This window comes from Micromonospora sp. NPDC005206, assembly GCF_040608175.1.
Taxonomy (GTDB): Bacteria; Actinomycetota; Actinomycetes; order Mycobacteriales; family Micromonosporaceae; genus Micromonospora.
In genome coordinates this window covers 112,894-169,376 of record NZ_JBEXHU010000018.1, presented here as the reverse complement: position 1 = coordinate 169,376, position 56,483 = coordinate 112,894, and the positions used below count along the sequence as shown (strand labels likewise).

At 73.1% G+C, this 56,483-nt stretch carries 52 protein-coding genes (2 of these 52 only partly in view); 33 read left to right on the top strand and 19 right to left on the bottom strand.

The features are described from left to right. Positions 1–1,107, top strand: the 3' portion of a protein-coding gene (locus ABZU69_RS26580) for an ROK family transcriptional regulator (RefSeq protein ID WP_354967042.1). Its footprint begins 69 nt before the window's first position; only the last 1,107 of its 1,176 coding nucleotides appear in the window; the start codon falls outside the window, past its left edge; it ends in the stop codon at positions 1,105–1,107. 121 nt (positions 1,108–1,228) lie between these two features. Here the strand turns inward: ABZU69_RS26580 and ABZU69_RS26575 are convergent, their stop codons facing one another. Both ABZU69_RS26575 and ABZU69_RS26570 read right to left on the bottom strand, forming a co-directional pair. Beyond that, positions 1,229–2,242 (bottom strand): ABC transporter permease subunit, encoded by a 1,014-nt coding sequence (locus tag ABZU69_RS26575; RefSeq protein ID WP_354967041.1) that lies wholly within the window; start codon positions 2,240–2,242, stop codon positions 1,229–1,231. Further along, complete coding sequence (locus ABZU69_RS26570) at positions 2,239–3,246, bottom strand: ATP-binding cassette domain-containing protein (protein WP_354967040.1); 1,008 nt, start codon at positions 3,244–3,246, stop codon at positions 2,239–2,241. Before ABZU69_RS26570 ends, ABZU69_RS26575 begins: the two co-directional genes overlap by 4 nt. A 131-nt stretch (positions 3,247–3,377) precedes the next feature. Between ABZU69_RS26570 and ABZU69_RS26565 the strand changes: the two genes are divergently transcribed. Further along, positions 3,378–4,220: an ABC transporter ATP-binding protein gene (locus ABZU69_RS26565; RefSeq protein WP_354967039.1), complete on the top strand. Its 843-nt coding sequence runs from the start codon at positions 3,378–3,380 to the stop codon at positions 4,218–4,220. 23 nt (positions 4,221–4,243) lie between these two features. Beyond that, a complete protein-coding gene (locus ABZU69_RS26560) occupies positions 4,244–5,140 on the top strand; it encodes a ribokinase (protein ID WP_354967038.1) in 897 nt (298 codons plus the stop codon). Between the two features lie 128 nt (positions 5,141–5,268). On the opposite strand, the gene ABZU69_RS26555 is transcribed toward ABZU69_RS26560, so the two are convergent. The 4 genes from ABZU69_RS26555 to ABZU69_RS26540 form a co-directional block, all read right to left on the bottom strand. Next, positions 5,269–5,997: a hypothetical protein gene (locus ABZU69_RS26555; protein WP_354967037.1), complete on the bottom strand. Its 729-nt coding sequence runs from the start codon at positions 5,995–5,997 to the stop codon at positions 5,269–5,271. Positions 5,998–6,063: 66 nt separating this feature from the next. Continuing rightward, positions 6,064–6,435, bottom strand: a complete 372-nt coding sequence (locus tag ABZU69_RS26550; RefSeq protein ID WP_354967036.1) for a hypothetical protein — start codon at positions 6,433–6,435, stop codon at positions 6,064–6,066. 14 nt (positions 6,436–6,449) lie between these two features. Continuing rightward, positions 6,450–6,914 carry a DUF6232 family protein gene (locus tag ABZU69_RS26545; protein ID WP_354967035.1) on the bottom strand — a complete coding sequence of 155 codons (465 nt, stop codon included), beginning with the start codon at positions 6,912–6,914 and terminating at the stop codon, positions 6,450–6,452. 143 nt (positions 6,915–7,057) lie between these two features. Beyond that, positions 7,058–7,537: a DUF6232 family protein gene (locus tag ABZU69_RS26540; RefSeq protein ID WP_354967034.1), complete on the bottom strand. Its 480-nt coding sequence runs from the start codon at positions 7,535–7,537 to the stop codon at positions 7,058–7,060. Positions 7,538–7,635: 98 nt separating this feature from the next. Here ABZU69_RS26540 and ABZU69_RS26535 point away from each other — a divergent pair, with 98 nt between their 5' ends. From ABZU69_RS26535 to ABZU69_RS26520, 4 genes are all read left to right on the top strand, one after another. Then, complete coding sequence (locus ABZU69_RS26535) at positions 7,636–8,409, top strand: enoyl-CoA hydratase-related protein (protein WP_354967033.1); 774 nt, start codon at positions 7,636–7,638, stop codon at positions 8,407–8,409. Positions 8,410–8,524: 115 nt separating this feature from the next. Further along, positions 8,525–10,147 carry an acetolactate synthase gene (locus ABZU69_RS26530; protein WP_354967032.1) on the top strand — a complete coding sequence of 541 codons (1,623 nt, stop codon included), beginning with the start codon at positions 8,525–8,527 and terminating at the stop codon, positions 10,145–10,147. Positions 10,148–10,319: 172 nt separating this feature from the next. Further along, the gene (locus ABZU69_RS26525) at positions 10,320–11,291 is read left to right on the top strand and encodes an ATP-binding cassette domain-containing protein (RefSeq protein ID WP_354967031.1); all 972 of its coding nucleotides are present in this window, start codon (positions 10,320–10,322) and stop codon (positions 11,289–11,291) included. Further along, positions 11,288–12,097, top strand: coding sequence for an ABC transporter permease (locus ABZU69_RS26520; RefSeq protein WP_354967030.1), 810 nt, complete (start codon positions 11,288–11,290; stop codon positions 12,095–12,097). The genes ABZU69_RS26525 and ABZU69_RS26520 overlap by 4 nt, the downstream gene beginning before the upstream one ends. Positions 12,098–12,175: 78 nt before the next feature. Here the strand turns inward: ABZU69_RS26520 and ABZU69_RS26515 are convergent, their stop codons facing one another. From ABZU69_RS26515 to ABZU69_RS26505, 3 genes are read right to left on the bottom strand one after another with little or no spacing between them, the layout of a single operon-like run. After that, a complete protein-coding gene (locus tag ABZU69_RS26515) occupies positions 12,176–12,586 on the bottom strand; it encodes a PLD nuclease N-terminal domain-containing protein (RefSeq protein WP_121675266.1) in 411 nt (136 codons plus the stop codon). Positions 12,587–12,613: 27 nt separating this feature from the next. After that, on the bottom strand, positions 12,614–12,943 hold the full coding sequence (locus ABZU69_RS26510; RefSeq protein WP_354967029.1) for a DUF202 domain-containing protein: 330 nt from the start codon (positions 12,941–12,943) through the stop codon (positions 12,614–12,616). Beyond that, positions 12,940–13,332 carry a DUF202 domain-containing protein gene (locus ABZU69_RS26505; protein ID WP_354967028.1) on the bottom strand — a complete coding sequence of 131 codons (393 nt, stop codon included), beginning with the start codon at positions 13,330–13,332 and terminating at the stop codon, positions 12,940–12,942. The genes ABZU69_RS26510 and ABZU69_RS26505 overlap by 4 nt, the downstream gene beginning before the upstream one ends. 41 nt (positions 13,333–13,373) lie before the next feature. Here ABZU69_RS26505 and ABZU69_RS26500 point away from each other — a divergent pair, with 41 nt between their 5' ends. The 4 genes from ABZU69_RS26500 to ABZU69_RS26485 all read left to right on the top strand — a co-directional run bounded on the left by ABZU69_RS26500 (position 13,374) and on the right by ABZU69_RS26485 (position 16,527). Beyond that, positions 13,374–14,171, top strand: coding sequence for a GNAT family N-acetyltransferase (locus ABZU69_RS26500; protein ID WP_354967027.1), 798 nt, complete (start codon positions 13,374–13,376; stop codon positions 14,169–14,171). 2 nt (positions 14,172–14,173) lie between these two features. After that, the gene (locus ABZU69_RS26495) at positions 14,174–14,572 is read left to right on the top strand and encodes a hypothetical protein (RefSeq protein WP_354967026.1); all 399 of its coding nucleotides are present in this window, start codon (positions 14,174–14,176) and stop codon (positions 14,570–14,572) included. A gap of 200 nt (positions 14,573–14,772) precedes the next feature. Beyond that, on the top strand, positions 14,773–15,552 hold the full coding sequence (locus ABZU69_RS26490; protein ID WP_354967025.1) for an electron transfer flavoprotein subunit beta/FixA family protein: 780 nt from the start codon (positions 14,773–14,775) through the stop codon (positions 15,550–15,552). A gap of 15 nt (positions 15,553–15,567) precedes the next feature. Beyond that, on the top strand, positions 15,568–16,527 hold the full coding sequence (locus tag ABZU69_RS26485; protein ID WP_121652417.1) for an electron transfer flavoprotein subunit alpha/FixB family protein: 960 nt from the start codon (positions 15,568–15,570) through the stop codon (positions 16,525–16,527). A gap of 162 nt (positions 16,528–16,689) precedes the next feature. Here the strand turns inward: ABZU69_RS26485 and ABZU69_RS26480 are convergent, their stop codons facing one another. Both ABZU69_RS26480 and ABZU69_RS26475 read right to left on the bottom strand, forming a co-directional pair. Then, on the bottom strand, positions 16,690–17,484 hold the full coding sequence (locus ABZU69_RS26480) for an anti-sigma factor (protein ID WP_354967024.1): 795 nt from the start codon (positions 17,482–17,484) through the stop codon (positions 16,690–16,692). Then, the gene (locus ABZU69_RS26475; protein ID WP_354967023.1) at positions 17,438–18,040 is read right to left on the bottom strand and encodes a sigma-70 family RNA polymerase sigma factor; all 603 of its coding nucleotides are present in this window, start codon (positions 18,038–18,040) and stop codon (positions 17,438–17,440) included. Before ABZU69_RS26475 ends, ABZU69_RS26480 begins: the two co-directional genes overlap by 47 nt. Positions 18,041–18,254: 214 nt before the next feature. On the opposite strand from ABZU69_RS26475, the gene ABZU69_RS26470 reads away from it, so the two are divergent. From ABZU69_RS26470 to ABZU69_RS26440, 7 genes are all read left to right on the top strand, one after another. Continuing rightward, positions 18,255–19,103 (top strand): DUF4397 domain-containing protein, encoded by an 849-nt coding sequence (locus ABZU69_RS26470; protein WP_354967065.1) that lies wholly within the window; start codon positions 18,255–18,257, stop codon positions 19,101–19,103. Beyond that, positions 19,100–19,756, top strand: a complete 657-nt coding sequence (locus tag ABZU69_RS26465; protein ID WP_354967022.1) for a class F sortase — start codon at positions 19,100–19,102, stop codon at positions 19,754–19,756. The genes ABZU69_RS26470 and ABZU69_RS26465 overlap by 4 nt, the downstream gene beginning before the upstream one ends. 173 nt (positions 19,757–19,929) lie before the next feature. Beyond that, positions 19,930–21,105, top strand: coding sequence for a cysteine desulfurase family protein (locus ABZU69_RS26460; protein WP_354967021.1), 1,176 nt, complete (start codon positions 19,930–19,932; stop codon positions 21,103–21,105). 98 nt (positions 21,106–21,203) lie between these two features. Then, the gene (gene mnmA / locus ABZU69_RS26455) at positions 21,204–22,277 is read left to right on the top strand and encodes a tRNA 2-thiouridine(34) synthase MnmA (RefSeq protein WP_354967020.1); all 1,074 of its coding nucleotides are present in this window, start codon (positions 21,204–21,206) and stop codon (positions 22,275–22,277) included. 64 nt (positions 22,278–22,341) lie between these two features. Next, positions 22,342–23,346: a methionine synthase gene (locus ABZU69_RS26450; RefSeq protein ID WP_354967019.1), complete on the top strand. Its 1,005-nt coding sequence runs from the start codon at positions 22,342–22,344 to the stop codon at positions 23,344–23,346. Between the two features lie 36 nt (positions 23,347–23,382). Then, the gene (locus tag ABZU69_RS26445; RefSeq protein ID WP_354967018.1) at positions 23,383–23,751 is read left to right on the top strand and encodes a VOC family protein; all 369 of its coding nucleotides are present in this window, start codon (positions 23,383–23,385) and stop codon (positions 23,749–23,751) included. A 30-nt stretch (positions 23,752–23,781) separates the two neighbouring features. Further along, a complete protein-coding gene (locus ABZU69_RS26440) occupies positions 23,782–24,789 on the top strand; it encodes an ADP-ribosylglycohydrolase family protein (RefSeq protein ID WP_354967017.1) in 1,008 nt (335 codons plus the stop codon). Positions 24,790–24,861: 72 nt separating this feature from the next. On the opposite strand, the gene ABZU69_RS26435 is transcribed toward ABZU69_RS26440, so the two are convergent. Continuing rightward, positions 24,862–25,401: a type II toxin-antitoxin system PemK/MazF family toxin gene (locus tag ABZU69_RS26435; protein WP_354967016.1), complete on the bottom strand. Its 540-nt coding sequence runs from the start codon at positions 25,399–25,401 to the stop codon at positions 24,862–24,864. Positions 25,402–25,599: 198 nt separating this feature from the next. Here ABZU69_RS26435 and ligA point away from each other — a divergent pair, with 198 nt between their 5' ends. The 6 genes from ligA to ABZU69_RS26405 all read left to right on the top strand — a co-directional run bounded on the left by ligA (position 25,600) and on the right by ABZU69_RS26405 (position 36,567). After that, positions 25,600–27,735, top strand: a complete 2,136-nt coding sequence (gene ligA, locus ABZU69_RS26430; RefSeq protein WP_354967015.1) for an NAD-dependent DNA ligase LigA — start codon at positions 25,600–25,602, stop codon at positions 27,733–27,735. A gap of 148 nt (positions 27,736–27,883) precedes the next feature. Next, a complete protein-coding gene (locus ABZU69_RS26425) occupies positions 27,884–30,523 on the top strand; it encodes an EAL domain-containing protein (protein ID WP_354967014.1) in 2,640 nt (879 codons plus the stop codon). Positions 30,524–30,693: 170 nt separating this feature from the next. Then, positions 30,694–30,999 carry an Asp-tRNA(Asn)/Glu-tRNA(Gln) amidotransferase subunit GatC gene (gene gatC, locus ABZU69_RS26420; RefSeq protein WP_354967013.1) on the top strand — a complete coding sequence of 102 codons (306 nt, stop codon included), beginning with the start codon at positions 30,694–30,696 and terminating at the stop codon, positions 30,997–30,999. A gap of 76 nt (positions 31,000–31,075) precedes the next feature. Next, a complete protein-coding gene (gene gatA / locus ABZU69_RS26415; RefSeq protein WP_354967012.1) occupies positions 31,076–32,551 on the top strand; it encodes an Asp-tRNA(Asn)/Glu-tRNA(Gln) amidotransferase subunit GatA in 1,476 nt (491 codons plus the stop codon). A 13-nt stretch (positions 32,552–32,564) separates the two neighbouring features. Continuing rightward, complete coding sequence (gene gatB, locus ABZU69_RS26410) at positions 32,565–34,064, top strand: Asp-tRNA(Asn)/Glu-tRNA(Gln) amidotransferase subunit GatB (RefSeq protein WP_354967011.1); 1,500 nt, start codon at positions 32,565–32,567, stop codon at positions 34,062–34,064. Positions 34,065–34,209: 145 nt separating this feature from the next. After that, the gene (locus tag ABZU69_RS26405) at positions 34,210–36,567 is read left to right on the top strand and encodes a pyruvate dehydrogenase (RefSeq protein WP_354967010.1); all 2,358 of its coding nucleotides are present in this window, start codon (positions 34,210–34,212) and stop codon (positions 36,565–36,567) included. 27 nt (positions 36,568–36,594) lie between these two features. On the opposite strand, the gene ABZU69_RS26400 is transcribed toward ABZU69_RS26405, so the two are convergent. The 3 genes from ABZU69_RS26400 to ABZU69_RS26390 form a co-directional block, all read right to left on the bottom strand. Further along, positions 36,595–38,163: a metallophosphoesterase gene (locus tag ABZU69_RS26400; protein ID WP_354967009.1), complete on the bottom strand. Its 1,569-nt coding sequence runs from the start codon at positions 38,161–38,163 to the stop codon at positions 36,595–36,597. Between the two features lie 61 nt (positions 38,164–38,224). Continuing rightward, positions 38,225–39,397, bottom strand: a complete 1,173-nt coding sequence (locus ABZU69_RS26395; protein WP_354967008.1) for a PQQ-dependent sugar dehydrogenase — start codon at positions 39,395–39,397, stop codon at positions 38,225–38,227. Between the two features lie 63 nt (positions 39,398–39,460). Beyond that, entirely contained in the window at positions 39,461–41,296 is a 1,836-nt protein-coding gene (locus tag ABZU69_RS26390) for a SpoIIE family protein phosphatase (RefSeq protein ID WP_354967007.1), read from the bottom strand. Between the two features lie 173 nt (positions 41,297–41,469). Here ABZU69_RS26390 and ABZU69_RS26385 point away from each other — a divergent pair, with 173 nt between their 5' ends. Beyond that, positions 41,470–42,399, top strand: a complete 930-nt coding sequence (locus ABZU69_RS26385) for a 2-hydroxyacid dehydrogenase (RefSeq protein WP_354967006.1) — start codon at positions 41,470–41,472, stop codon at positions 42,397–42,399. A gap of 9 nt (positions 42,400–42,408) precedes the next feature. On the opposite strand, the gene ABZU69_RS26380 is transcribed toward ABZU69_RS26385, so the two are convergent. Then, positions 42,409–42,786, bottom strand: a complete 378-nt coding sequence (locus tag ABZU69_RS26380; protein WP_354967005.1) for a PH domain-containing protein — start codon at positions 42,784–42,786, stop codon at positions 42,409–42,411. Positions 42,787–43,004: 218 nt separating this feature from the next. On the opposite strand from ABZU69_RS26380, the gene ABZU69_RS26375 reads away from it, so the two are divergent. Next, the gene (locus tag ABZU69_RS26375; protein ID WP_354967004.1) at positions 43,005–45,572 is read left to right on the top strand and encodes an EAL domain-containing protein; all 2,568 of its coding nucleotides are present in this window, start codon (positions 43,005–43,007) and stop codon (positions 45,570–45,572) included. 22 nt (positions 45,573–45,594) lie between these two features. On the opposite strand, the gene ABZU69_RS26370 is transcribed toward ABZU69_RS26375, so the two are convergent. Further along, the gene (locus ABZU69_RS26370; protein WP_354967003.1) at positions 45,595–46,614 is read right to left on the bottom strand and encodes a LacI family DNA-binding transcriptional regulator; all 1,020 of its coding nucleotides are present in this window, start codon (positions 46,612–46,614) and stop codon (positions 45,595–45,597) included. Between the two features lie 412 nt (positions 46,615–47,026). On the opposite strand from ABZU69_RS26370, the gene ABZU69_RS26365 reads away from it, so the two are divergent. The 7 genes from ABZU69_RS26365 (at position 47,027) to ABZU69_RS26335 (ending at position 55,608) form a co-directional block, all read left to right on the top strand. Next, the gene (locus ABZU69_RS26365) at positions 47,027–48,307 is read left to right on the top strand and encodes an extracellular solute-binding protein (protein ID WP_354967002.1); all 1,281 of its coding nucleotides are present in this window, start codon (positions 47,027–47,029) and stop codon (positions 48,305–48,307) included. Positions 48,308–48,394: 87 nt separating this feature from the next. Next, complete coding sequence (locus tag ABZU69_RS26360; RefSeq protein WP_354967001.1) at positions 48,395–49,414, top strand: sugar ABC transporter permease; 1,020 nt, start codon at positions 48,395–48,397, stop codon at positions 49,412–49,414. A gap of 65 nt (positions 49,415–49,479) precedes the next feature. Then, positions 49,480–50,322: a carbohydrate ABC transporter permease gene (locus tag ABZU69_RS26355; RefSeq protein ID WP_089021695.1), complete on the top strand. Its 843-nt coding sequence runs from the start codon at positions 49,480–49,482 to the stop codon at positions 50,320–50,322. Then, a complete protein-coding gene (locus ABZU69_RS26350; RefSeq protein WP_354967000.1) occupies positions 50,319–52,760 on the top strand; it encodes a glycoside hydrolase family 2 protein in 2,442 nt (813 codons plus the stop codon). Before ABZU69_RS26355 ends, ABZU69_RS26350 begins: the two co-directional genes overlap by 4 nt. A 142-nt stretch (positions 52,761–52,902) precedes the next feature. Further along, positions 52,903–53,241, top strand: coding sequence for a metalloregulator ArsR/SmtB family transcription factor (locus ABZU69_RS26345; protein WP_074317640.1), 339 nt, complete (start codon positions 52,903–52,905; stop codon positions 53,239–53,241). Beyond that, positions 53,238–54,923 (top strand): SulP family inorganic anion transporter, encoded by a 1,686-nt coding sequence (locus tag ABZU69_RS26340; protein ID WP_354966999.1) that lies wholly within the window; start codon positions 53,238–53,240, stop codon positions 54,921–54,923. The genes ABZU69_RS26345 and ABZU69_RS26340 overlap by 4 nt, the downstream gene beginning before the upstream one ends. 148 nt (positions 54,924–55,071) lie before the next feature. Beyond that, complete coding sequence (locus tag ABZU69_RS26335) at positions 55,072–55,608, top strand: hypothetical protein (protein ID WP_354966998.1); 537 nt, start codon at positions 55,072–55,074, stop codon at positions 55,606–55,608. Between the two features lie 86 nt (positions 55,609–55,694). On the opposite strand, the gene ABZU69_RS26330 is transcribed toward ABZU69_RS26335, so the two are convergent. Continuing rightward, positions 55,695–56,438, bottom strand: coding sequence for a copper homeostasis protein CutC (locus ABZU69_RS26330; RefSeq protein WP_354966997.1), 744 nt, complete (start codon positions 56,436–56,438; stop codon positions 55,695–55,697). Further along, positions 56,435–56,483: the 3' portion of an asparaginase gene (locus ABZU69_RS26325; protein WP_354966996.1), read on the bottom strand. 989 nt of this gene lie beyond the right edge of the window; only the last 49 of its 1,038 coding nucleotides appear in the window; its start codon lies beyond the right edge, outside the window; it ends in the stop codon at positions 56,435–56,437. Before ABZU69_RS26325 ends, ABZU69_RS26330 begins: the two co-directional genes overlap by 4 nt.

Here is a 56,483-nt window from a genome sequence, read left to right as displayed (position 1 = left end):
CTGCTCCTCGAGCGGGGGCCTCTCACCCGGGCCAGGCTCGGTGAGCTGACCGGGCTGTCCAAGGTCACCGCCTCCCAGTTGGTCGAGCGACTGGAGGAGCGTGGCCTGGTCACCCGGGTCGGTGAGCAGGCCGGCGGGCGCGGCCCGAACGCGCAGCTCTACGCGGTACGCCCGGGCAGCGCACACGTGGTCGGTGTCGACGTCGGGCCGGACCGGGTGGTGGCCGCCTGCGCCGACATCACCGGTGCCGTGATCGGCCGGGTGGAACAGTCCACCCGGGACACCGACGACCCGGTGGGCGTGGTGCACAACGCCGTGGTGCAGGCCGCGAGCAGCGCCCAGGCGCAGCTGAGCAGCGTACGGCGGATCGTGCTCGGCACGCCCGGTCTGGTCGACCCGCACACCGGCGACATCACCTTCGCCTTCAACCTGCCGCGCTGGCACAGCGGCCTGCTCGCCGCCCTGCGCGACGACCTGCACACTCCGGTGGTCTTCGAGAACGACGTCAACCTGGCCGCGGTGGCCGAGGCGCAGTCCGGCGCCGCGCAGGGGCTGGCCGATTTCGTGCTGGTCTGGGTGGGCGCCGGCGTCGGTTTGGCGATCATGCTGGGTGGGCGGCTGCACCACGGCAGCAGCGGCGCGGCCGGTGAGATCGGCTACCTGCCGGTGCCCGGGGCGCCCATCCCGCGTGACGTCTCCCGTCGCGCCAAGCCGGCCTTCCAGCAGTTGATCGGCGGGGACTCGGTGCGCGCGGTGGCACGCGAGCACGGCTACCCGGACACCGACGCCGCCGACGCGGTCCGCGCGGCCGTCGCGGCCGGCGACGCCGGCGCCCCGATGCTCGACGAACTCGCCCGCCGGCTCGCGCTCGGTGTGGCCAGCACCTGCGTGGTGCTCGACCCGCCGCTGGTCGTGCTCGCCGGGGAGGTCGGCCAGGCCGGCTGCGCCGCGCTCGCCGACCGGGTGCAGCACGAGGTCGCAGCGATCACCCTGGTGCGGCCCCGGGTGGTGCCCACGGGGCTGACCGAGGAGCCGATCCTGCGCGGTGCGCTGCGCACCGCACTGGACGCCGTCCGCGACGAGGTGTTCGGCTCCACCGTCGGCTGAGCCCGCTGGAGCGGTCATGTGAAGAAATATTTCACCGCTGGCAGGCATGCTGCAAGCTCTTGCCGTGACCACCCCCGGCCTGCCGGGCCGCCCGACCAGCGCGGACGGCCCGGGCCGCGACTCAGATCAGGTCGCGGCGACGGAACACGGCGAACGCCGCCGCGGTCAGCCCGCCGGTGAGCACGAGCAGCACCACCAGCGACGGCGCCCAGGTCAGCGAGTAGAAACCCTCGCAGTACATGCCCATTCTTGTGCCGGAGCAGAGCTGACTGTCGTAGAACCGCGCCTCACCGCTGAGCCACGCCCCGATGTAGCTGGAGAGCATCAGCTGGTCCGGGCGGCGGGCGTCGACGATCTCCAGCACCAGCCGGGCGCCCAGCTCCCAGACCACCGCGTACGCGGCGACCGCGCCGAGCGCCGCCGAGGTGTGCCGCCCCAGCGTGGCGATGGCGAAGCCCAGCGCGCTGGCCAGCAACACCAGCACCAGGCCGCGGCCGTGCACCGCCCCGAGGGAGCGCCAGAAGTCACCGCCCAGCGGGCCGCCCAGCCCGGCGGTCTGCCCGATGACCCAGAACGTGGCCAGATAGACCACCGAGGCCACCAGGGCCAGCGCCAGCACCGCGCCGAGCAGGGTGCCCAGCTTCGCGCCGAGCACCGTCATCCGGCGCGGCCGCCAGAGCAGCAGGTTCACCACGCCGCCGGAATTCAGGTCCGCGCCGATGTAGGAGGCCCCGACCAGGAACCCGAACAGCACCAGGAACGCGATGAGGAAGTAGAGCAGCGGGCGGGCCTGCTGGGCGAAGCTGAACACTCCGGGGAGGAAGTCGGCGGCGATCGGCAGCCGGTCCCGCAGCGTCGGGTCGATCTCCGAGCAGTCGGAGGGGTAGTACCGCTCGCTGTCACTCGACGGGAGCCCGTTCTGTCGGGCCAGGCACTGCTGGTACTCGTTCTCCATGCTCTGCCGCGCCTCGGCGGCCTGGTTCCGCGCAGAGCTGAGCTCCAACGCGCTCGGCTTGTGCGAGCCGGCCAGGGTGGTCGCCGCGGTGACGCCGAACGCCAGCACCAGCAGGACGACCATGAGCTGCACGAAGCGACGCGCGGACAGCCGCTCCACCTCGGCACGGACCAGGTTCACGCGTCCACTCCCCGTACGTCGAGATCGATCACAGCATCGCCCGCACCGGGCGGCAGCCCCGAGTCGTCCACCTGCCGGGGCACCGACGGATGGCCGCCGGCGCCGGTCAGCTCCAGGAAGACGCTCTCCAGATCCGGCCGCAGCGGGGTCAGCTCGCCCACCCACAGCCCCTGTTCACCGAGCACCCGGCTGATCACCGTCGGGTCGGTCACGCTGCCCACCACCAGCGCCGCGCCATCCACGCTCGCCGTCAGCTCGGCCTCGTGCAGCAGCTCCACGGCGCGCTCCGGCTCGGCCACCCGGACCAGGAACTCGTGCCGGTCGTGGCCGGCCAGCACCTCGTCCACCCGGCCGGTCGCCACCCGCCGGCCCCGGGAAATGATCGTGACGTGGTCGCAGATCAGCTGGATCTCGCCCAGGATGTGACTGGACACCAGCACCGTCACCCCGGCCGCCGCCAGCGCCCGCATCAGGTCCCGCATCTCCCGGATGCCGGCCGGGTCCAGCCCGTTCGCCGGCTCGTCCAGGATGAGCAACTGCGGGTCCTTCAACAGTGCGGACGCCACCGCGAGTCGCTGCTTCATGCCCAGCGAGTAGCCCTTCACCCGCTCGTCGCCCCGGTCGCGCAGGCCCACCGTCTCCAGTACCTCGTCCACCCGCGCGATCGGCACCCCGCCGGCCCTGGCCAGCAGCCGCAGCGTGCGGTACCCGGTGAAGTTGCCGAAGAACTGCGGGCTCTCCACGATGGCGCCGACCCGACCGGCCACCCGCGGCAGCAGCTGTGGTGACGGCTCACCGAGCACACTCATCCGCCCACCGTCGGCCCGGACCAGGCCGAGCAGGGCACGCAGGGTGGTGGTCTTGCCGGAACCGTTCGGACCCAGGAACCCGTGGATCTGACCCGCCTCGACCAGCAGGTCGAACCCGTCAACCGCGACCCTCCGGCCGTTCCGCAGGCTGCGGAAGGTCTTGCGCAGACCCTCGATCTCGATGACCGCGCTCATCCGCGCGGCTCCGTACCTCGACGGGGCATGGGCCGTCCTCCGGGTGTGGTGATCAACGACACGGCGCCTCACCCTATGACCGGGGCGCCGCCCATGGGGGGCACCACGGCGGTGCGTGGTTGGATGGTCCGGTGACTGGTGACCTGATCCCCGGCGCTGCCAACGCCGCGCCTGCCGCCGCACCCGTGGACCCGGATCTGGTGGTCAGCCTCGACGGCGTCGGCGTACGCCGGTCCGGCACCGCCCTGCTGCAGGATCTGACCTGGCGGGTCGAGTTGGACGAGCGCTGGGTGGTGCTCGGTCCCAACGGGGCCGGCAAGACCACCCTGCTCAACCTCGCCGCCGGCCGGCTGCACCCCACCACCGGTGTCGCCCACGTGCTCGGCGAGCGGATCGGCCGCACCGACGTCAACGAGCTGCGTACCCGGATCGGGCTCTCCACCGCCGCGCTCGCCGAGCGCCTGCCCGCCGACGAGCGGGTCAGCGACGTGGTGGTGACCGCCGCCTGGTCGGTGGTCGGCCGCTGGCGGGAGAGCTACGACCGCGGCGACGAGGCGCGGGCGCGGGCGCTGCTGAGCCAGCTCGGCATCGGCGGTCTCGCCGAGCGCCGCTACGGCACCCTCTCCGAGGGTGAGCGCAAGCGGGTGCAGATCGCCCGCGCGCTGATGACCGACCCGGAGCTGCTGCTGCTCGACGAGCCCGCCGCCGGGCTCGACCTCGGCGGGCGGGAGGACCTCGTAGCCCGGCTGGCCGAGCTGGCGTACGACCCGGACGCCCCGGCCCTGGTGCTGGTCACCCACCATGTGGAGGAGATCCCACCGGGGTTCACCCACGCGCTGCTGCTGCGGGAGGGCGGGGTGGTCGCGCAGGGCCTGCTCGCCGAGACGCTGACCGGCGACAACCTCTCCAAGACCTTCGGCCTGCCGCTGGTGGTCGAGCGGTCCGGCGACCGCTACACCGCTCGCGCCGCCTGAGCGCCGGCAGGGCGGAGGTGACCGTGCCGCAGACCCGGGTGGTCGTGGTGGGCAGCGCCAACATGGACCTGGTCGCGATGGCGCCCGCGCTGCCCCGGCCGGGCGAGACGATGCTCGGCACCGACTTCGTGATGGTGCCCGGCGGCAAGGGCGCCAACCAGGCCGTCGCCGCGGCCAGGGCCGGCGCCTCCAGCGCCTTCCTCGGCGCGATCGGCTCCGACGCGTTCGGCGTCACCCTCAAGGCCCGCATTACCGCCGCCGGCGTGGACACCGGCCAACTGCGGGTGGTCTACGGCGCGTCCGGGGTGGCGCTGGTGATGGTCAACGCGCAGGGGGAGAACGCCATCGTGGTGACCCCCGGCGCGAACGACGCGTTGACCGGCCTGACCGAGGACGAACTGGCCACGGTACGCGGGGCCGATGTCCTGATCGCCCAGCTGGAGATCCCGGTGCAGACCGTGGCCTCCGCCGCGGTGGCCGCCCGCGCCGCCGGCACCCGGGTCATCCTGAACGCCGCCCCGGCCCGGGACCTCCCACCGGAGCTGCTCGCCGCGGTGGACGTGCTCGTCGTCAACGAGGGCGAGGCGCAGACGTTCACCGGCCGGGGTCGGGACGAGCCACGGGCGCTGCTCGACCTGGTGCCCCGGGCCGTGCTCACCCTCGGTGGTGAGGGCGCCTGGTACGTCGACCGCGAGGGCACCGAGGTGCACGTGCCCGCCGTCCGGGTCGACGTGGTCGACTCCACCGCGGCCGGCGACGCGTTCACCGCCGCGCTGGCCGTCGGCTGGGGCGAGGGACGCGACCTGGTCGACGCGGTGCGCTGGGCGTCGGCGGCCGGCGCGGCCTGCGTCCGCCGGCTCGGCGCCTCGGTGGCGCTGCCCCGCCGCGCCGAGATCGACGAGCTGTACGCCCCGGGCTGAGCCCACCCGCGCTACGCTGGCCGGTCGGCCGCCGCCCCGGTGCGAAAGGTTCGGCGCCCAGTTCGACGACCTGACCGCGCCACGCGCGTCGATCACCTGCGACTGCTGACCGGGCGGGCCGGCGAGGCTCAGCCGACCAGATCGTCGCTGAGCTTCTCGCCCCGCCGGCGCAGCATGCCCAGGCCCGGGATACCGGCAACGGCGAGCTTGAGGTCGCGGGTGACGTCGAGCAGATCGTGCAGGTCCGGTCCAACCCGGTCCAGGGTGGCCAGGATCGGCAGAATGTCCGCCGTCAGGTGCTGCTTGAGCTTGGGCAGCTCGTCGATCAGGCGGATCGCCGCGGTGACCTCCTCGTGGCTCAGCTCCCCGACGAACCGCCCCGCCATCGGCGCGGCCCGCCGCAGTGCCGGCTCGTACGCCGCCAGCAACTCGGCCGCCGTGGCCGCCGCCTCGGAAGCGGTGCCCACGGTGGCCGCGGCCCGGCCGGCGACCGTCTCGGCCTCGGCGACCACCGTCCCGGCCCGGCGGGCGACCTGATCGGCCTCCCGGACCACCACGGCCGCGGCCGTCGCCACCTCGGTGGCGGTGTCGATGGCGGTGGTCGCGGCGGCGCTGATCACGGCCACCTCACGGACCGCCGTCTCGGCGTCGGTGAGCACCTGGTCGGTCCGGTCCAACGTCGTCTCGATCCGATCGACGACGCCGTTGATCCGGGCCAGCAGCGCCTCCACCCCGTCCAGCACCGCGAACGCGCGGGCGGGCACGGCGGCGAGCGAGGCGGCCGAGCCGAGCGTCTGGTCGAGGGCGGAGCGGGTCAGGCCGACCACCGCGGCGGATGTGGGGAGGGGAATCGCCATGGGATCAAGTGTGCGCCGCCCGCACCACAACCGCCCGACGGCGCTCGACGGCGGCCGGTTCCGGCGTCAGCGGTCGGTGCGGGCGACGCGCAGCGCCCACCAGATCAGGGGCGCCTGCATCGGTACCCGGCCGTAGGCGATGGCCCGCTTCGTCGGACGCCGGTGCCGCCAGCCCACCGCCATCTTCACGTTCGCCGGCAGCACGGCGATGAAGAGCGCGACGGCGGCCCGACCACCGGAGCGCCGGGTGGCCGGGTGCGCCACGGCCGCCGCCACCGCCAGCTCGGCGACACCGCTGGCGTACGTCCAGAAGCGGGCTGGGCCGGGCAGCGCGCGCGGCACGATCGGGTCGTAGACGCCGGGGCGAAGCAGGTGGGTGACGCCGGCCGCGGCGAGCAGCCCGGCCAGGGCGGCGGCCTCGCCACGGCGACTGGTCATCGATGCTCCCCCTGCTACTCGACGGCGCGCTGCACGGCCCGGTAGATCTGCCCGAACCGTAACGCGTCGGGGGTGCGCAGCATCAACTGCTCCCGCCCGTGGTGCTGTATCCACAGCTCGTGCACGTGGCTGCCGCGCTCGTACGAGCGGTCCAGCCAGCCGAGCGGAATTTCCAGAAACGGGGTCAACGCCAGCGCCCCCACCGCACAGGCGGCGAGGATGATCAGCGCCATCTTCCAGTTGCCCCGGTCCTGCGCCGTGTAGGCGAGCGAGAGCACGCAGACCAGCGCGACCAGCGGGGGCAGGGAGAGCAGCAGGACCAGGACTCCGCGACCGAGCACCCGGCCGCGTACCGCGAGCGTCTTCGGGCCGCGTGCGTGCCAGACGAAAGTCACGTCGGGAAGTGCGACGACCTGACCACCCACCCGGATCGACTCCGAGGTCACCTGCACCGCGTCGTCCCGGTAATAGAGGGTCATCACCAAGCCTAACCACCCGCCGGCAACCCGGCAGCGCGTCGACGGCGGCCAGCGACAGCGCCGACGGTCGATCGGCTGAGATCTTGGACAGTTACCGTCCACGCCGAACGGTAACTGTCCAAGATCTCGTTCTAGGTTGGCCGTTATCGGCGGGTGGCCGGGCGGGCGGGGTGGTTGCGTTCGACCGCGCGCTGCACCGCCCGGTAGATCTGACCGAAGCGCAGTGCGTCGCCGGTGCGCAGCAGTCGTACCGGCTGGCCGCGCCAGCGCGCCCAGATTTCCAGTTGCCGGCTGCCCCGGGCGTACGAGCGGTCCAGGTGTTCGAAGAGGAAGTCGGCGATCGGGCCGACGGCCAGCCCCACCAGCACGGACGCGCCGACGATCGCGATCGTCACGGTGGGCGAGCGGTGCAGCCAGACGGCCACGGCGATGCCGAGCACGGCCGCGACCAGCGGACCGGCCAGCGCGGCGCCGATCGCACCCCGCCCGACGAGCACCCGCCAGGAGCGGCTGCCCCGGCGGTGCCAGATCATGGTGATGTCGGCCAGCGCGTAGCTGCGGCCGTCCACTCGGACGGCGGTGGAGGTGACCTGCACCGACCTGTCGTCGTAATAGGTGATCATGGCTGGACTCCCGCCCGCGGGGCTGACACCAGACTACTTACCCCAACGAGCCGGGTCGTAAGGTTGGCACGCGACTTCGACGAGGAAGTGAGGGCAGCGTGAGCGAGTTCGTTCGGCTGGAGACCAAGGACGGCATCCGCACCATCCGGCTGGAGCGGCCGCCGATGAACGCGCTCAACACCCAGGTGCAGGAGGAGTTGCGCGCCGCCGCGACGGCGGCGACCGCCGATCCGGAGGTCCGCGCCGTCATCGTGTACGGCGGGGAGAAGGTCTTCGCCGCGGGCGCGGACATCAAGCAGATGGCCGAGATGTCCTACGTGGACATGGCTGACCGGGCCGCGGACCTGTCCAGCGCGCTCGGCGCGATCGCCCGGATCCCCAAGCCGGTGGTCGCCGCGATCACCGGTTACGCCCTCGGCGGTGGCTGTGAGCTGGCCCTGGCCTGCGACTGGAGGGTGGTGGCCGAGGATGCCAAGCTCGGCCAGCCGGAGATCAAGCTGGGCATCATCCCCGGCGCCGGCGGCACCCAGCGGCTGGCCCGGCTGGTCGGCCCGGCCCGCGCCAAGGATCTGATCATGTCCGGGCGAATGGTGGACGCGCAGGAGGCGTTGCGCATCGGCCTGGCCGACCGGGTTGTCCCGGCAGCCGAGGTGTACGAGGCGGCGGTCGCGCTGGTGAAGCCGTACCTGACCGGGCCGGTGCAGGCGCTGCGCGCGGCGAAGCTGGCGGTCGACGGTGGCCTGGACATGGACCTGAACTCGGGCCTGGCCTGGGAGAGTCAGCTCTTCGCGGCGTTGTTCGCCACCGACGACCGGCGCGAGGGCATGGCGGCGTTCGTCGAGAAGCGCAAGCCGGGCTTCACGGGCCGCTGACCGGCCGGGGCCGCGGTCCGTGCCGCCGCCCCGACGGTGAGCCGAGAACGGTTCACATTCTGCCTACCGGCCAGTAGCGTGGGCCTCCGGTCTGAAGCGACGAAGGGGAGCGGCGATGACGGAGCGGGTCGAAGGTCACGGCGGGGAGTTGGCGCTCGCGGCGCTGCGGGCGCACGGGGTGCGCGAAATGTTCACCCTCTCCGGCGGGCACGTCTTCCCGCTCTACGACGCCGCGCACAAGACCGGCTTCCCGATCTACGACGTCCGGCACGAGCAGTCCGCCGTCTTCGCCGCCGAGGCGGTGGCCAAGCTTCAGCGTCGTCCCGGCCTCGCCGTGCTCACCGCCGGGCCCGGCGTCACCAACGGCATCTCGGGCATGACCAGTGCCTTCTTCAATGCCTCCCCGGTGCTGGTGCTCGGGGGCAGGGCGCCCGCGTTCCGCTGGGGCTCGGGCAGCCTCCAGGAGATGGACCACCTGCCGCTGGTCGCCCCGGTCACTAAGCACGCCGAGACGGTGTTCAGCACCGACGACATCCCACGTGCGGTGGGTGCGGCGCTCACCGCGGCGCTCACGCCGCACCGCGGGCCGGCCTTCCTCGACTTCCCGCTGGAGACGGTCTTCTCGGTCGCCGAGGCCGACGTGCCCGCGCCGACCGGCATCGACCCGGTCGAGCCGGACCCGGAGGAGGTCGCCCGGGCCGCGACGCTGATCGCCGGGGCGCAGCGGCCGGTCATCATCGCCGGCTCCGACGTGTACGCCGGCGACGCGGTCGCCGCGCTGCGGGAGGCGGCCGAGGCGTTGCAGGTGCCGGTCTTCACCAACGGGATGGGCCGTGGCTCGCTCCCGCCGGAGCACCCGCTCGCCTTCGCCAAGGCCCGCCGGGCCGCGCTCTCCGGCGCCGACGTGGTCGTGGTGGTGGGCACCCCGCTGGACTTCCGGCTCAGCTTCGGTGACTTCGGTGACGCCAAGGTGGTGCACATCGTCGACGCGCCCAGCCAGCGCGCCGGGCATGTGCAGCCGGCCGCCGCACCCGCCGGCGACCTGCGCCTGATCCTCTCCGCGCTGGCCGACCACGCGGGTGACCGGGCCGACCACAGCGGCTGGATCGCTGACCTGCGCGCCGCCGAGGACGCGGCCCGGGCCCGCGACGCGGCCGAGATGGCCGCCGAGACCGACCCGATCCGGCCGGCGCGGATCTACGGCGAGCTGCGCCGGGTGCTGGCCCGCGACGCGATCACCATCGGCGACGGCGGTGACTTCGTCTCGTACGCCGGGCGGTACCTGGAGCCGGCGCAGCCCGGCACCTGGCTGGACCCGGGCCCGTACGGCTGCCTGGGCACCGGCATGGGCTACGCGATGGGCGCCCGGGTCAGTCACCCGGATCGGCAGATCTGCGTGCTGATGGGCGACGGGGCCGCCGGCTTCTCGCTGATGGACGTCGAGTCGCTGGTCCGCCAGAAGCTGCCGGTCGTGATCGTCGTCGGCAACAACGGCATCTGGGGTCTGGAGAAGCACCCGATGCGGGCCATGTACGGCTACGACGTCGCGGCCGACCTCCAGCCGGAGTTGCGCTACGACACGGTGGTCAGCGCGCTCGGCGGCGCGGGGGAGACGGTCGCCAAGGCCGCCGACCTGGGGCCGGCCCTGCAGCGGGCGTTCGACGCCGGAGTGCCGTACCTGGTCAACGTGCTCACTGACCCGACCGACGCGTACCCCCGGTCGTCGAACCTGGCCTGAGTCGCACCCGCCGCCGCGCCGTCGCCCCCCAGCGGGCGGCGGCGCGGCGTCGTCCGGCAGCTAAATCAGCGGAATGTCGGCGCCGGTCGTCGTAACGTCAGCCGGGGATCGGCGGGGATGTCAGACCTGTCGCCCATGGTGGTGTCACCACCGGAGACGACAGGGAGTTGCGATGGACTACGCGATCCGCGCCGAGGGCCTGGTGCGGCGTTTCGGCGCCACCACCGCCCTCGCCGGCGTTGATCTGGCGGTTCCGACCGGGACCGTCTTCGGCCTGCTCGGGCCGAATGGCGCCGGCAAGACCACCGCGGTGCGGGTGCTCGCCACCCTGCTGCGCGCCGACGAGGGCCGTGCCACGGTCGGCGGCTTCGACGTCGTCCGCGACGCCCATCAGGTGCGTCAACTGATCGGTCTGACCGGCCAGTACGCATCGGTCGACGAGACCCTGACCGGCGCGGAGAATCTGCTGCTGATCGGCCGGCTGCTCGGGCTGAGCCGGGCCGACGCCAAGCAGCGCGCCCGTCAACTGCTCGCCGATTTCCAGCTCAGCGACGCCGCCGACCGGGCCGCCAAGACCTTCTCCGGCGGTATGCGGCGCCGGCTGGATCTCGCCGCCAGCCTGGTCGGCCGGCCGCAGGTGCTCTTCCTCGACGAACCGACCACCGGCCTGGACCCGCGCAGCCGCAACGACCTGTGGGACATCGTCCGCGCCCTGGTCTCCGACGGGGTGACGGTGCTGCTCACCACCCAGTACCTGGAGGAGGCCGACCAGCTCGCCGGGGAGATCGCGGTGGTCGACCACGGCCGGGTGATCGCGCAGGGCACGCCGGAGGAGCTGAAGGCCAAGACCGGCGGTCAGACCCTCACCGTGCGACCGGCCGACCTCGCCGACCTGGGCGCCGTGACCGCCATCGCCCACGCGGTGTCCGGCGCGTCTCCCGAGGTTGCCCAGAACGCGGTCACCGTCGCGGTGAACGACCCCGGTGTGCTGCCCGCGGTGGTGAGCCGCCTCGACGCGGCCGAGATCGCGGTCGCCGAGCTGGCGCTGCGCGGCGCCAGTCTGGACGAGGTCTTCCTCTCCCTCACCGGCCACCGGGCCGAGGACGCCCCGGCCGGCACCGACCTGGAAAGGACCCCCGCATGACCGCCGCCACTCTCGCCCCTGCTCTGACGCCGGCCCGCCGGCTCAGTCCCGCCGCCGGGCTGCGGCATACCTTCACGCTGGCCTGGCGCAGCCTGGTGCAGATCAAGCACAACCCGATGGAGCTGCTCGACCTGAGCATCCAGCCGGTGATGTTCGTGCTGCTGTTCACCTACGTCTTCGGCACCGCCATCGCCGGGTCCTCCGGCGAGTACCTCACCTTCATGCTGCCCGGCATCATGGTGCAGAACGCGCTCTTCGCCACCATGACGACCGGGTTCGGGTTGAACAACGACCTCACCAAGGGCGTCTTTGACCGGCTCCGGGCGCTGCCCATCGCCCGGTGGGCGCCGCTGGCCGGCCGGATCCTCGCCGACACCGTCAAGCAGGCCTGGTCGATCGCGCTGCTGCTCGGCGTCGGAGCGATCCTGGGCTTCCGGGTCGGCAACGGGCTGCTCGGGGTGGTCGGGGCGTTCGCGCTGCTGCTGGCGTTCACGCTGGCCGCGTCCTGGATCTCGGTGCTGGTCGGGGTGCTGGTGAGCGAGCCGGACAAGGTGCAGATCTTCGGCTTCATGGTGATCTTCCCGCTGACCTTCACCAGCAACATCTTCGTGCCCACCAACCGCATGCCCGGCTGGCTGCAGAACTGGGTGGAGGTCAACCCGGTGACCGTGGTGGCCGACGCGCTACGCGGCCTCCTGGTCGGCGGCCCGGTCGCCGGCCCGGTGCTCCAGACGCTGCTCTGGGGCGCCGGCATCGCGGTGATCTTCGCTCCGCTGGCGGTGCGTGGGCTCAAGCGTCGGGTGTGACCCGCGGCTGTCGGCCTGGGCCGCCGTGACCTGCTCGGGCGCGGTGGCCAAGGTGTGGTGGCCAGGCGCGGGTGGGTCTCACACCTCCGGCCGGTCACCCTCGCGCGGCGGCTCGCCGTCGCGGTGGCGCAGGTCGTCCTCGCGCCGGCGCAGGTCTTCCTCCCAGCGGCGGAAGAGCTCCTGGTCCTGCTGCTGCGAGCGCTCCTGCACGGAGCGGAGGAATTCCGGGTCGTCGTCGGGGGCGACCGGGCGGCGGCGCTCGGCGGGGCGGTTGCCGGTCGGCCAGGCCTTGCGGGCGCCGGAGCCGGGCTCCCGGCCGGCGACGAACCAGGCGATCGAGCCGACCAGCGGGAAGAACAAGATGATCAGCACCCAGGCGATCCGGGGCAGGGCGCGGATCTGGCCCTCCTCGGCGGAGAGACAGCTGATCAGCGCGCAGACGGCGAGGACGATCTGCACCAGGAAGAGGAGTACGTACAGCCGGGCCATGCACCTATCATGGCTCACCCGGTCCCGTCACCACAGTCCGCGAACCACCAGTAGCGCACCGAGCAGCGCGAGCCCGGCGATGGCCAGCGCGACCAGGGGCAGTGTCCGACCGCCGGTGCGCGCCGGTCCCGTTCCGGTGCCCCGCGACCAGCACAGCACGAGCACCGCCCCCCAGAGCAGCACGGCGGCGCCGGCGATCAGCGCGCCGCTCGGGTCGCCGGTCGACCCGAGCCGGACGGCCAGCGCGGTCACCACGGTCAGCGCCAGCGCCGTCCGTCGCCAGGCCAGCCGGGTCCGCTCCGGTTGCAGCCCGGGGTCACGCCCGCCGTGCACCGCCCGGCCCGGCTCGCCGGTCACGATTCGCCGATCGCCCGGACCAGCACCGCGACCACCAGCAGCGCCGCGCCGGCACCGACGGCGAGGGCGAGGATGGCGGGGAAACGGGAGGCGGGCAGCTCCTGACCGAGCCGGATGGCCCGTTCGGTCCGCGCCCAGTGGTCCACCGCGCGGACGGCGACGGCGCCGCCGAGCAGCAGCAGCGCGACGGAGATCGCCTCCCGCAGGTGGGCCAGCGGCAGCGGCGGCAGGAACTGCGCGGTGGCCAGGCCGCCGCCGACCAGCGCCAGGCCGGTGCGCAGCCAGGCCAGGAAGGTGCGCTCGTTGGCCAGGGAGAAGCGGTAGTCGGGTGTCTCGCCGACCGAGCGTAGGTCCGCCGGGTCGAACCACCGCCTGATCGCTTCCCTCACGCTGCCGATTATCCGCTTGTCCTGCCGCTTAACCTGAGCCGGTGACCGACCTTGACGTGATGACCTTGCGCGCCGCCTACGACAACCAGCTCCGCCCGGAGATCCCCGATCCGGTCCCGGCCGGGGTGACGGTGGAGCGGGACGGGCCGCTGGTCCGGATCATCGGGCTCGACGCCGGCGGATTCCTCACCTACCGCGACCTGGGCGGGTTGACCGGCGACGCGCTGGACGAGCTGATCGCCCGGCAGGTGGAGCTGTTCCGCCAGCGCGGCGAGTCGGTGGAGTGGAAGCTCAACGGGCACGACGAGCCGGCGGATCTGGCGGACCGCTTGCGCGCGGCCGGCTTCGTGGCGCAGGAGCGGGAGACCGTGGTGGTCGGGCCGGTCGCGCCCCTGGCGGCCGCGCTACCGGTCGCCCCCGAGGGGGTACGCCTGCGTGAGGTGACCTCCCGGGCCGACCTGGAGCGGATCGCCGCCATGGAGGAGGAGGTCTGGCAGGCGGACCGCTCGCACCTGGTCTGGGGGCTGGCCAAGGAGATCGACGCCGAGCCGCACTCGATCACGGTGGTGGTGGCCGAGGCGGACGAGACGGTGGTGAGCGCCGGCTGGGTGCGGTTCCCGGCGAACAGCCGCTTCGGCACGCTCTGGGGCGGGTCCACCCTGCCGCAGTGGCGGCGCAAGGGCATCTACCGGGCGCTGGTCACCTACCGGGCGCGGCTGGCCGACCAGCGGGGCCGGACGCTGCTGCAGGTCGACGCGTCCGAGGACAGCCGGCCGATCCTGCAGCGGCTCGGCCTCGTCCCGGTCACCACCACCACCCCGTACGTCTACACTCCGTGATCATGGAGCAACGGTTGACGGACGAGGAGCGGCTGACCCTCAAGACGGGGGCGTTCGGGGCCGTCTTCCTGGTCTCCAACGCCGAGCCGGGCATGCTGGGCGTGATCCGGGAGAGCGTCGCCGCCTCCGGCGCGCTGGCCGGCGCCAGCGGGGTGGTCAAGGAGGCGTTGACCACGGGTCCGCTGCCCCGGATGCCCCGGGACTCCCAGTTGGAGATCGAGTCGGTGGTGCTGCCGGCTCTCGACCGGGCGATGCGGATCCTGCGGGAGAAGTCACCGGCGGACGTGGACGCGTACCGCGCGGTGGTGTTGACCGCGGCGGACCGGGTGGCGCGGGCGCACGACGGGGTGGCCCCGGAGGAGGCGGCGGTCATCGACCGGATCCGGGGCGCGCTGGCCTGACCGGCCTGCTCCGCGGCCGGCGTCGGTGAGCTGTGTCACTCTGAGTGCCCCGGGGGGCCGCAACCTACTGGCAGGTAACATTGCGCCGTGGGCAACCGCACAGCACTCCGCGGTTGACCCGGCGTCGACCGACGCGCGAGGCTGCGCCCGAGACCGGGCGAGCGAATCGCAACACCACACAGGAGGGTCGTCGAAGCGCGATGAATATCGTCGTACTCGTCAAGCAGGTGCCTGATTCGGGCGCGGACCGCAACCTGCGCAATGACGACAACACCGTCGACCGCGGTTCGGCGAACAACGTGATCAATGAGATGGACGAGTACGCCATCGAGGAGGCGCTGAAGATCAAGGAGGCGCACGGCGGCGAGGTCACCATCCTGACCATGGGTCCGGACCGGGCGACCGAGTCGATCCGCAAGGCGCTCTCCATGGGCCCGGACAAGGCCGTCCACGTGGTGGACGACGCCCTGCACGGTTCCTGTGCGGTGGCCACCTCGAAGGTGCTCGCCGCCGCGCTCGGTCAGCTCAACGCCGACCTGGTGATCTGCGGCGCGGAGTCCACCGACGGCCGGGTCCAGGTCTTGTCGCACATGATCGCCGAGCGGCTCGGCGTCGCGGCGCTCACCGGTGCGCGCAAGCTCACCGTCGACGGCGCCACGCTGACCGTCGAGCGGCAGACCGAGGAGGGCTACGAGGTCGTCACCGCCGCTACCCCGGCCGTGGTCTCCGTCTGGGACACCATCAACGAGCCGCGCTACCCCTCCTTCAAGGGCATCATGGCCGCCAAGAAGAAGCCGGTGCAGACGCTCTCCCTGGCCGACCTCGGGGTCGCGCAGACCGAGGTGGGCTTCGACGGAGCCACCAGCGCCGTCGTCGAGCACACCAAGCGCCCGCCGCGCTCCGGCGGCGCCAAGATCACCGACGAGGGCGAGGGCGGCGTCAAGCTGGTCGAGTTCCTCGCTACCGAGAAGTTCGTGTGAGAGCGGGGTCTGGACATGTCTGAGGTTCTCGTCGTCGTCGAAGCCACCAAGGAATTCGGCGTCAAGAAGGTCACCCTGGAGATGCTCACCCTCGCCCGCGAGCTGGGCACCCCGAGCGCGGTGGTGCTCGGCGGTGCTGGCGCCGCGGAGGCGCTGAGCGCCAAGCTGGGCGAGTACGGCGCGGAGAAGATCTACGCCGCCGAGGGTGACGAGATCGACGGCTACCTGGTGGCCCCCAAGGCCACCGTGCTGGCCGAGCTGGTCAAGCGGGTGCAGCCGGCCGCCGTCCTGCTGGCCTCGGCGCAGGAGGGCAAGGAGATCGCCGCCCGGCTCGCCGTCAAACTGGACAACGGCATCCTGACCGACGTCGTCGGACTGGACGCCGACGGCACCGCCACGCAGGTCGCCTTCGCCGGCTCCACCATCGTCAAGTCCAAGGTCACCAGGGGCCTGCCGCTGGTCACCGTCCGCCCCAACTCGGTCAACCCGACCCCGGCGGCGGCCACCCCGGCGATCGAGCAGCTCACCGTGTCGGTCACCGACACCGACAAGCTGGCGAAGGTCGTCGACCGGGTCGCCGAGCAGAAGGGCTCCCGCCCCGAGCTGACCGAGGCCGGCGTGGTCGTCTCCGGCGGTCGCGGCGTCGGCAACGCCGACAACTTCAAGCTGGTCGAGGAGCTGGCCGACCTGCTCGGCGGCGCCGTCGGCGCGTCCCGCGCCGCGGTCGACTCCGGCTTTTACCCGCACCAGTTCCAGGTGGGCCAGACCGGCAAGACGGTCTCCCCGCAGCTGTACGTCGCGCTCGGCATCTCCGGTGCCATCCAGCACCGCGCCGGCATGCAGACCTCGAAGACCATCGTCGCGGTCAACAAGGACGGCGAGGCGCCGATCTTCGAGCTGGCCGACTTCGGCGTGGTGGGGGACCTGTTCAAGGTCGTTCCGCAGGCCGCCGAGGAGATCCGCAAGCGCAAGTGACGCTCCCGGGGCGACGCCGAACGGTGGCGCCCCGGACCGTACGACGACGAGTGGCCGCCCGGGTGTCGGGCGGCCACTCGTCGTTTCCGCGTGGAACCCGCCGTGTCCCGGCGGTGGAAAGGGAGCTGATCGGCGGGCCGGGGAGCTGAGCCGGCCCGCCGATCAGCCCGTCAGGGTGCCCCTCAGCAGGCTGTCGCCGGAGTGACGGGTGTTGTTGTCGTACTGCTCGGCGGAGACGTCGACCACCGTGTAGCTCTTCAGGTCGACATTCGGGGGCAGTGGCAGCAGAGCGTCCGCGTCGGCACCGAGGGTGCCGATCGAGAACATCTCCATGGTCGTCGGGTTGATGAGCCAGACCTCGTAGTACCCCGACACGCGCGGGAGATTCGCCACGTGCAGATGTAGTTGGCCGTTCTGGAGCACCCGCGCGTCACCCTGGGCCGACTTCGGTGTCGAACCGAAGGCAGCGAGCGGCGCGCTGGCCACCACCGGCTGCGTCGGAGCGGGCTCCGGGTCGTCCTGGCGCAGCACCGACACCGTGCCCACCACGCCGACCGCCGCGGCCGCGACCGCGGTGACCGCGGTGGCCGCCCAGCCCGACCGGCGAGCGCGACGGCGGGACCGGGAGCGGGTCGTCCGACCGGCGGCACCGGGCCACGCTGGCTCGTCCGTCGTACCGCTGACCGGCTCGGCCGCCTGCCGTCGACGCGTCTCGGTCAGCGACGGCAGGGCCTCCGCGGCGCTGATCTCCGCCGTGATGCCCTGCCAGACGTGCTCCGGCGGGTCGGGCAGGTCAGCCAACCCCTGCGTCTCCGCGCCGAGCCCGGCCACCTGCTGGAGGCTCTCCATCTCCACCCGGCAGTGCGCGCAGGTGTCGAGGTGGGTGCTCTCCCCGTTGTCCGCCTCGCTCTCACCGAGCGCCAGAAAGACCAGCCGGTCGTGGTCCAGGTGCTGCACCGTCCACCTCCCATCTGCGTTTCAAGCTCGCCATGCCGCGCCGGATGTGACTCTTCACGGTGCCCAGCGGCACGCCGGTCACCGCCGCTATCTGCTGGTGGGTCAGGTCGTCGTAGAAGGCCAGCTCCAGCATGCGTCGTTGGTCGTCCGGCAGGCGAGCCAGCTCGTCGGCGACCACCAGCCGATCGACCACCCGGTCCGGATCGGGACCGGTCTGCGCCGGCTCGGGCACCTGGCGGACGGTCTCGACCACCCGGGTCTCCCGGGCCGTGGCCCGCATCCGGTCGATCACCTTGCGCCGGCCGATGCCGAGCAGCCAACCGATCAGCGAACCCTTGGCCGGATCGAAGGTCTCCCGCCCCAGCCAGGCGCCGACGAACGTCGCCTGGGTCACGTCCTCGGCGTCGCCGCGGTTGGCCAGCATCGAGGTGGCCAGGTGCAGCACGGCGCGGCCGTACCGGTCGTACGCCTCGCGGAGCGCGACCTCGTCGCCAGCGCGGAACCGGAGGGCGAGGTCGTCCACCGGGAGGTCGGGTTCCTGTCCGGACGCCGTCATCGGGCTGCTCGCCTTCGATGGGGCATGCCCGACTGTAACTCCCACAGCCTCCGCCCCACTCTCCCCGTCGATGTCATCTCACGAAGCTCTTCGTTCCCCGGACCCGGTTCGGATGCGGACCGGGCCGAAAAAAGAAATCCATGTCCGATCGCATCCACCCGTCGCGGAGCCGGCGTAACCCGTTCTGCAAGCCAGGCCTGACGAATCAGCACCAATCAGCAGGAGGCAGACATGCAGCTCTCGTACTTTCCGTCGGGTCGCCGCCGGTGGCGCCGTCGCCGCGCTGGTCTTCGCCGGCGTCGGCGCGTTCACCGCCACCCCCGCGTACGCCGCCACGTCGAAGGTCTCCGTCGTGCACGGCATCCCGGACACCCCGGTCGACGTCTACGTCAACGGCAAGAAGACCCTCGACAACTTCAAGCCCGGTGACGTGGCCGGCCCGCTGAACCTGGAGGAGGGCGAGTACGACATCGCGCTCACCAAGCCCGGTGAGGCAATCGACAAGGCGATCCTCAAGGTCGACGACGCCGCGGTGCCGGGCGGGGCGAACATCAGCATCGCGGCACACCTCGACGCCGCCGGCCAGCCGAAGATCACCCCGTTCGCGAACGACGTCTCCAAGGTCGACGCCGGCAAGGCCCGGCTGATCGTGCGGCACACCGCCGCCGTCCCGGAGGTGGACGTCCGTGCCGGTGGAACCCCGGTCTTCGAGGGCCTGACCAACCCGAACGAGGCCAAGGGCGACGTCGACGCGGGCAGCGTGCAGGCGGACGTGGTGCTGGCCGGCACCGACACCGTGGCCATCGGCCCGGCGGACCTCAACCTCAAGGAGGGCACCGCGACGATCGTCTACGCGATCGGCTCGGCCGAGGCCAAGAACCTCGACGTGGTCGCCCAGACCATCACCGGCCTGCACTTCGCCCCGGGCGGCGTGCCCAGCGGTGACGGTGGTCAGGCCGGCACGGGTGTGGACACCTGGTGGTACGTGCTCACCGGTGCCGGCGTACTCCTGCTGCTCGGCGGCGGGGTGCGGATGGCCACCGCGCGGACCGGCCGCACGTGACGGTGCGCAACCGCGGCGCGCTGGCGGCCCTGGCCGCCGGCGTTGCCGCGCTCACCGTCGCGACCCTGGTGGCGTGCGGCTCCCAGCCCGCCGACGACGTCGGCGCCGAGGAGGCGAGCGCGCTGGCCACCGCCACCGCCGCGCCGCCGGCGGCCGCCCCGTCGGTCCCGGTCACCGCCGGGGGACTGCCGGCTGGCGCGGTGACCGTCCCGCCGGTCCGCCTGGTGATCCCGGAGATCGGCGTCACCGCCACGGTCGACGCGGTCGGCATCAACCAGCGGACCAACGAGTTCGAGGTGCCGCCGAGCGTCGACCGGATCGGCTGGTACCGGTACGGCCCCGGCCTGGAGGCGGACGCCGGCTCGGTGGTCATCGCCGGCCACGTGGACAGCGCCAGGCAGGGCAGGGGAGCGTTCTTCCGGCTGCGCGAGCTGGGCCAGGGGGACACCCTGACCGCGACCGGCAGCGACGGCAAGGCCCGGCGGTACCGGGTCGTCGCCCGGGAGGAGTACGCCAAGACCAGGATCCCGCTGGACCGGTACTTCGCCCGGGACGGCAAGCCACGGCTGACCCTGATCACCTGCGGAGGGCCGTTCGACGCCGCCGCGCGCAGGTACCGGGACAACATCGTCGTCACCGCGGTGCCGGCCTGACCGGATGGCTCGCCCGCGGCCGTTCGACGGGCGGACCCGGGGGTCGGGGTGGGGAGGGTCGCGCCCTTCCCGCCCCGGCGGCGCCACGCCCAGGGAGGGTCGCGGGTTCCGGCTGTCGGCCGGGTCCCCTCCCGCGTCCGCTCCCTGACCGGTCAGCCGTAGGCTGAACGGTGATGGCATACCTGGATCACGCGGCGACGACTCCGATGCTCGACGAGGCACTGGAGGCGTACGTCGCCACCGCCCAGAAGGTCGGCAACGCGTCCTCCCTGCACGCGGCGGGTCGCCGTGCCCGCCGCCGGGTCGAGGAGTCGCGCGAGCGCGTCGCCGCCGTGCTGGGTGCCCGGCCGTCCGAGGTGATTTTCACCGGCGGCGGCACGGAGAGCGACAACCTCGCGGTCAAGGGCATCTTCTGGGCGCGGCGCGGGGCCGGCCCCGACCGCCGGCGGGTGATCTCCAGCGCCGTCGAGCACCACGCGGTGCTGGACGCGGTGGACTGGCTGGCCCAGCACGAGGGGGCCGAGGTCGGCTGGCTGCCGGTGGACGCCGCCGGTCGACTCGACCCGAACGACCTGCGCGCCGAGTTGGCCGCGCACGCCGACCGGGTGGCCGTGGTCACCGCCATGTGGGCGAACAACGAGGTCGGCACCATCCAGCCGGTGGCCGAACTGGCCGCCGTCGCCGCCGAGCACGGCGTGCCGTTCCACACCGACGCCATCCAGGCGGTCGGGCAGGTGCCGGTCGACTTCGCCGCGAGCGGCGTCGCCGCGCTGACCGTCACCGGACACAAGCTGGGTGGCCCGACCGGGGTGGGCGCGCTGCTGCTCGCCCGGGACGTGGCGGCCACGCCGCTGCTGCACGGCGGCGGACAGGAACGCGACGTCCGCTCCGGCACCCTGGACACCGCCGGCATCGTCGCCTTCGCGGTCGCTGTCGAGGCGGCGGTGAAGGGCCAGCAGGAGTACGCGGCCCGGGTGGCCGCGCTTCGCGACGACCTGATCGAGCGGGTCCGCCGGGCGGTGCCCGAGGTGGTCTACAACGGCGACCCGGTCGACCGGCTGCCCGGCAACGCGCACTTCTCCTTCCCGGGCTGCGAGGGCGACGCCCTGCTTCTCCTGCTCGACGCCCAGGGCATCGCCTGCTCGACGGGTTCGGCCTGCTCAGCCGGGGTGGCCCAGCCCTCGCACGTACTGCTGGCGATGGGCGCCGACGACGACCGCGCCCGCTCCTCGCTGCGCTTCACGCTCGGGCACACCAGCACGCAGGACGAGATCGACGACCTCATCGCGGCCCTCCCCGCCGCCGTCGACCGCGCCCGCCGAGCCGCCGCCCTCCGCACCCCCCGCTGACACCCCCCGGCCAGGGCCGGGATGGGGCTGGGTCGGGTGCGGGCGCGAAGGGTCGCCGGACGGGGTGGATAGGCTGGAGGAGGGAAGGGAGTCAGCTGGTGAGGGTGTTGGCGGCGATGTCGGGCGGGGTTGACTCGGCCGTGGCGGCGGCGCGGGCGGTGGCGGCCGGGCATGACGTGACCGGGGTGCACCTGGCGCTGGCCCGCAATCCGCAGACCTACCGGACCGGGGCGCGCGGCTGCTGCACGCTGGAGGACTCCCGGGACGCCCGGCGGGCCGCCGACGTGATCGGCATCCCGTTCTACGTCTGGGACATGGCCGACCGGTTCCACGAGGACGTGGTGGACGACTTCGTGGCCGAGTACGCCGCCGGTCGTACGCCGAATCCCTGCCTGCGCTGCAACGAGAAGATCAAGTTTTCCGCGGTGCTGGACCGGGCGGTGGCCCTGGGCTTCGACGCGGTGGTCACCGGCCACCACGCCCGCCTCGGCCCCGACGGGCTGCTGCGCCGCAGTGTCGACGTGGCCAAGGACCAGTCGTACGTGCTGGCCGTGCTCACCCGCGAGCAGCTGGACCGCTCGATCTTCCCGCTCGGCGACTCGACCAAGGCGCAGGTCCGCGCCGAGGCCGCCGAGCGTGGCCTGGCGGTGGCCGACAAGCCGGACTCGCACGACATCTGCTTCATCGCCGACGGCGACACCCGCGGCTTCCTGGCCGGCCGCCTCGGCGAGGCGCCCGGCGACGTGGTGGACGCGAGCACCGGCGCGGTGGTCGGCAGCCACACCGGGGCGTACGCGTACACGGTGGGCCAGCGTCGCGGGCTGCACCTGGACCGGCCCGCCCCGGACGGCCGGCCGCGCTACGTGCTCTCCATCACGCCCAAAACCAACACTGTGACGGTCGGCCCGGCCGAGGCGCTGGAGGTGTCCCGGGTACGTGCCGAACGGCCGGTCTGGACGGGTGGCCCACGCCCGGACGCGCCGGTCGAGTGCGAGGTGCAGTTGCGCGCGCACGGCGACGTGGTGCCGGCCACCGTCGCCCTCGACGGCGCCACGCTCCACGCCGAGCTGCGCCGGCCGGCACGCGGCGTCGCCGCAGGCCAGGCCGTGGTGGCGTACCGGCCGGACCCGGCCGGCGACGTGGTCCTCGGCTCCGCCACCATCACCGGCTGACCTGGCACACCATCGCCCTGGCCGTCGCGGCCCGGGCGGCCGGCGTACCGGATACCCTTCCGCCGTGACAGATCAGGTGTGGCCCTGGCCGGCCGGCGCCGCGACCGGCATCGGTTCGCTGCCCGGCACCGACATCGCCGAGGCCCAGCGGGTGGTCCTCGGTGAGCTTCCCGCGCTGCCCCACCTTCCCGAGCTGCCGGCCCGCGGCCCGGGAGCCGACCTGATCGGTCGCAGCGCGGGGCTGCTGGTCGAGCTGCCCGTCGAGCTGTACAGCGGGCGTTGGCGGGTCGCCCCGCGCCCGGGTCGCGACCTGCGTCGGGCCCGCGACCTGATGGAACGCGACCTGGACCAGCTCGCCGAGCAGGCCGAGGAGTACGCGGGCCCGATCAAGGTGCAGGCCGGCGGCCCGCTCACCCTGGCCGCCGCCCTGGAGCTGCCGATCGGCGGCCGGCTGCTGCGCGACCCCGGCGCGGTCCGTGACCTGACCGGCTCCCTCGCCGAGGGGCTGCGCGCGCACGTCGCCGCGGTCGCCCGACGACTGCCCCGCGCCTCGGTGCTGCTCCAGCTGGACGAGCCGTCGCTGCCGACCGTGCTGGCCGGGCGGGTGCCCACCGAAAGCGGGCTGGGCGCGTACCGGGCGGTGGAGTCGGCGGACGCGGCGGCGCTGCTGCGCACCGTCGTCGAGGCCGCTGGCGTGCCGACGGTGGTGCACTGCTGCGCCCCGGACGTGCCACTGGAGTTGATCCGTTCGACGGGCGCCGCCGGGGTGGCCCTCGACCTGGACCTGCTCACCGAGCTGGACCCGCTGGGCGAGGCGATCGACGCCGGCCTCGGGTTGCTGGCCGGGGCCGTGCCGACCCGACCGCCGTCGACCGGCCAGGCGCCGACGTCCGCGCAGGTGGCCGACCGGGTGCGCCAGCTCTGGGACCGGCTCGGGTTCCCGCGCCGGCAGCTCGCCCAGCAGGTGGTCATCACCCCGGCCTGCGGTTTGGCCGGAGCCAGCCCGGAGTACGCCCGGGTGGTGCTGGCCGCGTGCCGGGACGCCGGCCGGCGGCTCGCCGAGGAGTGAGGTTTCCTGTCGTACCCACTGGGCAGGATGAAGGACATGATTGGACAGCTACGTTCAGTGGTGATCGACTGCCCCGATCCGCGGGCACTGGCGGCGTTCTACGCGGAGCTGCTCGGTGTACCCCTGGCCGAGGGTGACTCCGATGACGACGAGTGGGTGGTGCTGGGCGGTCCGCCCGGGCACCAGCCCCGCCTGGCGTTCCAGCGTGCGCTCAACCTGCGTCCGCCGGCCTGGCCGGACCCGGAGCGCCCCCAGCAGTTCCACCTCGACGTGACGGTGGACGACATCGAGGCCGCCGAGAAGGCGGCGCTCGCACTGGGCGCCCGCCGGTTGCCCGGCGAGGGCGAGGGCTTCCGGGTCTACGCCGACCCGGTCGGCCACCCGTTCTGTCTCTGCTGGGACTGACCCTGGCGTGGGTCGCGGCGGCCGGGCATCATGGCCGCCGTGGCCCACGACCCTCTGCGTGCCTCTGGCTCGCTCTTCGGCCTTGCCTATGGTGACGCGCTCGGCAAGCCGACGGAATTCCTGACCGTCGCCGAGATCGAGCACCGGTACGGGCCGGCCGGTCCGCGCGAGCTGACCGGCGAGCCGGCGCTGGTCACCGACGACACCCAGATGGCGCTGGCGGTGGGCTGGGCGCTGCACGAGGCTCCGTCGCTCACCCCGCAGGGGGTGGAGCCGCTGCTCCGGCGGCGCTTCTTGGCCTGGGCGGTCAGCCCGGACAACAACCGCGCCCCCGGCATGACCTGCCTGCGCGCCTGCGCCGACCTGGGTCGCGGGCTCCGCTGGCAGGAGGCCACGGTGGCCGGGTCCAAGGGGTGCGGGGCCAACATGCGGGTCACGCCGGTCGGGTTGCTCGACGTGGATCTGGACACGCTGGCCGGGTTGGCGCAGTTGCAGGCCGGGCTGACCCACGGCCATCCGACCGGGTTGGCGGCCAGCGAGCTCACCGCGTACGCGGTCTTCGCCCTGCGCGGGGGCGCCGGGCTGCCCGCTCTTCCCGCGATTCTCACCGAGCGGGCGCGGAGCCAGCGCCGCGTGTACCGGGAGCGGTGGCTGGGTGACCTCTGGCAGCGCGCCGGGGCCGGCACCGCGGAGGACTTCATCGCCCGGGGCTGGGACGAGTGCCTGGCGGTGCTGGCCCGGCTGACGGACGCCCTGGGGCAGCCGGACGACGGTGGCGATCCGTGCCGGGCCACCGGGGAGGGCTGGGTCGCCGAGGAGGCGCTGGCCACCGCTCTGCTCTGCGCCGTAAGGCACGCCGACGACCCGGTCGCGGCGCTGGCCCGGGGTGCGACCACCGCCGGGGACTCCGACTCGATCGCCGCCCTGGCCGGCGCCTTCGTGGGTGCGGCCGCCGGGATGACCGCCTGGCCGCCCGGCTGGGTCGACCGCATCGAGTACGCCGACCAGCTCGCCACGCTCGGCGCGGCCTGGGACTGATCCAGGTCCCCGCTGCCGATCCCGTCAGCAGGAGTTGGGTGACCGACGGGAGCCGGACGGGGCGGGGGACGGTCAGCGGGTGGGCAGGTGGTGCAGGCTGCGGACCCGTCGCCACAGGTCGGCGTCGCAGTTTCCGGCGCGGTCGGCGAAGGCGGCCGAGCTGATCCGGGTCGGCTCGGTGAGGCTCAGGTAGCTGTCGTGCTCGGCGCCGGGGTCCCAGTTCCGGGTGGGAATGCGGACGTGGTCGTCCCGGTCGCTCTTGTCCTGACTGGTGATCTTCAGTACGTCGGCGCCCCGGGAGTCGGCGCGCAGCACCAGGCAGGGCCGGACCTTGGACCCGCTGCCGTCGGCGTACGGCACGTCGGCCCACCAGATCTCACCCGGCGCCGGCGTGCCCGCGCCCCGGTCGGCGTCGCGGGCCCGGGGTTTGGTGGGCGGCCGGTCGGCGGCGCGGGGTCGCGGCGGCGCGGGACGACGTCCGCCGGTCGCGGGGCCCCGGCCCGGCCGGCTGCCCGGGCGCCGGCTCGCCACCCGGTGCCGCCAGGCGCTCCACGCCCAACCGGCCGCCACCGCCAGCAGGATCGCCACCGCCCAGAGCAGGGCCTCGGGCATCGCCACCTCCGCCGTCGTCCGGAGGCCCACCGGCCCCCGTCGTCCGGCGATCCTCGCATGCCGATCACCGCGGCGCGCGCCGCCGATCGTGATCGCGAGAACGCGGTGCGTGGGTGGGCGACTGTTTGTCCCACCGGGCGGATACCGTGCCGGAGTAGCGTGATCAGGGAGGTCGCAGGCGTGTCCGAAGGTGGCGGTGTGTCCGAGGAGCAGATCGGTCAGCAGGTCAGCCCGGCGCAGGAGGCGGCGGCCGGCGTCGAGCCGACGCCGCATGCGCGGGAACGGCACGCCACGCTCAGCCGCGAGCTGACCGAACATCAGTACCGCTACTACGTGCTGGACGCGCCGATCATCGCGGACGCCGAGTTCGACCGGCAGCTGCGCGAGCTGGAGGCGCTGGAGGACGAGTTCCCGGCACTGCGCACACCGGATTCGCCGACCCAACGGGTCGGTGGCACGTTCTCCACCGACTTCACCCCGGTCACCCACGCCGAGCGGATGCTCTCTCTGGACAACGCCTTCGCCGACGAGGAGCTGGCGGCCTGGGCCGAGCGGGTCGAGCGGGACGCCGGCGGCCCGGTGCCCTACCTGTGTGAGCTGAAGGTCGACGGGCTGGCGATCAACCTGACCTACGAGGCCGGCCGGCTGGTTCGGGCGGCCACCCGCGGTGACGGCCGCACCGGCGAGGACGTCACCGCCAACGTGCGCAGCATCCGTGGCGTGCCCGGCCAGCTCACCCCGTCCGCCGAGTTCCCGGAGATTCCCGAGCTGCTGGAGGTCCGGGGCGAGATCTACTTCCCGATCGCCGCGTTCGCCGACCTCAACGCGGGCCTGGTGGAGCAGGGCAAGGCGCCCTTCGCCAATCCCCGCAACGCCGCCGCCGGCAGCCTGCGCCAGAAGGATCCACGGGTCACCGCGTCACGGCCGCTGCGCCTGGTGGTGCACGGCATCGGCGCCCGCCGTGGTTTCCAGCCCACCGCGCAGTCCGAGTCGTACGCGGCGCTCAAGGCGTGGGGCCTGCCGACCAGTGACCGGTGGCGGGTGGTGCCGGATCTGGCCGGCGTGGCCGAATACATCGCCTACTACGCCGAGCACCGGCACGACGTCGAGCACGAGATCGACGGAGTGGTGGTCAAGGTCGATCCGGTGTCCATCCAGGGCCGGCTCGGGTCGACCAGCCGCGCCCCGCGCTGGGCGATCGCCTTCAAGTACCCGCCGGAGGAGGTCACCACCAAGCTGCTCGACATCGACGTCAACGTGGGGCGCACCGGGCGGGTCACCCCGTTCGCCGTTCTCGAACCGGTGCGGGTGGCCGGCTCCACCGTCGCGCTCGCCACCCTGCACAACGCCCGTGAGGTGGAGCGCAAGGGTGTGCTGATCGGCGACACGGTGGTGCTGCGCAAGGCCGGCGACGTGATTCCCGAGGTGCTCGGCCCGGTTGTCGACCTGCGCCCCGCCGACGCCCGGCCGTTCGTCATGCCGACCACCTGCCCGGCCTGCGGCACCCCGCTCGCGCCGGCCAAGGAGGGCGACATCGACATCCGCTGCCCCAACACCCGCAGCTGCCCCGCCCAGCTACGCGAACGGGTGTTCCACCTCGCCGGTCGCGGCGGGTTCGACATCGAGGTGCTCGGCTACAAGGGCGCGGCGGCTCTGCTGGACGCGGAGATCATCGCCGACGAGGGGGACCTCTTCCAGCTCGACGCCGAGCAGCTGTCCCGGTCCCCGTTCTTCGTCAACAAGGACGGCAGCCTGGGCAGCAACGCGGTCAAGCTGCTGGACAATCTGGCGGTCGCCCGGGAACGCGACCTGTGGCGGGTGCTGGTGGCGCTCTCCATCCGGCACGTCGGCCCGACGGCGGCCCAGGCGCTCGCCAGGCACTTCCGCTCCATGGAGGCCATCGACGCGGCCAGCGAGGAGGAGCTCTCCTCGGTCGACGGGGTCGGTCCGACGATCGCGGCCAGCATCCGGGAGTGGTTCGCCGTGGACTGGCACCGCGACGTGGTCCGCAAGTGGGCCGAGGCGGGCGTACGGATGGCCGAGGAGGCGGGCGACGAGGGGCCGCGCCCGTTGGAGGGGCTGACCGTGGTGGTGACCGGCACGCTCGCCAGCTTCTCCCGGGACCAGGCCGCCGAGGCCGTGCAGAGCAGGGGCGGCAAGGTCAGTGGCTCGGTCTCCAAGAAGACGAGCTTCGTGGTCGTGGGCGACAACCCGGGGTCCAAGGCCGACAAGGCGGCCAGCCTCAAGGTGCCGGTACTCGACGAGGACGGGTTCCGGGTGCTGCTGGACGCGGGTCCGGACGCGGCACGGGACGTCGCCCGGCTGGAGAGCTGACCGGCTCCGGCGTCCGCTGGCCGCGCATACCAACTTAATTACGACTACGACCGATTCGTGACTGTCATACCGGGAAACCCGGGGCTGAGGGCGTTTCATTGGGTCACGGGCGTGCACACGGCACGCCAGTCGTCGCTCGGGAGGTGTGATGGAGGTCGCCGACCCGCGAAACTCCGTCCCGCCCGGACGGGTGGCGCCGTTCACCGCCTTCATCGTCAGCATCCTGGTGGTCGCCGTGTTGGCCGCCGCCGGTCCACTCGCGACACTCCCGGCCGAGCTGTCCCGGCTGCCGGTGGCGTTCTGGACGATGGCCGCGCTCGCGCTGGTCTGCGACGCCCGCCCGTTCGTGCATCCGGGCCGCCGGCAGTCCTCCGCGGTCTTCCCGTCCACCTGTTTCACCTTCGCGATCCTGCTCGGCTGGGGGCTCGGCCCGGCGGTGGCCGTGCAGGCGGCGGGCGTGGTCGTCTCCGGCTGGCGGATGCGGCACGCCGCGTGGCGGACGGCGTTCAACGTCGGCCAGTACGCCTGCGCCCTCGCCGCCGCGTACGGCGTCCTCCAGCTCGGGCCGGGCATCGTCTTCTCCGGCGGCCGGCTGCACTGGACCGACGTGGTCGCCGTCGGCGGCGCCACGCTGGCCTGGTTCGTGGTCAACTACGGGCTGGTGAGCTGGGCGGTACGGCTGCGCTTCGGCGACCGGTGGTGGCCCACGGTCCGGCAGGGCCTCGGTTTCGAACTGCTCTCCACGGGCTCGCTCCTGCTGCTCGCCCCGGTGCTGGTGGCCGCCGCGCGGGTCAGCGCGGCGCTGATCCCGCTGGTGCTGGTGCCGCTCTTCGCCGTGTACCGGATGGCCCGGCTGACCGTCGAGCAGCAGCACCTCGCCGCTGCGGACCCGCTCACCGGGCTGCCCAACCGCAAGGCGCTCCTGGCCGAGGTGGCCGAGCAGGTGCACCTGCACGCCGAGCGGACCGCGCGCGGCGAACCTGACGGGCACCTGGCGCTGCTGCTGATCGACCTGGACCGCTTCAAGAACGTCAACGACGCGCTCGGGCACGCCGTGGGCGACCGGCTGCTCGTCGAGGTCAGCGCCCGGCTCACCGATGTGGAGCCCCGCCCGCAGATGATCGCCCGGCTCGGCGGGGACGAGTTCGCCATCGTGATGACCGGGCTGACCGACGCGAGTCAGGCGCGTGACCTGGCCGACCGGGTGGTCGGGGCGCTGGCCGAGCCGGTGCCGCTGGACGGGCTGCCGCTGGATGTGGGTGGCTCGATCGGGATCGCTCTCTTCCCCGAGCACGGCGAGGACTTCGCCACCCTGATGCGCCACGCCGACGTGGCCATGTACGACGCCAAGCACCGCAACGACACGGTCGCCGTCTACGCCCCGGAGTCCGATCACAACTCCGCCGAGCGGCTCGGCCTGCTCGCCGATCTGCGCCGGGTACTGGAGTCCGGCCCGTCGGTCGACGACCCGCTGGACGCCGAGCCGGCGGGACCCGCACGGCCGACGGGGACGGCCGACGGGGACGGCCGGGATGCGGGGCTGACCGAGCCGGATGGCGCCGAGCGGCCGGTCGACGTACCCCTCGGCGCGGCGGCGGAGGTGCGCGGCGGGGATGGTGCGGCGCTGCCCAGCGGTGACCTGCACCCCGCCGAGGCGGCGTCGCACGCGGGCGCGTCGCCGGTGGTCGCCGGGGCCCCGCCGGCCGGCGGCCGGTGGTGGGGTCGCCGCCGGCGGCCGGGCACCGAGCTGATGCACGCCGACGAGCTGATCAACCGGATCGCCACCGGCGCCGACCCGATCCGTGGCCGGAACACCCGGGCCACGGTCACCGGCACCCGCCCGGACCGGGGCCGGCGTGCCGGCGGGCACGGGCGGCGATCGCCGAACGGCGCGCCCGCGCTGGCCGGCGGCGGCGCCGGCCCGCGACGCGACGTCGGGCCGGGCACCCCGGACGAGCCGCCCGGGTCGACCGGGTGGGCACACTCCGACGCCGAACCGGCCGACGACGCTGGCGAGATCACCATGTATTACCAGCCGCAGATCGCCATCGCCACCGGCGAGGTGGTCGGCGTCGAGGCCCTGCTGCGCTGGCGGCACCCACGGCGGGGGATGGTCGACCCGGAGGAGCTGATCCGGGTCGCCGAGCAGAGCGCGGTGATGCGACTGCTCACCCGCCGGGTCGTCGACGACGTGGTGGAGCAGCTCGCCAAGTGGTCGGCGGCCGGCATCGGGCTGCGGGCGGCACTGAACGTGAGCGTGCGTGACCTGCACACCGGCGAGATCGCCGACCAGATCGCCGACCGGCTGACCCGCTACGGGGTGCCGGCCGAGCGGCTGCAACTGGAGATCACCGAGGGTGCTTTGATGGCCGACCCGCGCCGGGTGCTGGCCACCATCTCCCGGCTGCACCGCATCGGGGTGGCCATCGCGCTGGACGACTTCGGCACCGGCTACTCGTCCCTCCAGCACCTGCGCCGGCTGCCGCTGTCCGAGGTGAAGGTGGACCGCTCGTTCGTGCTGGGCATGGCCGACGACGCCGACGACGCGGCGATCGTCCGGTCGATGATCGAGCTGGCCGGCGCGCTGGGGCTGCGGGTGGTCGCCGAGGGCGTGGAGGACGAGCGGACCTGGCGGATGCTGCACGCCGCCGGCTGCGACGCCGCGCAGGGCTGGTTCTACGCCCGACCGATGCCCGCCGAGGAACTGGTCACCTGGCTGGCCCGGTACCGGCCGGTCCGTCCGAGCGGCGGCCCGGAGCCGGACGCCGGCCGTCGTCCCACCCGCTGACCCACCCGCTGACCCGCCCGCCGATCCGACGCGAGAGGCTGGCGGAGGGGGAGTCGTGGACGCGGCACCGGAGCGGAACAATAGACTCGCTCCGGTCACCGCGCGTCACGCTCCACCCGTCGCGCGATCGGCACACCGCCCGACCAGCAGGACATCAGAAGGGGGCACGGATGGCCGCCATCTCCCGCGAGGAGGTCGCGCACCTGGCGCGCCTGTCGCGGCTCGCCGTCACCGAGGAGGAGCTGGACATCTTCGCCGGCCAGCTCGACGTGATCCTCCAGGCGGTCGCCCAGGTCGGCGAGGTCGCCGCGGCGGACATCCCGCCGACGTCGCATTCGGTGCCGCTGACCAACATCTTCCGCGAGGACGTCGTCACGCCGTGTCTGACCCCGCAGGAGGTGCTGTCGGGCGCGCCCGACGCCGAGGACCAGCGGTTCCGCGTACCGCGGATCCTGAGCGAGGATGTGGCCTCATGAGTGAGCGCCAGCGAGCGAATCAGCAGTGCAGCGCGGTGGTGCCTCATGGCGTCACGGAGCGAAGCGGAGTGACGGCATGAGCGATCTGACCAGAATGACCGCGGTGGAGATCGCCGCCCTGGTCGCTGGCGGCGAGGCCTCCGCCGTCGAGGTGACCCGGGCCCACCTGGACCGGATCGCCGCGGTCGACGACCGGGTGCACGCCTTCCTGCACGTGGACACCGACGGCGCGCTGGCCACCGCCCGCGCCGTGGACGAGCGTCGGGCGGCCGGCGAGGAGTTGGGCCCGCTGGCCGGCGTGCCGGTCGCGGTGAAGGACGTGCTCGCCACCCGGGGCGTGCCGACCACCGTGGGCTCGAAGATCCTGGAGGGCTGGCGCCCGCCGTACGACGCGACGATCGTGCAGCGGCTGCGCGAGGCCGGCACGGTGATGCTCGGCAAGACGAACATGGACGAGTTCGCGATGGGCTCCTCCACCGAATACTCGGCGTACGGCCCGACGCACAACCCGTGGGACCTCAGCCGGATCCCGGGCGGCTCGGGTGGCGGCAGCGCCGCCGCGCTGGCCGCGTACGAGGCGCCGCTGGCCATCGGCTCGGACACCGGCGGCTCGATCCGCCAGCCCGGCGCGGTCACCGGCACCGTCGGCGTGAAGCCCACCTACGGCGGCACGTCCCGCTACGGGCTGGTCGCCTTCTCCTCGTCGCTGGACACGCCCGGCCCCTGCGCCCGTACGGTGCTCGACGCGGCCCTGCTGCACCAGGTGATCGGTGGGCACGACCCGCGCGACTCCACCTCGATCCCGCAGCCGGTGCCGGACGTGGTGGCCGCGGCGAAGCTCGGCGCGACCGGTGACCTGACCGGCGTGCGGCTCGGCATCGTCAGCGAGTTCGTCGGCGAGGGCCCCGCGCCGGGCGTGATGGCCGCGTTCCGCGAGGCGGTGGACGCCCTCGCGAAGCTGGGTGCGGAGATCGTCGAGGTGTCCTGCCCGACGTTCGCCTACGCGCTGCCCGCGTACTACCTGATCGCCCCGAGCGAGTGCTCCTCCAACCTGGCCCGGTTCGACGGCGTCCGGTTCGGCCTGCGGGTCGGCGACGACGGCAACCGGTCGCTGGAGGAGGTCATGTCGCTGACCCGGGAGGCCGGCTTCGGCCCGGAGGTCAAGCGCCGCATCATGATCGGCACGTACGCCCTGTCGTCGGGTTACTACGACGCCTACTACGGGCAGGCGCAGAAGGTCCGGACGCTGATCACCCGGGACTTCACCGCCGCGTTCGAGCAGGTCGACGCACTGATCTCGCCGACCACCCCGTCCGTGGCGTTCCCGATGGGCGCACGCACCGGCGACCCGTACCAGATGTACCTGGCCGACTTGTTCACCATCCCGAGCAACCTGTACGGCGGGCCGGGCATCTCGGTGCCCTGCGGCCTCTCCGAGGGGCTGCCCGTCGGCCTGCAGGTGATGGCCCCGACGTTGGCCGACGACCGGATGTACCGGGTCGCCGCCGCGCTGGAGTCCGCGGTCGGCACGTTCACCCCACCGGCACTGTGAGGCAGGAGCCCAGATGACGACGACGCTGCCCGCGTACGACGAGGTCGTCGCGCGCTACGAACCGGTGATCGGCCTGGAGACCCACGTCGAGCTGGGCACGAACACCAAGATGTTCTGCGGCTGCCCGACCGACTTCGGTGGCGAGCCGAACACCCGGGTCTGCCCGGTCTGCCTGGGCCTGCCCGGGTCGCTGCCGGTGGCCAACAAGGCGGCCATCGAGGCGATCATCCGGATCGGTCTGGCGCTGAACTGCTCCATCGCGGAGTGGTGCCGGTTCGCCCGGAAGAACTACTTCTACCCGGACATGCCGAAGAACTTCCAGATCAGCCAGTACGACGAGCCGATCTGCGTCGACGGCTACCTGGACGTCGAGGTCAACGGCGAGACGGTGCGGATCGAGATCGAGCGGGTGCACCTGGAGGAGGACACCGGCAAGACGCTGCACGTCGGCGGCGCCACCGGTCGCATCCAGGGCGCGACCGAGTCGCTGGTCGACTACAACCGGGCCGGCATTCCGCTGGTCGAGATCGTCACCAAGCCCATTCCGGGCACCGGCGCGCTCGCTCCCGACGTGGCCCGGGCGTACGTCACCGAGCTGCGGGACGTGATCCGCACCCTCGGCGTCTCGGACGTGCGGATGGAGGAGGGTTCGCTGCGCTGTGACGTGAACACCTCGCTCAACCTGCCGGGGCAGGAGTGGGGCACCCGCACCGAGACCAAGAACGTCAACTCGCTGCGGTCGGTGGAGCGGGCGGTCCGCTCGGAGATGCTGCGGCAGGCCTCGGTGCTGGACGCCGGCGGCCGGATCACGCAGGAGACCCGGCACTTCCACGAGGACACCGGCGACACCACGCCGGGGCGTTCCAAGGAGACCGCGACCGACTACCGGTACTTCCCGGAGCCGGACCTGGTGCCGATCGCCCCGGACCCGGCCTGGGTCGCCGAGCTCAAGGCCGCCCTGCCGGAGCTGCCCCGGGTGCACCGGCGCCGACTCCAGGAGCAGTGGGGGCTGTCCGACCTGGACATGCAGTCGGTGCTGAACGCCGGCGCGGTCGAGCTGATCGAGGCGACCGTCGCCGCCGGCACCACGCCGGCCGCCGCCCGTAAGTGGTGGCTCGGTGAGCTGTCCCGCCGGGCCAACGAGAGCGGCCGGGAGCTGGCCGACATCGGCGCCACCCCTGCCCAGGTCGCCGAGTTGCAGGGCCTGGTAGACGCCGGGAAGCTCAACGACAAGATGGCGCGCGCGGTGCTGGAGGGCGTGGTCGACGGCGAGGGTTCGCCCACCGAGATCATGACCAACCGCGGCCTGGAGGTCGTGTCGGACACCGGCGCGCTCACCGCCGCCGTGGACGAGGCGATCGCCGCCAACCCCGGCATCGCCGACAAGATCCGCAGCGGCAAGGTCGCCGCGGCCGGCGCGCTGGTCGGCGCGGTCATGAAGACCACGCGCGGTCAGGCCGACGCGAAGACCGTCCGCGAGCTGGTCCTGGAGCGCCTCGGCGTCCAAAGCTGAACGATGGAAGGAAGGGCACCTTCTTAACGCCTCGTGCATAGGAAGGGGCCCTTCCTAACATCTCACCCCGCGCCGGGCGCCGGGCGGCGTGAACCCCGCACACCCCTCGCGAGGGCGTCAACGGCGACGCCCGGATGGAGTCACCGTGAACCAGCACGACCTCGATGTCCTCGACGTGATCCAGCGGCGGGTGCTCTGGCTCGCCACCCGGATCGTGGACGCCGCCAACCACGACCGGGCAGCCGGCGACGGGGTGAAGGTCGGCGGGCACCAGGCGTCCAGCGCGTCACTGGTCACCGCGATGACCGCGCTCTGGTTCGCGCACCTGGACGCCGAGGACCGGGTGGCGGTCAAGCCGCACGCCTCCCCGGTGTTCCACGCCATCCAGTACCTGCTGGGCAACCTGGACCGCTCGTACCTGCCGCGGCTGCGGGCCCGTGGCGGCCTCCAGTCGTACCCGTCGCGCACCAAGGACCCCGACGAGGTGGACTTCTCCACCGGCTCGGTCGGCCTCGGCGCGGCGGCCCCGCTCTTCGCCGCCGCCACCCGGCGCTACGTCGACGCGCACTTCGGCGCCCGCCCGCACTCCCGGTTCGTCGCGCTGATCGGTGACGCGGAGCTGGACGAGGGCAACATCTGGGAGGCGGTCGCCGACCCCGCCACCACCGGTCTGGGCAACGTCATGTGGCTGGTCGACTTCAACCGCCAGTCGCTGGACCGGGTGGTGCCCGGCATCCGGATCAACCAGTGGCGCGGCCAGTTCGAGGCTGCCGGTTGGCACGTCGTGGAGGTCAAGTACGGCCGCCGGCTCGCTGAGGCGTACGCCCGGCCGGGCGGCGAGGCGCTGCGCGACTGGATCGACGCGATGCCCAACGAGCAGTACCAGTCGCTGTTCGGGCTGGCCGGCCCGGCACTGCGCAAGCAGTTCCTGGACGGCGCGCCGGCTGAGGTGGGCACCTTCGTGGAGGGCATCGGCGACGAGGAGCTGGGCCCGCTCGTCACCGACCTCGGCGGGCACGACCTGGAGGCGATGCTCGACGCGTACGCCCAGTGTGACGCAGTCACCGACCGGCCCAGCGTCGTCTTCGCGTACACGGTCAAGGGGTGGGGGTTGCCCCTCGCCGGCAACCCGCGCAACCATTCGGCGCTGCTCAGCACCGAGCAGGTCGACGCGTTGCGCGCCGCGCAGGGCCTGACCCGGGAGACCGAGTGGGACCGCATCGACCCGGCGTCACCCGCCGGCATCCGGGCCGGCGCTCGCCGGGAGGCGCTGTCCCGCGCGCCCCGCGAGCGGGCGCTGGGGGTCACCGTTCCGGAGAGCACGGGAGTACGCGCCAACAAGCCGATCTCCACACAGGAGGTCTTCGGCCGGGTGCTGGTGGACCTGGCCCGGGACCGGGAGGTCGGCCGTTACCTGGTGACGACGGCACCGGACGTGGCCACCTCCACCAACCTCGCCGGGTTCATCAACAAGACCGGGGTGTTCGCCCCCACCGAGCAGCGTTCCTGGACCGAGGACCGGATGCTGCGCTGGACCGAGAGCCCCGCAGGGCAGCACATCGAGCTGGGCATCTCGGAGATGAACCTGTTCCTGCTGCTCGGCCAGCTCGGTCTGTCGTGGGACCTGTCCGGGCAGCCGCTGCTGCCGGTGGGCACGGTCTACGACCCGTTCGTGCTGCGCGGCCTGGACGCGTTCCTGTACGGCACCTACTCCGGCTCCCGGTTCGTGGTCGCCGGCACCCCGTCGGGCATCACGCTGGCCCCGGAGGGTGGCGCCCACCAGTCCACCATCACCGCCTCCGTCGGGCTGGAGCTGCCCGGGGTGACCTTCCTGGAGCCGGCGTACGCGACCAGCCTGGACTGGCTGCTCTGCGACGCGCTCGGGCAGATCGCCGGCGGGTCGGCCCCGGCCGCGACCGCCGCGCCGGCCGAGGACGGGGCGTACTACTTCCGGCTGAGCACCCGGCCGCTGGAGCAGGCGCCGTTCGAGGCGGCCCGGGCCCGGCTCGGCGACGCGGTGCTGCGCCGGCAGGTGGTGGCCGGGGCGTACCGGCTGGTCGACGCTCACCAGGCGTACCCGCACCTGGCCGACGCCCCGGTGGTGCAGCTGGCCGCCTCCGGCGCGGTGCTGCCCGAGGTGCTGGCCGCCGCCGCGGAGCTGGCCGAGGAGGGCGTCGCCGCGCACGTGGTGGACGTGACCTCGCTGGATCGGCTCTACCGCGCCTGGCAGCGCACGCTGCGCCAGGGCGTGCGCACGGCGACGGTGCCGAGCGTCCCGGGCGCGCTGCGGTCGGCGTTCGCCGACCGGGTGCCGGTGGTGACCGTGCACGACGCCGCGTCGCACGCGATGGCGTGGCTCGGCTCGGCGCTCGGCGCGCCGGCGGTGCCGCTCGGGGTGGACGAGTTCGGCCAGTCCGGCAGCGTGGCCGAGCTGTACGAGTTGCACGACCTGCTGCCCGGCAGCATCGTCAACGCCGCCCTGGCCGCCATCGCCCTGCGCTGAACCCCGAGGTCACGCTCCGGCCCGTGCTCAGCGGGTCGGGGTGGGGGTGACCGAGGGGGACGGCCCGGCGGTCGGGCCGTCCACCACGTGCCGTTCCAGGTTGACCTGGGCCTGCCCGGTGCCGCCGACGGTGATGTCGTCGTACGCCTGGAGCATCTTCTGCTGATCGAAGTAGAGCACGCTCATCGACAGCGGGGTCGGCTTCTCACCCTCCAGGCCGCGTAGCCCGGCGCCGCCGGTGGAGCCCTCCACCATCAGCGTGGTGGGCTGCTGCCCGGGGGCCTGGGGCAGCTTGGAGACCTGCCGGGCGTGGGTGTGCCCGGCCAGCACCAGCGGGCAGGTGCCGGCGAGCGGACCGGCCGAGGCCGGGTCGTGCACCAGCGCGATGTTCACCGGCCGCGGTGAGCGGCGCACCGTGGTGGCGAGCTGCTCGCCGGCTCCGATCACCTGGTCGGCCACCTGCTGGGTGAGCCCGCTGCCGGCTGGGGAGGTGTTCTTGTCCGGGGTGAAGCGCGGGTCGCCGATGCCGGCGATGGTCAGCCCGGCGACGGTGGTCGTCGTGTTGTTCAGCACGATCGCGTTCGGTTGGCGGGCCACCGCGGCGCCGGTCCGGCCGGAGTCGTGGTTGCCCCGGATGAAGACGTACGGCTTCTTCAGCAGGCCGATCGAGCCGACGAAGGACGCCTCCGGCTCGCTGCCCCAGTCGGTGATGTCCCCGGTGTCGATCACCACGTCGATGTCGAACTGCTCCACCACCGTCCGGATCAGCTGCCAGCCGGTCGGGTTGAGGTGCATGTCGGAGACGTGCAGCACCCGGGTGGTGCCCGGGGCCGGCTCGTACACCGGCAGCGCCGACACCGTGGTGTAGAGCTGGCTGACGTTGCCGACGATGCGTTGCAGCTGCTCGGCGTACTTGGTGTAGTCGTTGGCGATGCGGCGGGCGTCACCGACGATGGCCGGCGCGTTGACCAGCAGCCCCTCGTAGCGCGGCTCCTCGATCGCCTGCGGGCGCAGGGTGGCCGCCGCTGTGCCGAGGCTGCCGGCGGTGACCAGCAGCGCCAGCCCGCCCGCCCAGGCGGTGCGTCGTACGTCGCGGAAGGCCAGCCCGGCCAGGATCAGGGTGACCAGCACCGCCGAGGCGAGGGTCCGCAGGCCGAGTCGCATCACCCCGGACCGGACGTCCTCGACGGCGCTCTGGCTGGCCCGGCTGATGCTCGCCGGGTCGTCGAGCAGCGCCTCGGTGCGCCCCTGGTCCAGTGCGCCCAGTCGCACGGTGAGGTGCGTCGGCCCGTCGTGGCTGTCGAGCAGCAGCGCGCCGAGCGGCGGTACGTCGACGGTGGTGCCGCCCGCGCTGGCGGGGGTGAGGGTGAGGTTGGCCCGGAACGGCCCGATGTCGGTGTCCACCCGACCGCCGGCGAGCACCCCGAGCACCGCTCCGGCCAGGGCCACGGCGAGCACGGCGAGGATGACACCGGTGCGGCGTACGGGGCCGGGCCGGTTGGCCGACCGACCCACCGACCGGCGCGGCGCGGCGTCGGTCACCGGCTCGTCCCGGTCGCCGGTGCCGTCGTGCTGGTCGTCGTGCTGCCCGTCCATGCTGAGAGTCTGACCTGCCCGTCGGAGGATCTTGGCGAACCTGACCGGATGGTGACGCGAATCAGCTGCGGCCGCCGTCGCCGCCGGCGAAGACCACCCGCAGGAGACGGTCGTCGTCGGCCGCCGGGTCGCCCCGCCCGTCGTGGTTGGAGGTGCTCACCCAGAGTGACCCGTCTGGCGCGGCGGCCACCGCTCGCAGCCGGCCGTACCGGTTGGTGAGCAACTCGCTGGGCTGACCGAGCAGCGTGCCGGTGTCGGTCAGCTCCATCACCCAGAGTCGCTTGCCGCGCAGGCAGCCGGTGACCAGTAGTTGGTCGGTGGCGGCCAGACCGGAGCAGGACGCGTCCGAGGTCGCCCACTGGCTGATCGGGTCCGTGTACCGCTTGTCGCCGGCCCGCCCCTCGACCTGCGGCCAGCCGTAGTTGCCACCCTTGGTGATCTGGTTGATCTCGTCCCAGGTGTTCTGGCCGAACTCGACGGCGTACATCCGTTTGGCGGCGTCCCAGGCGAAGCCCTGCACGTTTCGGTGCCCGAGGGACCAGACCGGGGAGCCGGGGTACGGATTGCCCGCGGCGGGCTTGCCGTCCGGGGTGATCCGCAGGATCTTGCCGCCGAGGCTCTTCACGTCCTGCGAATTCGGGCGCTGCCCGGCGTCGCCCGTGCTGACGTAGAGCTGCCCGTCTGGGCCGAAGCCGAGCCCGCCGCCGTTGTGCACGTTGGCCTTCGGGATGCCGGTGAGGATCGAGGTGGGCTGCCCGCCGAGTCGCAACCGGACGACCCGGTTGTCCTGCTCGGCGGTGTAGTAGACGAACACCGTCCGGTCCCGCTCGTAGCCGGGGGAGACGGCGATGCCCAGGAGGCCGCCCTCGCCGGCCGCCGCGACGTCGGTGATGGTCTGCACGACCCGGACCCGCAGCCCGTCCGGCCCGGACTCGGGGCCGACCTGGAGGATCCGGCCGCTGTCCCGCTCGGTGACCAGCGCCCCGCCGTCCGGGAGGAAGGCGATGGCCCAGGGCACCCGCAGCCCCTTGGCGAGCACGGTCGCCACCGCCTGCTGGCCGGCGGCGCCGGGGCTCGCCGACGTCGATGGGGTCGGCAGGTTGGGCGGCTCACCGGCCGGGTCCGGCTCCGGCTCGCCGAAACTGCAACCGGCGGTGAGGAGCAGTGCCGCGCAGGACGCCGCGAGGGCCGCCCGGAAGCGGCGGGTGCGGAAGTACGGGGGACGGACGCTCACCCGGCCCAGGGTAGCCCGAAGGCCGGCCCGGCCGGGCCCGACGGGATCCGACCGGCGGTGCCGTCAGCCCGGGTGGCCCGCTCCGCGTGCCCGTGCGGCCAGCAGCGCGGTGTCGTCCTCACGGTGCCGGATCGAGGTGAGCAGCAGGTCGCACAGGTCGTCGAGGGGCAGCGTGTCGGTGCCGGTCAGCCGGGTCACCAGCTCGGCCAGCCCGTCGTCGATCGGCCGGTCCCGCCGTTCGATCAGCCCGTCGGTGTAGAGCAGGAGGGTGTCGCCGGAGGCCAGGCTGGTCGACCGGCTGGTTCGCCGCGACGGGCGAGCCAGGCCGAGCAGCGGCTCCGGCGGCGCTTCGAGGATCTCCACCGCCCCGCCGGCGCGGACGAGCAGGGCCGGCGGGTGCCCGGCGTTGCACCACGTCATCTCCCGGGTGCCGGAGTGCTCGGGGCAGATCCGGACCAGCGTCGCGGTGGCCGGAATCGGCAGCCGCAGGCCGCGCATCGTGCCGTCCAGGTGGGTCATCAGTTCGCCGACCGTGTCCGGCCGGCCGAACGCGTTGCCGCGCACCAGGTTGCGCAGCTGACCCATCGTCGCCGCCGCCTCGATGTCGTGCCCGGCGACGTCCCCGATCGCGACGATCAGATCCCCGTCGGGCTGGACGAAGGCGTCGTACCAGTCGCCGCCCACCTCCACCCGGTCGGCCGCCGGCTGGTAGCGGGCCGCCAGCTCCAGCTCCGGTACGACCGGCAGCCGCGGCAGCATGCTGTGCTGGAGGACCTCGGCGACGTGCCGCTGTTCGCCGTACATCGAGCTGTTGCCGATCGCCTGCCCGGCCCGGCGGCCGATGTCGACCGCGGTGAGCAGGTCGCGGTCGTCGAACTGCTGGCGTCTGGGGTCGTTGACGAGGGTGATCGCGCCCAGCACGGTTCCGCCGGCGGCCCGCACCGGCACGGTCAGGTAGGAGGCGATGCCCAGGCGGTCGGCGATCGACGCCATCTCCGGGTTCGTGGTCCCCCGCGTCACGTCGGCCAGCGACGCCACGCCACCGAGTCGGGGCTGACCGGTCCGCAGCACCGCCCGGATGATCGACTCCGGGCTCAGCCCGGTACGCAGCAGCGTGGCGAAGCGGTCGATGTCCGCCGCGCGGGCCGGATCGCGGTGCACCGCGACCACCTCGCGGGGCAGGCCGGTCGGCCCGACCAGGGTGAGCAGGCACCAGTCGGCGAGCAGCGGCACCATGGTGGCGGCGAGCCGGCGCAACGCGGTGCCCACGTCCAGCGTGCCGGCCAGCGTCTCGCTCACCCCGGCGAGCAGTTCCAGCCGCTCGTGCGCCTGCACGACCCGCCGGCGGTCCTCCTTCGCGCCGTCCAGGGCGATCCGCAGCCGCAGTTCGGACGAGCAGGCGGCGGCCAGGTCGGCCAGCGTCCGCAGCTGCCCGGCGGTCCACACCCGCGGTTTGCTGTCGATGGCGCAGAGCGAGCCGAGCACCCGGCCGGAGAGGTCGGTCAGCGGCATCCCCGCGTACGCGACCACGCCGAGGTCGTCGATTGCCAGGTTGTCCCGTACCCGGGGGTAGAGCCGGGCGTCCGGCAGCACCATGGGCACCTCGATGTCCACCACGTGCTGGCAGAACGAGTGGCTCAACGGGGTGTGCCGGCGCTCCGCCCACGGATCCGGCAACCCGACCGCGCCCGGGAAGAACTGCCGGTCGGCGGTGACCAGGGAGACCAGCGCGACCGGGACGTCCAACAGGTCGCTGACCAGCCGGGCGAACCGTTCGAACGCCTCGTCCGGGGTGGCGCTCAGCCCGGTGTCGGCGAGCGCTCGCAACCGTGCCGGGTCGCTGAGCGCCGCGGGTGGGGCGATCACGCGCCGGGGGCGGGCGGGGGAGCCGTCGGTCATCGCGAACCTGTCTGCCGGGGTGGAGGCCGAACTGGGCTCCGAGCCTTCGTTATACCTCGCGCGCGCCCGGGTCTAACATCGCTGTGCCGAGGCTCGCTAACCCCCCGGCGCCACCCCCCCGTTTGCCGCCGTGCCCGCACCCGCCGCCGCGGCGGCGGCTATCGTCGGCGGACGTGAAGGTATGGATCCCGCACCAGGTCGGCCTGAACCTCATCGGCGAGCTGCCCCCGGACGTGACGGTGGAGGTCGTCGAGCACGCCGACCGGCTGCCCTCGGCGGTGGCCGACGTGCGGTTCTGGGTGCCGCCGTTCCTGGCCGGTTCGGACGCGACGGCTCTGCTGCACGAGCTGCCCGATCTGGCGGCCGTGCAGCTGCTCTCCGCCGGGGCGGACGCCTGGGTCGGCCGGATGCCGCCCGGCGTCACGCTGTGCGACGCCCGGGGCGTGCACGACCCGTCCACCGCCGAGTGGGTCGTCACCGCGATCCTGGCCCAGTTGCGGGCGTTCCCGGTCTTCGTCCGGGCGCAGGCCGACCGGCGGTGGGCGTTCCAGGAGGCCGCCCCGACCGACGAGCTGACCGGCAAGCGGGTGCTCATCGTCGGGGCCGGGTCGATCGGCACCGCGGTACGGGACCGGCTCGCCCCGTTCCAGGTGAGCTTCACCCTGGTCGCGCGGACCGCGCGGCCCGGGCAGGGGGTGCACGGCGTCGACGAGCTGCCCGGGCTGCTGCCCGAGGCCGACGTGGTGGTGGTGGTGCTGGTGCCGCTCACCGACCAGACCCGCGGCCTTATCGACAAGGAGTTTCTCGCCGCGATGCCGGACGGGGCGCTGCTGGTCAACGCGGCCCGGGGGCCGGTGGCCCGTACCGACGCGCTCGTCGCCGAGCTGGGCACCGGCCGGATCTCGGCGGCGCTGGACGTCAGCGACCCGGAACCGCTGCCCGCCGACTCTCCGCTCTGGACGATGCCGAACGTGCTGCTCACCCCGCACGTGGCCGGGTCGGTGCGGGGGCTGCTGCCGCGGGCCTACCGGCTGGTCGGCGATCAGGTGCGGCGGTTCGCCGCCGGCCAGCCGCTGATCAACACGGTGGTCGACGGGTACTGACGGGGGGTCTCAGCCGGCCGCGTCGGGCAGAGGCTGGCCGGTGGCGGCGACCAGGCGGGGCAGGTCCGCGCCGCGTACCGCCGGCAGGACGACCTGCTGGCCGTCGTCGAGCCGGGCGACCGCCCGCCCGCGCGGGTCGGTGGCCAGCTCGACGACCCGGTCCCAGCCGATCCGGCGCTGCCCGGCCAGCGCCCGCAGGCGCAGCTCCCGGGCGTCGGCGTCGGTGCCGGCCCGCCAGGCCCACACCGCGACGGCGAGCGGGACGAGCAGCACCGGCAGCAGGTACGCCCGGGCGTTGGCCAGCGGCAGTGCGCCGATGAAGGCGATGACCGAGGCCACCAGGATGGCTTGGTTGTACCGGAAGCGGACGGTGTCGGGCGTACTCACCCTCTGATGATCCCACCACCGGCCGGTCCGGCTCGCGGCGGGCGGTGCCCGGCCAGCCCGTCAGGCCGTACAGTGACACGGGTCACTGGCTCCTTCGGGTGATCGACCCGTAACCGATCTGGCCGTCGTTCGTTCTCGATTGTTGGGCAGCGGACCCGCAACGTCCGGTCGCCCACACCGCCGCACCGCCCCCGTGCCCCCTCACGAAGGCGACCGCCGTGCTCCTCGCGTACCCGTTCCGCCTCCTCGTCCCCCGCCGGGCGGCGCCGGAGGCCGCCGTCTCCGCGGCGGTGGCGCTGCTCGTCCTCGCCGGTGCCGCTGACCTGGTCCCGACCTCGGTGGTGATCGCGCTGGCCGGTGGCGCGGGTGCCACGCTCGCCGGGGTGCGGCTCTCCCGGCTGGCGACCCGCCGCCCCGCCGACGCGTCGCCCACCCCGGCGTCGCCCACCGAGGCGTCGCCCACCGAGCTGTCGCCCACCGAGCTGTCGCCCGCCGACCCGTCGACCGCCGAACCTTGGCGCGCCGACCCACCGCTTGGCGGGCCGACCGCAGCCCATCCGGCTGCCGGGATGCCCACGCCGGGCGTGGGGGCGTCCGGCGGGGTGCCGGCGGCACGTGCGGCCGGGCGAGCCGCCCGGCGGCGTGCGGCCCGGCGTGCGGTGGGCGTACTGCTCGACGCGGCGGTGGTGGCGGCCGGGCTCACCGCCGCCGTGCTGCCGCTGGCCGCCACCGGGCACCGGACCGCCACGCTGACCGGATTGCTGGTCTCGGCCGTCCTGTCCACGGCCGGACTGCGTCGGCTCCCCGGCCGGGCGCGGCCACCGGCCCGGGTCCGGCTGCGTCACCTGATCGAGGCGACCGGCCCGGCGGTGGGGCTGGCCCTCGCCGCCTGGCTGTTGCTGCCCCGCGACATCCTGCCGCTGCCCGGCCGGCTCGTCGCCGCCCTGGGGCTCGGCGGGCTGGGCATGGCCGCGCTCAGTGCGTTCACCGGCCCGCATCGGCGCTCGGGCGCCGCCATCTGCCGGGGTGGCGTTCTGCTCACCCTGGCCGGGCTGGCGCTGCTGGCGACCCTGCCGCCCGCGCCGGCCGGTCGGGCGGCACTGCTGGCCGTACCGCCACTGGTGCTCGGAATGCTGCTCACCGCGCTTGGCGCGGGCGACGCGACGGATGCGGGCGGTGTGCGGCCGGCGGCGGGTGAGCACGTGTCCGCCTGGCCCCGGTCGGTGCTCCCGGCGGCGTTGCTGCTGCTGGCGGCGGGTCTGCACCTGGGCGCCGGCCGTTCACCGGACCGGATGAGCGTGCTGCTGGCCGTGGCCGCGGTGCCGCCACTGGTGCTGCGTGAGCTGCTGCGCTCCGGTGACGCGGCCACCCCCGACCGCCGTGCCGCACACCGCCGGCGTGCCGGCCGCGCCGTCCGGCACCGCCGCGCGACCCGCTGGCTCGGCGGGCCGGACGACGGGCCGGCCACCTCGAACGGCGCCGGCTCGACCTGGCCGCCCGACGGCGAGGTGTCGTGGTCAGCGCTCAGCCCCCGGTCCGTGTCGGCTGGCGACGGTCCCGGCGACCGGGCGGCCCTGCTGGATGCCCTCGCCTCGATCGGCGACGTGCCGGCGCCGGCCGGCGCGCTGCTGCTGGTCGACCTGCACGGCGCGGACGGGATCGGCCCGGCGGCCAGGGAGGACCTGCTGGCCGAGGCGGTCCGCCGGGCCCGCGCGGTCGTCGCCCCCGGTGACCTGGTCGCCGGCTGCGCGGGTGCCGGCTTCGCGGTGGTCACCGCCGCCGGCCCGGTTGTGGCGTACGCGTTGGGCACCCGACTGCTGACCGCGCTCACCCCGCCCTACCGGCTGGCCGGGACGGTGCTGCGGGTGCAGGCGAGCATCGGGCTGGCCGAGGTGAGCGGCGCCGGGCCGGCGGACGTGCTCCGCCAGGCCGAGCTGGCCCGGCGGCGGGCCGTGCAGCTGGGCCGGGACCGGGTCGAGTGGTACGACGCGTTCCTCGAGGAGCAGCTCGTCCGCCGGCTCGACTTGGAACGTGAGCTGCCGGGTGCGGTGGCGCGCGGCGAGCTGGATCTGGTCTACCAGCCGGTGCTCGACCTGGCCAGCCGGCAGCCGGTGGGTGCCGAGGCGCTGCTGCGCTGGCGCAGCCCGGCGCTCGGCACGGTGCTCCCGGCCGAGCTGCTGCCGGTCGCGGAGGACCTGGACCTGGTCGGCGAGCTGGAGTGGTGGGTGCTGGACCGGGCCTGCCGCCAGTTGGCCGACTGGTCGGCGGGCACCCGCGAGCTGTGGATGGCGGTCAACGTCACCACCCGGGAGTTGACCACACCCGACTTCGTGCAGCGTGCCGCGGCCGTACTGGCCGCGTACGGGGTGTCGCCGGAGCGGCTGGTGGTGGAGGTGGCCGAGCCGAGGGTCGCCGCCGACCTGCCGACCGTGGTGGCCCGGCTGGCCGGCCTGCGGTCGCTGGGCGTGCGCACCGCGCTGGACGACTTCCGGGCCGAACACGCCTCGCTGGCTCAGTTGCGCCGGCTGCCGATCGACCTGCTCAAGGTGGGCCCGGAGCTGGTGGGCGCCCGACCGGACGGGCAGCCGCCGCTGATCGACGTGGTGGTCAACGTCGGCGAGCGGCTGGGGGTCGAGATCGTCGCCGAGGAGTTGGAGTCAACGGGCCAGGTCGAGGGGGCGCACCGGGCCGGCTGCCGGTACGGGCAGGGCTTCGCGCTGGCCCGCCCGGCGACGGCGGAGCGGGTCGAGGCGTACTTCGAGGAGTTTCCCGCGGCGTCCCGCTGACGACTCCCTGGGGTGAACCGGTTCACCTGTGGCGGGGCGGTGCGGTGCTGCCGCGCGGGGTGAGGTGCGGCGTCTCGTCCTGGACCCGGGCGGCGGGCTCTCCGGCGATGACGGCGAGAAGTTGCCGGGCGGCGTGCGCGCCGTACGCCGGGATGTCGCGGCCCAACGCGGTTAGTGACGGGTGCACCAGCCGGCAGAGCGGGGAGTCGTCCCAGGCCACGATGGACAGATCGCCCGGCACGGTGAGCCCCATCTCCTGGGCCACGGAGAGCCCGGCGATGGCCATCACGTCGTTGTCGTAGATGACCGCGGTGGGCCGTTGTGCGGAGCTGAGCAGGCGGCGGGTGGCTCGGCCGCCCTCCTCGCCGGTGTAGTCGGACCAGACGGTGGCCGCGTCGAACAGGCCGAGTCGCCGGCACACCGCCGCGAAGGCCTCGGTGCGGATCTCGGTGTGCCGCAGGTCGGGCAGGCCGCCGACCCGGGCGATGCGCCGATGCCCGAGCGCGACCAGGTACTCCACCGCCTCGGTCAGTGCGGCCGCGTCGTCGGACCAGACGCTGGCCAGGTCGCCGGTGCCGCCCGGCCCGCCGATCACCACCGCGGGTAGCTGGAGCTGTTCGAGAGCGGGGATGCGGTGGTCGTCGGTGCGTAGGTCGCAGACGAGTACGCCGTCCACCCGGCGTTCGCCCCACCAGCGTCGGTAGACCGCGATCTCGGCGTCCTGGTCGGCCACCACCTGCAGGGTCAGCGCGTACGAGCGGGCGGAGAGTTCGGCCTCGACGCCGCTGATCAACTCCATGAAGAAGGGCTCGATGCCCAGTATCCGGGCCGGCCGGCACAGGGCCAGGCCGACCGCCTCGGCGGTGGCGCCGGAGAGCGCCCGGGCGGCGCTGCTCGGGCTGAACCCGATCTCGGTGGCGATGGCCAGGATGCGCTGCCGGGTGGCCTCGGAGACGCCGGGCTGCCCGTTCAGCGCGTACGACACGGCGCCCTTGGACACCCCGGCGCGTCGGGCGACGTCGGCGATGGTCGGCCGCTTCACCGGCGTGCTCCTTTGCTGTCCGCCCCCACGGGCCGGGTCTTCTGGCCTGCCGTCACACGCTCGGCCCGGCCAGCGGGGCGCGGAGCGTGTCGGCGGCATCAACCTAGCGCAACCGGTGCCGGCGGCCGATGACCGGCGTCCACGTTCAACGTCGTCGCTCGGTGCGACGTGCTTGCACGGTTCAGCGTACCGATGGTTGCTCGATGTCGGGGTGGGGGCCGGCGCGCCGAGCTGCGGCGGAAGGCGTTCTACCACGCATGTTCGCGCTCCCACGGGTCCTTTAGAACGTCGGACGCGCATGTTGTAACAAGCCGTTGACACCCCTGGAACCGGCCCGTACGGTGGCCCCACTTATCCGGTTCAGTCAACGTCTCTCGATCCCGGGAGCGTTCCCATTTGCTCGGAGGATGCCATGAAACGGTCCTGGACCCGATGGGCCCGCGCCGTCGCCGCGGGCACGGTCGGCCTCGCGCTGGTCGCCGCGTGCAGCGGCAAGAGCGGGCAGGATTCCGGCGCGACGGACGGTCAGGTCACCCTGAAAATCAACTTCTGGGGCGACTTCGGCCTCCAGGACCTCAAGACGAAGTACGAGGCGGCCAACCCGAACGTCAAGATCCAGCTGAACTCCGGCGAGTACAACGCCCAGCACGAGGACCTGCAGAAGAAGCTGGTCGCCGGCTCCGGCGCGGCCGACATCGCGGCCATCGACGAGGGCTTCATGGTGCAGTTCCGCAGCCAGTCGGACAAGTTCGTCAACCTGCTGGACAAGGGTGCCGGCTCGTACGAGAGCAAGTACCTGCCCTGGAAGTGGAAGCAGTCGCTCTCCGCAGACGGCAAGACCCAGATCGGCCTCGGCACCGACACCGGCGGCCTGGCCATGTGCTACCGCACCGACCTGTTCAAGGCCGCCGGGCTGCCCACCGAGCGCGACCAGGTCTCCGCTCTCTGGCCCACCTGGGACAAGTTCATCGAGGTCGGCCAGCAGTACACCGGCAAGACCAACAAGAAGTTCATCGACGCTGGCAGCAACCTGTTCAACCCGATCCTCGGCCAGCAGCCGGTCGGCTTCTACAACGAGCAGGACCAGCTCCAGATGGAGCAGGGTCCGAAGATCGCCTTCGACTACACCATCAAGGCGATCCAGGCCGGCCTCTCCGCCAACCTGGCCAGCTTCCAGGCCGACTGGGACAAGGGCTTCACCAGCGGCTCCTTCGCCGTGCTCGCCTGCCCGGCGTGGATGCTCGGGCACATCAAGGACACCGCCCCCGGCACCGAGGGCAAGTGGGACATCGCCGCGGTGCCCGGTGGCGGCGGCAACTGGGGCGGCTCGTTCCTGACCATCCCCAAGCAGAGCAAGCACGTCGACGAGGCGTACAAGCTGCTGGAGTGGCTGGTGCAGCCGGAGCAGCAGATCGAGATCTTCAAGAAGGTCGGCAACCTGCCCTCGCAGCCGGCCCTCTACAGCGACCCGGCCATCGCCGACTTCACGAACCCGTTCTTCAGCAACGCGCCGGTCGGGCAGATCTTCCCGAAGATGGCGCAGGGCCTCACGCCGCAGTACCTGGGCAAGAAGAACGGGCCGACCCGGGTGGCGGTGGAGAACGTGCTGACCCGCGTGCAGAACAAGACCCTCAAGCCGGAGGCCGCCTGGGCCGAGGCGATCAAGGAAGCCGAGAAGGCCAGCAAGTCCTGAGCCGTCGGCGCGGGGGCGCGCCGGGCACCGTGCCGCCCCCGCGCCGCCCGCGCGCGTACCCCGTCTCTTCGGCCCTGGAGTGTCCCGATGTCCACCACCCGCGCCGCGCCCGCGTCGTCGGGCCGCCGAGCCGCCGCCGGGAGGCACGGCCACGGCACCGACCCGGACCACCGTCGACTCAGCTGGCGGGACCGGTTGTACCGCTTCGACATGCGCTACATGCCGTACGTATTGATCGCGCCCTTCTTCCTGATCTTCCTGGTCTTCGGGCTGTTCCCGCTCGTCTTCAACGGTGTCGTCGCGCTGCGTAACTATCGACTGGACGACCCGACGCTGACCGGCTGGGCCGGCCTGGCCAACTTCCGCCAGCTCTTCGGCGACGAGGATTTCTGGAACGCCCTCTACAACACCTTTGGCATCTTCCTGCTCTCGTCGGTGCCACAGCTGCTGCTCGCGTTGATCGTGGCCTCGCTGCTCAACCGCCGGCTGCGGGCGCAGACCTGGTGGCGGGTGGGCGTGCTGCTGCCGTACGTCACCCCGATCGTCGCCTCGACGATGGTGTTCAGCGTCTTCTTCTCCCGCGACTTCGGGATGGCCAACTGGGTGCTCGGCCTCTTCGGCATCGGCGGCGACGAACCGATCAACTGGCGGGCCGACAAGCTGCACGCCTGGATCGCCATCGCCACGATGGTCAACTGGAAGTGGATCGGCTACAACGCACTGCTCTACCTGGCCGCCATGCAGTCCATCCCGCGCGACGTCTACGAGGCCGCCGCGGTCGACGGGGCCGGCCCATGGCGGCAGCTCTGGCGGATCACCGTGCCGATGATCCAGCCGGTGATCGTCTTCACCGTCATCCTCTCCACCATCGGCGGGTTCCAGCTCTTCATCGAGCCGATGCTGTTCGACCTCAACTCCCAGGCCGCCACCGGCGGACCCAACGGCGAGTGGCAGACCATCGCCCAGCTGATCTACAAGGTCGGCTGGAAGGACCTGAACCTGGGCTACGCCGCCGCGATGAGCTGGGCGCTCTTCCTGATCATCCTGGTCGTGGCCGGGATCAACACGCTGCTGACCAACCGAATCTCCGGAGGGCGATCCAGGTGAGCGTCGTCGACACCGCACCGCCGCCGCCGGCGGTCACCACGAACCGCCGCAGGCGGGCCGCCCTGATGGGTCGCGCGCCGCAGGACACCCCGGCCGGCATCGGGACGTACCTACTGCTGGCCACCACCATGCTGTTCGCGGCGTTCCCGCTGTACTGGATGTTCGTCATCGCCACCAGCAACGACGAGGCACTGGCCCAGATCCCGCCCGCGGTGATCCCCGGCGACCGGTTCCTGGTCAACCTGGACGAGGTCTTCTCCCTCCAGGACGTGTACTTCGCCGCCTCGCTGATCAACAGCGTCATCGTCTCGACCGTGGTGACCGCCGCGATGCTGTTCTTCTGCTCGCTGGCCGGTTTCGCCTTCGCCAAGCTGCGCTTCGCCGGCAGCCGGTGGCTGATGCTGTTCGTGGTGCTCACCCTGACCGTGCCGAACCAGCTCGGCGTCGTCGCGCTCTACATCGTGATGGGCAAGCTGGGCTGGAACGGCACCCTCCTGGCGGTCATCGTGCCCGGCCTCGTCACCGCGTTCGGGGTCTTCTACATGCGGCAGTTCATCCTCAACACGGTCCCTGACGAGCTGGTCGAGTCGGCCCGGATGGACGGCGCCACGACGATGCGGGTCTACTGGAACATCGTCCTCCCGGCGATCCGGCCGGCCCTCGCGGTGCTCGGCCTGCTCACCTTCGTGTCCACCTGGAACGACTTCCAGTGGCCGCTGATCACCCTCGGCGGCACCGACTACCCGACCTCGATGGTCGCCATCTCCGACCTGGCCAGCGGCAACTACGTCATCTACCGGCGGGTGCTCGCCGGCGCGTTCGTGGCTACCATCCCCCTGCTGATCATGCTGTTCATCGGTGGACGCCAGATCGTCCGCGGAATCATGGAAGGTGCGGTGAAATCTTGAGCCGACAGGCACTCCACGACGGCTGGACCCTGCGGGCGGCGCCCGGAGCACAGGTCCCGGCGGAGATCGCCGACCGGTCCGTGCCGGCCACCGTGCCCGGCTGCGTGCACACCGACCTGCTCGACGCCGGCCTGATCCCCGACCCCTACCTCGACGACAACGAGGTGGCGCTGGCCTGGATCGGGCGCACCGACTGGAGCTACCGGACGAGTTTTCGCCGCCCACCGGGCGACCACGACCGGGTCGACCTGGTCTGCGCCGGCCTGGACACCGTCGCCACCCTCACCGTGAACGGTGTCGAGGTCGGCCGCACCGAGAACATGCACCGTGGCTACCGGTTCGACGTCCGCTCGCTGCTGCGGGACGGGGACAACGACCTGGTGGTCGCGTTCGACTCCGCCTACCGCTACGCCGAGGCGCAGCAGGAGCGGCTCGGCGACCGGCCCAACGCCTACCCGGAGCCGTTCCACTTCATCCGCAAGATGGCCTGCAACTTCGGCTGGGACTGGGGGCCGACGCTGGTCACCGCCGGCATCTGGCAGGAGATCGGCCTGCACGCCTGGTCCACCGCCCGGCTGGCCACCGTCCGCCCGTTGGTCACCCTGGCCGGCCGGGACGGGCGGGTCGAGCTGCACGTCGAGGTGGAGCGGGTCGCGGACGTCCCGCTGACCGTCCGCGCCACCGTCGCCGGCGCCCGCGCCGAGGTGGTCGTCCCGGCCGGGCAGCGCACGGCCGCGCTGACGCTCGCCGTCCGCGAGCCCACGCTGTGGTGGCCCCGGGGGTACGGCGAGCAGGCGCGCCATCTGCTGGAGGTCACCCTGCACGCGCCGGACGGCGACACCCTGGACAGTTGGTCCCGGCGGATCGGCTTCCGCTCGGTCCGGCTGGACACCACCCCCGACGAGCACGGCACCTCGTTCGCGCTGTCGGTCAACGACGTCCCGGTCTTCGTACGGGGGGTCAACTGGATCCCGGACGACGCTTTTCCCACCCGGATCACCCGGGAACGGCTGGCCGCGCGCTTCGACCAGGCCGCCGAGGCCAACATCAACCTGCTGCGGGTCTGGGGCGGTGGCCGGTACGAGTCGGCGGACTTCTACGACCTCGCCGACGAGCGCGGGCTGCTGGTCCAGCAGGACTTCCTGTTCGCCTGCGCCGCGTACCCGGAGGAGGAGCCGTTCGGCAGCGAGGTGGCCGCCGAGGCCGCCGAACAGGTCACCCGGCTGGCGCCGCACCCGTCGCTGGTGCTCTGGACCGGCAACAACGAGAACATCTGGGGCTGGCACGACTGGGACTGGCAGGAGGCCCTCGCCGGGCGCACCTGGGGGCGCGGCTACTACCTGGACGTCCTGCCCCGCATCGTCGGTGAGCTGGACCCCACTCGCCCGTACTGGCCGGGCAGCCCCTGGTCGGGCACCGAGGAGATCCACCCCAACGACCCGGCGCATGGCACCACACACATCTGGGACGTGTGGAACACCGACGACTACATCAAATACCGGGAGTACGTGCCCCGCTTCGTCGCCGAGTTCGGCTACCAGGGCCCGCCGGCGTACGCCACCCTGCGCCGGGCGCTGAGCGACGAACCCCTCGCCCACGACTCACCGGGCATGGCACACCACCAGAAGGCCGCCGACGGGGACGCGAAGCTCCAGCGGGGCCTGGACGCGCACCTGCCCGCCCCGGCGGACTTCGACGACTGGCACTACCTGACGCAGCTCAACCAGGCCCGGGCGATCCAGCTCGGAGTGGAGCACTTCCGCTCGCACCGGGACGTCTGCGCCGGCACCATCGTCTGGCAGCTCAACGACTGCTGGCCGGTCACCTCCTGGTCGGCCGTCGACGGCGACGGCCGGCGCAAACCCCTGTGGTACGCGCTACGCCACGCGTACGCGGACCGGCTGCTCACCGTCCAGCCCCGTGACGAGGGCCTGGCGCTTGTAGCGGTGAACGACGGCGGCACGCCCTGGCGGACGTCGGCCTCGGTGACCCGGCTGACCGTCGCGGGTGAGCCCCGGGCGAAGACGACGATGGAGCTGGACGTCCCCGCATACTCGGCGGTGACGCTGGCGCTGCCGGCGGAGCTGGCCGATGCGGAGGAGACCCGGCGGGAGCTGCTGGTCGCCGAGGCGGGGGAGAGCGCCGAACGGGCGCTTTGGTTCTTCGCCGAGGACCGGGACGTCGACTGGCCGGCCGCGGCCTGGGACGCGACGGTGGAGCCGGTCGACGGCGGGCAGCGGGTCCGGGTCACGGCCCGCACGGTGCTGCGTGACCTGACTCTCTTCCCGGACCGTCTGGACCCGTCGGCGTCCGTGGACAGGGCGCTCGTCACCCTGCTGCCCGGCGAGTCGGTCACCCTCACGGTGCGCGCCGACGCCCCCCTCAACGAGCAAGCGCTAACCACCCGCCCAGTCCTCCGCACCGTCAACGACATCTGAAAGGAAGGGCCCCTTCTTAACGCCTCCGGTAGAGGAGGGGTCCCTTCTTAACAACGGGGGCGGACCGTCGGACGCTCGCACCTCAGCGATTGAAGACTTCTTCAAGTGCTAAAGTCTTCGCATCGATCCGGGGAGGGTGTTCATGTCGGTCCCGCTGTACCAGGCGAAGGCGGAACTCTTCCGCACCCTCGGGCACCCGGTGCGCATCCGGGTCCTCGAACTGCTCCAGGACGGCCCGAAACCGGTCCGTGACCTGCTCGCCGTGATCGAGGTCGAGGCGTCCAACCTCTCCCAGCAGCTCGCCGTGCTGCGCCGCGCCGGAATGGTCACCTCACACCGCGACGGCCCCCTCGTCATGTACGCGCTCAGCACCCCGGACGTGGCCGACCTGCTGGCCGCCGGGCGGCGGATCCTCGGCGCGGTCCTCACCGACCGGGATGGCCTCCTCGACGAGCTGCGCGCCACCGGCGGGGACAGGTGAGCGGCGCCATTCCTGTCGTCCGCGAGCGGCTACTCGGGCTGCTGCCCGGCCGGGCCGATTGGGCGGCCGTCCACCGCTCACCGCGCCGGGACCTCCTGGCCGGGCTCACCGTGGCGGTGGTGGCGCTGCCGCTGGCCCTGGCGTTCGGCGTCACCTCCGGGCTGGGCGCCCAGGCCGGGCTGATCACCGCCGTGATCGCCGGCGCGGTGGCCGCCGTCTTCGGCGGCTCCAACCTCCAGGTCTCCGGGCCGACCGGGGCGATGACCGTGGTGCTGGTGCCGGTGGTGCAGCAGTTCGGAGCCACCGGCGTGCTCATGGTCGGGGCGATGGCCGGCCTGGTGCTGATCGCGCTCGCCGTGGCCCGCCTGGGCCGGTACGTCCGCTACCTGCCCACTCCGGTGCTGGAGGGGTTCACCGCCGGCATCGCCGTGGTCATCGCCCTGCAACAGGTGCCCGCCGCGCTCGGCGTCACCGACGCCCACGGGGAGAAGGTCTGGGCCGTCGCCGCCGACGCGGTCGCCCGTTTCGTCGTACACCCGCGGCCGGTCGCGCTCGCGGTGGCCCTCGCCGTCGCGGCGCTGATGCTGCTGGGCGCCCGGTGGCGACCCGGCCTGCCGTTCTCGCTGCTCGGCGTGGCAGCGGCCACCGTCCTCGCCGAGATCGTCCCGGTCGACCTGGTCCGGATCGGCGCGCTGCCGCAGGGCCTGCCCGCCCCCTCGCTCGGCTTCCTCGACCTCGGCGCGCTCGGCGTGCTGCTGCCCAGCGCGCTCGCCGTCGCCGCGCTCGCCGCCCTGGAGAGCCTGCTCTCCGCCACGGTCGCCGATGGCATGACGGTCGGTGAACGGCACGACCCGGACCGGGAGCTGTTCGGTCAGGGGCTGGCCAACCTCGCGGCCCCGCTCTTCGGCGGCATCCCGGCGACCGCCGCCATCGCCCGTACGGCGGTCAACGTCCGCGCCGGGGCGGCCTCGAAGCTGGCCGCCCTCACCCACGCCGTCGCCCTCGCGGCGATCGTGCTGGCCGCCGCGCCGTTGGTCGGCCGGATCCCGCTCGCCGCCCTGGCCGGGGTGCTGCTGGCCACCACGGTCCGCATGGTGGAGGCCGGGTCGCTGTGGGCGTTGGCGCGGGCCACCCGGGGCGACGCCGTCGTGCTGGTGCTCACCTTCGCCGTCACCGTGATCTGGGACCTCGTCACCGCCGTCGCGGTCGGCGTCGGCGTCGCCGTGGTGCTCGCCCTACGCGCGGTGGCCCGCAGCGCCCGGCTGGAACAGGTGCCCCTCGACCCCGAGGAACACAGCGCCGAGGAGTACGCGCTGCTCAGCGAACACATCGTCGCGTACCGGCTGGACGGGCCGCTCTTCTTCGCCGCGGCCCACACCTTCCTTCTCGAACTGTCCGAGGTCGCCGACGTCCGTGTCGTCATCCTGCGGATGTCCCGGGTGACCACCATGGACGCCACCGGCGCGCACGTCCTCGGCGACGCGATCCGACGGCTACGCGGACGCGGGATCACCGTCCTGCTCTCCGGCATCACCCCCGCCCACGACCAGGTCCTCGCCACCCTCGGAGTGGCCGACGACCTGCGCCGCGAGGGGCTGGTCTTCTCCGATACCCCGGCGGCGATCCGGCACGCCCGCGGGGCTGCGCTGCCCGTGACCGGCGGCCCGGCCGGCCGGACGTGACGGTTGAGAAGTGCGACCGGGGCCGGTGCGGGTAGGGCAGCCCGCCCCGCTACGGCATGATCTACCGCCGTGGCCGTCGCCTCACAACGCGGCCGACCGAAGAGGCGAAGACAGACGTCTCGCCCAGGCGGTACCCCGGGGAGCGCAAATGATCACCGAACATGTCCGAGACGCGGCGGCGACGGCGTTCGTCTTCGGCTTCTTCGCCACCAGCTGGTTCGGCTGGGCGCAGGAGGCGCCCCCGAAGAGGTGGCGGCCGGTGCTCATCGTCGGTTCGGTTCTCGCGCTGCTCACGGCGGCCGCCGGGGCCCTGCTCGCCTGGCGTCACTGGTCGGACGGTACGGCGTTCGACGCCGACACCAGCCCCACCTTCGGCATCGTCGTCGGCATCGAGTTCGCCGCCGCCGCGCTCGGTGCCGGGCTGCTCGCCCTGCTGCGGCGTCGTGAGCTGACCGCCCCCTGGATCGCCCTCGTCGTGGGCGTGCACCTCTTCCCGGTCGCGGCGCTGATCGACTACCCGTTGATTCACCTGGTCGCCGCGCTCGTCACCGTGGTGGCGGTCGCGGCCGTCCCGGTGGCCCGGGCACGCGCCGTGGCGGTGAGCGCGGTGGTCGGGCTCGGCACCGGCGGCGTGCTCCTGGCAGCGGCGGTGTCCTCGCTGCTCATCGCCCTGTTGGCCTACTGAGGCCGGTCGCCGTCCGCTGACACGCGCGAGCGGCGGGTCTGAAGGAAATTCCTCCAGGCCCGCCGCTCGTCGAAACCCGCTGCCGGTCAGGCCCGGGCGGCGGCGAGCACCTGGCCGACCAGGCTGCCGGACGTGCCCGACCGCTCGTACTCGGGCCGGCTCAGGCTGCCACCCATCAGCGGTGCCGGGTTGCGATGCACGGCCGGGCTGTCCGAGCTGACCAGGGCCGCGAAGTGGTACTCGTCGGCGCCGGTCGCCTCGACGATCCGGACGATGTTGCGCGGGGTGATGCCGCCACCCGGCATGATGACGATCCGCCCGGCGGCCCGGCGGACCAGGTCGGCGATGAGCGGAGCACCCTCCAGCACGCTGACCTCCTGACCCGACGTGAGCACCCGGTGCACGCCCAACTCGATCAGCTGCTCCAGCGCCGCGTGCGGGTCGCGGGTCATGTCGAACGCACGGTGGAAGGTGATGCTGGCGTCGCCGGCGGCGGTGATCAGGCGACGGGTGGTCGGCACGTCGACGTCACCCTCGGCGGTCAACGCGCCGATCACAATGCCGTGCGCGCCGGCCGCGACCGCGGCCCGCACATCCCGCTCCATCGCCTCGATCTCGAACGGCGAGTAGATGAAGTCGCCGGCCCGGGGCCGGACGATCACATGCACCCGGATCCGGGTGACGGCGCGCAGGGCCGTCTCGATGGTGCCCAGGCTGGGGGTCAGTCCACCGTCGAAGAGCGCGGAGCACAGCTCCACCCGGTCGGCGCCGGCCTCCTCGGCGGCTACCGCCCCCTCGACGCTGTCGATGCAGATCTCGAATGTGCTCATGACTCTTCCTTTTCGGTGCGAGACGATGCCGCTTCGGTACGAGAC

Bases quoted from the DNA above. Each gene is read 5' to 3' on its own strand.
- ABZU69_RS26570 (WP_354967040.1), bottom strand. From the start codon at position 3,246: ATGAGCGCGGTCATCGAGATCGAGGGTCTGCGCAAGACCTTCCGCAGC.
- ABZU69_RS26555 (WP_354967037.1), bottom strand. From the start codon at position 5,997: ATGGCGATTCCCCTCCCCACATCCGCCGCGGTGGTCGGCCTGACCCGC.
- ABZU69_RS26550 (WP_354967036.1), bottom strand. From the start codon at position 6,435: ATGACCAGTCGCCGTGGCGAGGCCGCCGCCCTGGCCGGGCTGCTCGCC.
- ABZU69_RS26545 (WP_354967035.1), bottom strand. From the start codon at position 6,914: ATGACCCTCTATTACCGGGACGACGCGGTGCAGGTGACCTCGGAGTCG.
- ABZU69_RS26540 (WP_354967034.1), bottom strand. From the start codon at position 7,537: ATGATCACCTATTACGACGACAGGTCGGTGCAGGTCACCTCCACCGCC.
- ABZU69_RS26530 (WP_354967032.1), top strand. From the start codon at position 8,525: ATGACGGAGCGGGTCGAAGGTCACGGCGGGGAGTTGGCGCTCGCGGCG.
- ABZU69_RS26525 (WP_354967031.1), top strand. From the start codon at position 10,320: ATGGACTACGCGATCCGCGCCGAGGGCCTGGTGCGGCGTTTCGGCGCC.
- ABZU69_RS26520 (WP_354967030.1), top strand. From the start codon at position 11,288: ATGACCGCCGCCACTCTCGCCCCTGCTCTGACGCCGGCCCGCCGGCTC.
- ABZU69_RS26515 (WP_121675266.1), bottom strand. From the start codon at position 12,586: ATGGCCCGGCTGTACGTACTCCTCTTCCTGGTGCAGATCGTCCTCGCC.
- ABZU69_RS26495 (WP_354967026.1), top strand. From the start codon at position 14,174: ATGGAGCAACGGTTGACGGACGAGGAGCGGCTGACCCTCAAGACGGGG.
- ABZU69_RS26490 (WP_354967025.1), top strand. From the start codon at position 14,773: ATGAATATCGTCGTACTCGTCAAGCAGGTGCCTGATTCGGGCGCGGAC.
- ABZU69_RS26485 (WP_121652417.1), top strand. From the start codon at position 15,568: ATGTCTGAGGTTCTCGTCGTCGTCGAAGCCACCAAGGAATTCGGCGTC.
- ABZU69_RS26475 (WP_354967023.1), bottom strand. From the start codon at position 18,040: ATGACGGCGTCCGGACAGGAACCCGACCTCCCGGTGGACGACCTCGCC.
- ABZU69_RS26460 (WP_354967021.1), top strand. From the start codon at position 19,930: ATGGCATACCTGGATCACGCGGCGACGACTCCGATGCTCGACGAGGCA.
- ABZU69_RS26445 (WP_354967018.1), top strand. From the start codon at position 23,383: ATGATTGGACAGCTACGTTCAGTGGTGATCGACTGCCCCGATCCGCGG.
- ABZU69_RS26440 (WP_354967017.1), top strand. From the start codon at position 23,782: ATGGCCGCCGTGGCCCACGACCCTCTGCGTGCCTCTGGCTCGCTCTTC.
- ABZU69_RS26435 (WP_354967016.1), bottom strand. From the start codon at position 25,401: ATGCCCGAGGCCCTGCTCTGGGCGGTGGCGATCCTGCTGGCGGTGGCG.
- ABZU69_RS26425 (WP_354967014.1), top strand. From the start codon at position 27,884: ATGGAGGTCGCCGACCCGCGAAACTCCGTCCCGCCCGGACGGGTGGCG.
- gatC (WP_354967013.1), top strand. From the start codon at position 30,694: ATGGCCGCCATCTCCCGCGAGGAGGTCGCGCACCTGGCGCGCCTGTCG.
- gatA (WP_354967012.1), top strand. From the start codon at position 31,076: ATGAGCGATCTGACCAGAATGACCGCGGTGGAGATCGCCGCCCTGGTC.
- gatB (WP_354967011.1), top strand. From the start codon at position 32,565: ATGACGACGACGCTGCCCGCGTACGACGAGGTCGTCGCGCGCTACGAA.
- ABZU69_RS26400 (WP_354967009.1), bottom strand. From the start codon at position 38,163: ATGGACGGGCAGCACGACGACCAGCACGACGGCACCGGCGACCGGGAC.
- ABZU69_RS26390 (WP_354967007.1), bottom strand. From the start codon at position 41,296: ATGACCGACGGCTCCCCCGCCCGCCCCCGGCGCGTGATCGCCCCACCC.
- ABZU69_RS26365 (WP_354967002.1), top strand. From the start codon at position 47,027: ATGAAACGGTCCTGGACCCGATGGGCCCGCGCCGTCGCCGCGGGCACG.
- ABZU69_RS26360 (WP_354967001.1), top strand. From the start codon at position 48,395: ATGTCCACCACCCGCGCCGCGCCCGCGTCGTCGGGCCGCCGAGCCGCC.
- ABZU69_RS26355 (WP_089021695.1), top strand. From the start codon at position 49,480: ATGGGTCGCGCGCCGCAGGACACCCCGGCCGGCATCGGGACGTACCTA.
- ABZU69_RS26345 (WP_074317640.1), top strand. From the start codon at position 52,903: ATGTCGGTCCCGCTGTACCAGGCGAAGGCGGAACTCTTCCGCACCCTC.
- ABZU69_RS26335 (WP_354966998.1), top strand. From the start codon at position 55,072: ATGATCACCGAACATGTCCGAGACGCGGCGGCGACGGCGTTCGTCTTC.
- ABZU69_RS26330 (WP_354966997.1), bottom strand. From the start codon at position 56,438: ATGAGCACATTCGAGATCTGCATCGACAGCGTCGAGGGGGCGGTAGCC.